The following is a 57671-nucleotide window of genomic DNA, read 5'->3' as shown; positions in this document are numbered from 1 at the left end:
TCTTACCGCTTTATGACTTCCATTCATGCTCAGGCTTGAATTCACCAACACCATTCGCCTGCATATATTGTTGGTATCGAACTTTAACGTGCAGATTGCACAACTTTTTAAGCAAAATATTTAAAAACCCCCTGAAGGGAGCATTGGATGACTGTGCAGCCAATGCCCATTCAGAAGTGCTTTATAGGGGGGAATGCTTAATTGTTTCACTTATGGGTGAGCAGAAGATGGCTGGCTAGGCGCTCCTATCCTATAGGATTATTACTCGCCTCCGCTTCTTTGTTTACCGCTACGATTGCGCTTACCGGAGCGATTGTACGATCGATTACCACTGCGGTTACGTTTGCCTGAACGATGCTTGGATTGATTGCCGCCTGTCCAATTCATCCAGTCTCCGGCCGTTTGGTTGCCGCCAGTACGGTTCCCTCTGGATTGATTGCCACCTGTGCGGTTGCCTGCGGTTTGGTTACCGCCTGTGCGATTGCCACGTGTTTGGTTGCCGCCTGTGCGATTGCCACGTGTTTGGTTGCCGCCTGTGCGATTGCCTCGTGTTTGGTTGCCGCCAGAACGGTTGCCTCCCGACTGGTTACCTTGCGCTTGGTTACCGCCTGAACGGTTGCCTCCCGATTGGTTACCTTGCGCTTGATTGCCTTGAGATTGATTACCTTTGGAGCTGCTGTTTTGATTCTGGTTACCGCCGGATTGGTTACTATTCCCGCCGCGGATTACGGTAATCGATTTAATATGACTTACCGGAACGTGAACGACCTCTTGTCCTTTCACCGTTAAGATCAAATAATTCTGGTTCACGTCGACGATGATACCCTCGATTTTTTCCGGTCCGCCGCGGTTTACTTTCACATAGCGATAACGAAGGGCTTGCATAACACCAACGAAGTCGTAGGCCCTGATCGGATTGACAATGCTCTCTCTTTCTCCACCAGATTTACCCGTATCCGTGATGCTTTTGACATGCTCGTCTTTAACATAAACGAAACCGCCGTCAGCAACTGCAACCAAGTAGTCGGATTGGGCATCCAGCAGAAGACCTTCGATGGAATCCGGTCCACCGCGATTGATCTTTACGTTTCTTCCTACCAAGTTCCCGAAGCCAAACCTGTTGTAAGCCATGTCCATGCTCCTTTCAAGGATTTATTTTCGACAGATCAAGAATGGTAAGATCTCGGGCATGATCACGAAAGCTGTAGATACCCCTCAACTGTCCATCAGGTCTGTCGGTAATATACTTATATGTTTCATGTAATAGAAAGGAACTGGTTTAATATAATCAAGCAGACAAATTCAAACGATAGTCTATCAGTTTGAAGGAGGTAGCTTCATGTCTTTGCCTGTGTATCGAGTAATGATCAAAGACAAGGATTATGAACAGTTAAACAGCAATATCTGGTCCAATCGTTTTGTGCCGGGACAGCTCGTTATCGGCGGAAAAAGAATACCGATACGTATTCGCTACCGGGGAGGGCATACCCGAGAATATCCGAAAAAATCCTATGAAATTAGAACCTCCAAATATACCTACCACTTTAATGCTGAATATGATGACCCTTCCTTGATTCGAAATGCGCTTTCCTTTCAATTTTTCAATTCGATTCATGTGCCAAGCCCTTCGACCCGGCACTGCGTGCTTACGATGAACAATGAAAAGCTTGGGGTATATCTAAATATAGAGGCTGTAAAGACTCCCTTTTTTCGAAAAAGAGGGATTCCAGTTCGAAGCATCATTTATGCGGTTAACGACAACGCCGACTTTACAGATAAACGATCGTCGGGCAAATCTTTCTTCTCTGGCTATAATCTTATAAAAGGCTCAGAGCGGGATCGCTTAAAACTATCTAACTTTATTCAGGGGATTCACCAGAAAGAAGGTGCCGAGCTGCAGCAATATCTTCGCAGGCACCTGGACATCGAAAATTACTTGCGGTGGTTATGCGGCGCGGTATTAACGGGGAATTATGATGGCTTTAACCAAAACTATACCTTGTTTGAGCACGGAAAAAGCAGAACATATCGCATGATCCCATGGGACTACGAGGGGACTTGGGGAAGGAATTGTTATGGGAAAATAGTAGATTCAAACCTTGTGAAAATTCAAGGTTACAATAAACTAACGGAGAAGGTATTGTCCTTTCGTTCACACAGGCAAAGGTATAAGGCTCTCTTGTCAGGATTTCTTAAATCGGTATTTACGGTGAGACGTCAACTGCCCCTCGTATACAAGATGCATGATGCCATTGCTGCTGACGTTTATAAGGACCCCAATCATAAATGGAGCACGAAGGTGTTCGACGCAGAGCCGGATACCATAAGGAAATATATTGACCAAAGAAGGCAGGATATTTTAAGCCAGCTAGGCTCATTGGATTAAACGCAACAACAAGCCCAGTTGTAGGCTAATTTACCTTGTCAATGAAACAGACCAAAATCAAAAAAATCATTGAAAATCGGCCTACACCCTGAGGTTTATCGGGTAAAGGCCTTTTCACATTGAATTTAACTATATATGCTTCCACCAAATTCCTGCACATTCCGGAACCGTTGACCACTGATTGTCGAGGATCTTCCGCCCAAGCTCTTCGCCAAAGAAAAACTCGGTGCATTGTCTGGCTTCTTCGACATGGCTAAAGGTATAGTCCATTCGGATCCACTTGTGCTGGAAGCCGTATTCCTCTTCAAGTGCTGTATAATACTTCGTCAGAAATCCGGGAGGATTCGGGGTTTCCGTCCCCGTGCCCATCGTCTCGAATATGATGATGGTGGCATGTGGCTTCAGCACACGGTGAAGTTCAGACATGACCCGTTCTAAATTTTCCGCCCAATCGTCATTGTCCGTATTGGCTAAATAACCGATACTCCAGCCCGAAACCGCCAAATCTATCGATTTATCGGCCAGGGGCAGCTCCCTATGGTCTGCAACAACCGCACTCCAATTACGCTCAAGCCCTTGCCCAATTAATTTTTGATCTAAGAGCTCCAGCATGGAAGCAGAAATGTCCGTACAGATTAATGAACCCGCATCCTTCGCAACAGCACTTGATAACCGGCCGGTCCCCGCTCCTAGATCCAGGACCGCTAAATCCTGAAAATTCCGGATCCCCCGGATCACTTCAGATAATTCAGGCTGCTTGCTAATCATCAACTCATAGATATCCGATTGATTTTGATAAATCTGTTCATGTGTAGCCATACGCGATCACTCTTTTCTGAATTATTTGATAGACCTAGCTAAAAGCCCCTTACAATGCTTCATCGTATTCTTTTCGGTAATCTTCCATTGATTCAAGATCTTCTCAACCGTATGCACACTTGTGTTATCAATTGGAAAGAACGGACTTTTGTTGGTCCAATCCTGACCGTTTAAATGATAATACAAGACATTAATGACACCGCCATGGGTAACTAGCAGAACATTCGACTTCACTTCTTGACATTCAAGCTTCCTGCATAAGCTCTCAAATGCTTTGGTAATTCGGTTATAAAAATGCTTCGGTGTTTCCCCTCCCGGAAAAGGAGCATCCATGTCCAGCGTATTGAAGTAAACACCTGGATACCGTTTCTCGGCTTCTTGATTTGGCATACCTGCTAAATACCCGTTATTCATTTCCCTCCAATCTTCGGAGTAATTGGTTTCTTTGTTAATAATTCGTTCAATCTCCCTAGCCGTTTCAACTGCGCGTGGTAGATCACTGCTCATTATTGTGCGTATCCCATATTCGTCTTGGTAACGATGCAGAAACTCCCCAAGCCTCCTCGATTGGAACACGCCTTGCTCGATTAACCCCCTGCTGCTCCATCCCCCTCGAAAGCCCTCTTCATCTGCGCCGTGTCTTACAAGAAATATCTTCATATGTAGTTTCTCCATCAAAGTAGTTTGTTTCGTGCTATTATGTCATTTACGCTTCACCCGTTACGGAACGACCCGATTCGGAATTGCTCTTACTTATAACTTCTTCTCGTAATAATATCCCTTCAATATGATCTGTTTGGTATCTTGGGTCACTTCGTCGTCGGCATCGAGATTAGCTATTTCACTCCTCGGAAATGGGTTTGGAGAAGAGGCGTAATAAAAATCCCCGTATTTCGTTACCACCCTTTCTGCAGGTTCGCTTCGAACTCTTCGATCGTAATCTTTTTGCCAATCCTACAAGGCTTTTGGAGATGGGGCAGCATTATGAATAGTTGTGTTTAAACTTTGATAATAATCTATAAATCCTCTGACCATATAAACCAAACCCAGTAATACTAGACAACCTGATGCAATGACAATAGTTCTTATATGCTTCTTATTCATGCCCCTCCCTCCTTTGCAGTGGATAGCTCCATATCGTCATTCAGCGCAATCACCTCGCTTAAATTCAAATCCATGTGGGCTATAACAGTCACAGGCATTCAGTTTTTAAATATATACTCTATTGGGTAATTATAACATCCAATAACATCACTGGAATACAAAATACGAGCCTGAGCATGCTCAACGAGTTTGAAATGCTCTAACCGCTTAAGACAACAACTGCCTCGGTCGCCGCATCGCTATCCGATCTGCTTATAATCAGAACCACCCGTCAAACGGGTGGTTTGCTCTTGGGGTATAACCCCTTGTTGCCAAACTGCGCCTAAAGACGCTAGCCTGACAATAAAATTGCTCAGGCTCAGTGTAATTTGTCACTTTCACTTACCAGTTAAACTGGTTTACTTCTTCTTGTTACTGTTTTTGCTGAATGGGTCTTCATACTCTTTCACACTCAGTTTATCAATTGCTTGGTCATGTGCTTCTTGCTCACGGATATATTTTGCCACGGTGGCTTCATTCAAGCCCACTGTGCTGACGTAGTATCCCTCCGCCCAGAATTTTCGATTACCATATTTATACTTCAAGCTAGCATGCTTCTCGAATATCATGAGTGAGCTTTTCCCCTTCAGGTATCCCATAAATGATGATACTGAGATTTTTGGGGGAATTGCTACCAACATATGTACATGATCGGGCATCATGTGACCTTCGATTATCTCCACTCCCTTGTATTTACATAATCGTTTGAATATTTCGATTAAGTCTTTCCTCACTTGATTATAAATCTCTTTCCGTCTATACTTCGGGGTGAACACAATGTGGTACTTGCACATCCACTTCGTGTGAGCTAAACTATAGCTCTTGTTTGCCATCTAAGACCATTCCTTTCATTATTGAGCCTGAACATCTCAATTTTATCGGAATGGTCTTGTTGGTCAAACCTCGATCTCTCCACCCGCATAGCGGGTGGTTTTTTGTTTCGCACGCTTCGCGAGCTCAACTGGCTAAAGCCGCAATAAAAGCCTTCCAAGGAACCATCCCTTAGAAGGCTTAACTTATATATGAATGTTGCTGCGATTCACTCATGGTTCGAATCCCTTTTGACTCACATACAACTGATCTTCCGGAAATACCGTGCGAAACCGATCATATACGACCCGATAGGCGGAAGGGTGGTACCATTCCTCAAGTCCGAGCACTCTATACAGCTCGTTCAAAGCGAGCTTCTTCGTGCGTTTCCCGCCGCTCCCGTCACCCATGAAATAATCGTCGATACATACGCGATGGACAAGCGGGCGCAGGATCTCAGGGAATTTCTCCGTGCTTGGCAGCACGGGAGAGATCGCGGCTTGCGTCCGGATTCCGGCATCTCTCAGCTGTTCAAGGGCCTTCAATCTGGCCTGGATCGGCGGAGCCGAAGGCGTAAATTGCTTTCGGATGTCCTCCCGGTCCGTCTCCACCGTCATGCTGACCCGGACCCGATCCCCTAATTGCTGCAGCAGATCAATATCCCGCCGAACCAACGGGCTGCGAGTCTGCACCAATAGAAAATCCGGCGGATCCGCGGCCATGACTTCCAGTATCATGCGAGTCACTTCCTCCTTCGCTTCTGCCGGCTGGTACGGGTCGGTGCTCGAGGACATGAAGATCGTAACCGGCCCCTTCTGCTTGGCTCGACTCAGCTCCTTGCGAAGAGTTTCGGCCGCTCCTTGCTTCACATCGACCCAGGAGCCCCACTCCTGCTTGCGAAATAAAGAGACCGGCATTTGCCTCACATAACAATACGAACAGGCAAAGCTGCAGCCCGTATACGGATTCAAGGTATGGCTGTATCCGTTCAAAAACCCGGTTCCTTTATTAAGCAATGTCTTCGGCGTTTTATACTGAACCTCCGTTTTCATAAGGTCCCCCCTTGTCTGCTCAGGCCAATATTCCCTTTATCTTCATGAAGACAACGAGAAGCGAGTTCCTTCTATAGTATACTGAAACCTTCAGCTTCGCCAGCCAGAAGCCGAATCACAAGCTTGCCGCTCTCCCCTCCGACCTTGCCGTCTTTCGTGCGATGGGTATTCCCGCCAGGCTTGCGCTCCAAACATGCCGTGGATTGTGGCGATCGCGGGAGATGTTGCATTTCTAAATCCGAAATGCTGTTCATAACGTTTATTAAGTAACTTCGTTCATATTTTGATGAAGATGAGAGGTGTGAATACTATTGAGTAATGACAACAGGGATGGATATATACCCCAACCTGTACGGAATGATGGCGCCGGGTGGTGGGATTTGGGACCACGTGACATCATGCGTGACCTGGAGAACCCGGATATGCTGGTTCCGCCTGTGACGGATGCGGGTACGCTTCCCAACCTGAAATTTTCCTTTTCCGATACCTATATGCAGTTGAATCATGGCGGCTGGTCCCGGGAGGTTACCGTTCGACAGCTCCCGATTGCAACTACGCTTTCCGGGGTGAATATGGCGCTGACTCCGGGCGGTGTGCGAGAACTGCATTGGCATCAGTCGGCGGAATGGGCGATCGTCCTCGTCGGCAGCGCACGCATTACGGCAGTCGATCAGGATGGAAGAAACTTCATAGCCGATGTCGGCGTAGGTGATCTGTGGTATTTTCCGCCGGGAATTCCCCACTCCATTCAAGGGCTGGAAAGTGGCTGCGAGTTTCTGCTGGTCTTCGATGACGGCAGCTTCTCCGACCTCAATACATTATCGATCTCTGACTGGTTCGCACATACGCCGAAAGACGTGCTGTCGGCGAATTTTGGCGTGCCCGCCAGCTCTTTTACCCATATTCCCAAACAACAGCGATATATCTTTCAAGGAAACATTCCGGGTCCTCTTGAAAGTCAACTCGTAGCGGACCCCTATGGTACGGTGCCAAAAAGCTTCACGCATCGACTGCTCGCACAGGAGCCGATCGTTACTCCGGGCGGGACGGTGCGGATCGTGGACTCCACCAATTTTCCAATTTCGACGACCATTGCCGCCTCATTGCTGGAGATCAAACCGGGTGCAATGCGAGAAATGCACTGGCATCCAAACAATGATGAATGGCAGTATTATATATCGGGCACTGGCCGCATGACCGTTTTTGCACCCAATGGCACGGCTCGCACTTTCGATTATCGTGCCGGCGATGTCGGATATGTGCCGTTCGCATATGGGCATTATATTCAGAATACCGGCGACCGAAGTCTGTGGGTTTTGGAAATGTTTAAGAGCAGCCGCTTTGAAGATGTTTCCCTGAATCAATGGATGGCGCTCACCCCTCATCAGCTAATTCAGGAGAACCTTCATGTAGGGTCGGAATTTATACACGCCCTGCGAAAGGAAAAAGGGTATATTGTCAAATATCCCGGTTACTCCGATTATCCAAGAACGGGAAGATAGCAGCTGCTCGCTCTTTTTCAAAAAAGTTAAAAGGATGAACAAGAAGAAACGGGCTCACTTGGCATCATGGAAAATGATCCCGAGGCTGTACCTGGTCCCGGAGGTGATTGTGCTCACACCATGCCGCAGCATCGTCCGGTAATATCCCCGGGTTCCCATGACTGGCCGGTGATGGGTCGGAAAGATCAAGCCAGAGCCCTGCTCCAAGGTGATGACATGCCCCCGGCTCTGCGCGCGGGGCCGCTGTTCCACCAGAAGAAATTCTCCGCCTGTATAATCGGCTTCTCGTTCGTTTAATACGAACACGACCTGGAATGGAAAAAACACATCCCCATACAAATCCTGATGCAGACAGTTATATCCGCCTTCCTCATATTTTAGAATCAACGGCGTTGAGCGCCGCTGTTCCTGAGCATGGCATACCGCCAGAAAATCGTCCAGCCTTGCCGGGTACCTCTCCTCGCTTCCGAGCCATGCCAGCCAGCGGTTGGCCGTTAGCGCCAGCTCGGGATAGAAGCCCTCCCGGAGCTGCTGAAGCAGTTCCGGGAGGGGAGCCTGATAGTATTTATACTCACCGATCCCGAACCGGTGCCTTGCCATGTTGATCGTACTGCGAAACCGCGATTCCTCCTGGTAAGTGCCTATGATTGCCGCGCACTCTTCCGGCAGCAGCAGCCTGGGTATCACGGCATAGCCGCGTTCATCCAGCTCCGTTTGAATCCCTTCCCAGTACAGCCCTTCAATGCGTTCGGGCAGCGTACTAGACATACTCCGCGGTCTCCTTCTGAATCGCTTGCTCATGTTTACGCTCAAGCTCCAGCAGCTGGCTCTTCATCGCAAGGCCTCCGCGATAGCCCGTCAAGGCCCCATTTTTGCCGATAACCCGGTGACATGGTACGGTGACCAAGAGAGGATTCGCCCCGATGGCGGCCCCTACCGCTCGAACGGCAGCCGGCTTTCCGATGCTTTGGGCGATGTCCGTATACGTCATCGTCTTCCCGTATGGGATTTGGCACAGTGCACGCCACACCGCCTTTTGAAAAGGAGTCCCCTTATAATCCATGGCCATCTCGAACCGGTCACGCTTTCCCTGCAAATATTCCTCCAGCTCTCTTACATAGGGCTTCATAATGCGGTCATCCTGCACAAGCCCAGCACCGGGATATTTAGCAGCGACCCATTCCGCCATCTCGTCAAACGTCTTATCCTGTGAACCGACATAGCATAATCCTTGCTCCGTTGCCGCGATGTACATGCTCCAGCGAGCATGAGTCAGCCGCGTCCAGCGGATCACATCAGGATTGGATTCCATCATGATTCATTACCTCCATACTTGAATAATTTAAAGCTTGCCGGCGATAGCTTAAAGGAGTCGTCCCGGTCTTCTTCTTAAACAAAGTTACGAAGTAAGCCGCATTCTCTATCCCGACCAATTGACCGATATCAGCGATAGGTTTAGCCGTATCCGTCAGGAGCTGCTTGGCTTTATCGACACGCAGCTTCTGGATATATTCCGTCGGGGTCATTCCGGTGACCCGCTTGAATATGCGGTGAAGGTGATACGGACTGCCGTGACTCACATCGGCCAACAGATCCAGCGTTAGCTGCTCGTTGTAGTTTTTATCGATGTACTCCTTGACAAGCTCGATCCATTCGTGGTCCGGCAGGCGCTCTCCCGTTGGCTTACACCGTTTGCATGGACGGAATTGCTCGGATCTTGCTTCATCCGCCGATTGAAATACGCGCACATTTTCTTTTTTCGGGGGCCTGGACTTGCAGGAAGGTCTGCAGAAAATCCCGGTCGTTTCGACCGCATAAAAAAACTTGCCGTCACTCGCTTTATCATTTTCGATGATCGCCTTCCACTGTGCTTCGGTTGGCTCGATCCGGTTGGCCACGTTTCATTCACCTCCGCTAACATTATAACCACAGGTTCGGCTCGTTGTACGGTTTTTGGAATATAAGAGCAAGATTACAAAATGATTTGCTTCCGTAGTATGGTACAAATAGTATAAGAGATAATTAGAGCGAAAGGAAACGATGAATCATGTCCCAATCCAAGCCGACACCAAACGGCCGAACGCCCGCAAATTCCATAGAACCAAGTACTGAGCATGCATGGGGCAGTCTCGCTGATACGAATCACCTAGCTGCTTCGGTTTCCTCTCGGCACTCCCATCTGAATCCGGTCCCTCATAGCAGCTGGGAGGACCATCAGCATGAACTCAAGCTGTTCGTGCCGAAGGAATTCAGCTTCAAGGAGAACCTGAGTTACCTGCAGCGATCGCCGAATGAATGTCTGTTTCACATCCGCAACGACCGGATTTATCGAGCTCTCCCCTTGGGCCTAGGACAGGATATCGTCGTTATTGAAGTTCGCGAAGCGCCTCACGAACAGGCCGTCATCGTTCGTTTCCTTGGGGATTTCATCCCTGTTGAGCCCAGTATGCGGGCTGAAGCAGCTGCGTACGTCCGCGATTGGTTCGACATGAACACCGATCTGGTTCCATTCTATGAGATGGCGGCTGTTGATCCCCTCCTCCGCGAAGCTGTCCAATCCTTCTACGGGCTTCGCAACATGGGAATCCCCGATCTGTTCGAAGCGCTGTGCTGGGGCATTCTAGGTCAACAGATCAATTTAACCTATGCCTATACGTTAAAGAGGCGTTTCGTGGAAGCCTTTGGCCGACGCCTCGAATGCGAGGGAGAGACATATTGGATATTCCCGCGGCCGGAGGAAATCGCGGGATTAAACGTCCGGGACCTCAGCGGTCTTCGGATGACGGTGAAGAAATGCGAGTACCTTCTGGACGTTGCCAAACTCATGGCAGATGGAGCATTGACCAAGGAGAAGCTGCTTGAGGCCGGGGGCCTGAAGCAAGCGGAGAACATGCTTATCGCGATCCGCGGCATTGGCCCCTGGACGGCGAATTATGTACTGATGCGCTGCCTTCGGATCCCCAGCGCCTTTCCGATTGATGACGTTGGACTGCACAATGCGATCAAGCATGTGCTGGGCATGGAGAAGAAGCCGACGAAGGAAGAGATTCGGAAGCTGTCGGCTTCTTGGGTCAATTGGGAATCCTACGCTACCTTCTATCTCTGGAGATTTCTGTACTAGGAGTGCGCAAAAAAAAGGCTGGCCCTCTCATCCCCTGCTGCAGGATGAGAAGCGTCAGCCCCTTCACTATAGATCATTATTGTTAAGTATGATGATGCATGAGTTAAGTAATAATACCTGTGGGTTCACGTTATGACGTTTCTTTTTATTCGATAAAGTACATTTTTCCATCCACTTCTAGGGAAATCGTATATTGAGCGAGATCCTCTTTCAGCTGCTTGGCATACGCCACCACATGATCCAATGATTTCTTATCCAGTTTCTCGGCATAGGCGTACACAATCGTAACATTCTCCTTGATCAGCTTCTGATCTTTGTCCACCCAAGCACCCTCACCGTCAATAGCTGTAGCGCCGCCGAACCATTGCGAAAACTTCGTTAATGCCTGATCTACGAACTTTTGCTGGGCTTCTTCGGTGATTTCAATGTTTCCCTTCACCGTGGATGGGATATAAATTTTTACGACATGACTGAGGTGAAACTGCCCCTCAAGAGCGCTTCCTGACACTTCAGCTGCCGAAGACCCCTCCGCACTGTAAGATTGCTGGACCGGGACGAACACGAGCAGCAATAACACTGCAATCGCTGCCGTAATCATCCAATTCTTTTTGTTCTTCATTACCCCATGTCTCCTTCTTTTGTTAAATAATCGAACGGCCGGTTCCCAAAACGGTAATCCTCTGACCCCGTCCAAGATGCGGCCAGTCGATCAAGCTTGGATAATTATATTAAAGGAACCTATGATATTCAATGGGAAATCCGAATTAATCCGGATTTAATAGAGAGCATGCGAAAAGCCGAATTCTGCTTTGCGAAGCAGAACCGGCTTGTTTGCACTTGTTGCGGCACTAATTTATTTTTCCGATCCAGGTTAAGCTCTCTACGTCCCGATGATCCATACTTCCATTCAGAATCGCCTGAACGTCATGCAGGGTGTCTTGGAGCGGAACCCGTTCCCCTTCTCTTCCGGAATAGGCTTTTGCAATGTAAAAAGGCTGTGTAAGGTAAGCCTCCAGTCTCTCCCCTCTCTGATACACTTCCGTTTCCGATGCAGGAATCGCCTGCAGACCCCTCACCTGTACTAATGAGCGAAGCTCGCGGTAACGGCGCAGCAGCTTCTGAGCCCGCTGCTGAACCGAGGCGTGATTCTGATCCAGATGGGCACCTTCCAGCACCGACGAGGTAGAGTAGATCGGATTGACGGCAGGAAACATATGTCTTGCCGCCAGATCCGCGTCGAAATACCAGAGCGTTTCGAGCGGACCGTAAGGAATATCCTCATCAACCACAGCTCCTTTCAGGTCGACGAGAAATGTGGTAACATGCTGATGGCCTTCCTGCTGCAGACGCTCCTGCAGCTCGTATATTTTTCCGGTCAGCACATGCTCCCGGTCCGCGGCGAGCATCATCTCCTTACCCGGCGGCGTGCTTACCGCGACATCATAAACTTCTTCTATGGAATACGCCACCCGCTCCACATCATCCAGCATATCCTGCAGCTCGGGGTATTCCCCTTCTGGCTTCAGCAGAATCGTCATATAACCATCCCGTTTAAAATGATGGAACAATTCGCCGAGCAGCACCAGCTGCCCCATTCCCGGACGGGCCACTAAACCTACCGTCCCGCCTTTAGCGATCGGGGCAAATAAATCGAGCGGCTTAATGCCCGTTTCGATCATATCGATCCGATCTCCGCGCAAGATCAGCTCATCCAAACTGCATTTCGCCAGCGCTGCCAATGCGGCAATCGTGCGGACTTCCGCGCGGCCGACCGGGATCTTCCCCGTACATAAATTGGAGACGGTGGCCGGCCGCAATCCAACCGACTTGGCAGCGCTCGTCAGGTTCGGAACTCTTTGTCGCAGCAGCGATACATTAAGCTTCAGATTGTCCAAATGCGTACACCCTTTTTTAATAGTAGATTCATGTTTCTTCAGGATCTTACCTGATCGCGTTCATAAAGGAATCTGCGGTGCGGACAAACGCTTCCGCGTCCGGTTCGAAAATATTATGGTCATGCTGATCGAACTCCACAAGCTTGGCCTGTGGCAGCTTCAGCTTGTACTGCTCCGCTGCTTCTAATGATAACCCGGGATGCGGTTTTACGCCACGGATAATCAAGGCTGGACAAGTCAAAGTGGTCAAGTCATCCCATAACTCCACCTTGCTTGATTCCCGCTGCAGTGCATGCAAGGCCCCGGCCTGCATCCGGTCATACAGCTTCTTCCCCCGCCACGGCGGTAAGGATGCGAAGAACTCCACCCATCCCGGCGGAAGCTGAGTATGAATGGCAGGATAGTCGCCGATGATCAACCCCCGGATGCGTTCAGGATGCTGAACGGCATAGCCTAGCTGATACGACACGCCCCTTGAATATCCCATGAGAATGAATGACTCAAGTTCTAAATGACGAACAACCGCGTCGATATCACTGATATGATCCTCGAGCGTGAATCCCGATGCAGGGGAGTCGCTTTTGCCCCGGCCGCGGAGCGTGATCATAATGATATGTCGGGGAGTCAGCTTCTCTACAATGCTAATGTAATCTTCTGCTGATTCTGACAACCCGGGAATGATAACGAGCGGAACATCTCCCTTATTCAGTTCCCGATGGGCCTCCGTCACGTGAATATGCACCCCATTGTTATTCACCATCGTTTCACATAATTGCATTTACAGTTCCTCCTAGGTATAAGCAGCTATTTTTAATAAAGTGCAAACCTTCATCCAACAGGTTTCAAAGCGTACGCTTCTAATGCCTGAAGTCGGTATTTCCCCCTCTCCTTCCTATCTCAACGCGTCGAATGGCAGAAAAGCATGCACGCCCTTAGCCGTATTCACGATTTGAGTGATTCTTAGATCCACTGTCAATGTGGCATAAGCATATGCTTCAGTCCTTGAAATCGCATAGAGCTCGGTCATAAGATCAAGCATCCCGTTCACAGCGATCCACATCGCTTCGTCAAGATCCTCGTGGAAGCCCATCGTCAGCCAGCCCGTGCCCGTCTTTGCCCGGGGCATTGTAATGGCCATGTCATCACGGACACGGAAGGTCAGACTCACCTTTTCCATGGGACATTCCAAGGCGGGCCCGCTAACTTCGCCGTCTCCTTGCGCAGCATGGCCATCCCCTGTCGAGAATAAGCCGCCGCTTACCGGGATCGGCAGATACAACGTACTGCCGGCGGTTAACTCTTTGCAGTCCAGGTTGCCTCCATATGGCCTGGGCACGAACGTGGTATGTCTGCCTTTTTCTTGTGGCGGCATGCCCATAATTCCCATAAACGGCTTCAGGCCGACGCCGTATTTGAAATTACCGAACTGGCTTCGTCCGATCATCGTCCGGGCATCCAGTTCGAAATCCAGCGCCACTTCCTCGGTATCCGACATGCCCAGCTTCTCGTTCCAATAGCTAGGAAAGCCACCGGCAGAGGTCCAGCCCCAGGAGCCGGGCACAATCTCATTGATCCGGATCTCCAATGTGCCCCCAGGCTCCGCCCCTTCGATATGTACGGGACCCAGCAGAGCATGCCCAAACTGCTTCTCCTGCCGCTCCGGCAGGCGCTCGGTAAACTTCAATCTCGGCTCTCCTGGCGAAGAACGCTTCGCAAGTCCCCAACCCGCATCCAGCGTTTGATACTCGACCGTATCCCCGGACTGAATATAGAGAGCCGGCTCAAGTTCCCTGCTGAAAAATCCATGAAGCGAATGAATATCCGGTTTCAACACATGCACCTTGGACATACAGCCTCTCCTCCCTAAATGACCAGGCAGTCACTGAATACCAGTTTAGCGAACTGCCATGATATTTACTTCAAAGAGTAATTCATGTTACTCTGTAAGTCAACAAATATTTACGTCTAAAAGTAATTTTTATTACTCTAAAACTTATTCGCACTCACCAAAAATTTAAATGCTTTGTATTCCTCCCCAATACAAAAACAGGCTCCCAGCCTCATCACCTAAGCGTGACGGCTGAAGCCTATCCTTGACATGTCAACCTGGGCTGCCGTCGGTGAGCTCTCTCACCATATCATCAAGTAGACGATTCACGTTCTCCCATGTGACGGCCGGGGTATGATCGCCGACAGATAACGCAAGGGTGTTGCGATATGTGCTGGCTCCCAAATTGAAGAATGGGGATAACATGATAGGTGCAGTCATATAACCCGCATCGGCCTCCCCGAAAACTGCCGGCTGGGAAAATGCAACACCATGCCAATTTACTGAACTGCCGAGTACAGTCCCAGCAAATAATTCATTCGATCCTGCGGTGTAACTGGATAAGTCCTCACTTCAGATATACCGGTCATGCGGTTCAACCTCCGAATATTCGTTATTGTTAAAGCATCGTTACTCCCACCTCTAAAAAATAAAACCAACTTTAAGTCATTTTTAACTAATGTCCTATCACAATAATAGATATTCTTTTACGTCTATATATTTTGACCGACAAAAAAAGACACACACCATGTGTATCTTCTTAGTACAGGACCCGTGCTCCGCATCATACATCGTGGTCCGTATTCTCTTTTCCACCCCTATCTTGTCCGTACGCTGATTCACATTCGGCTTTTTGGTGAATGATCCATTTGGTATCATTCCCCTCATGACTTTCGTCAATAGTGCAGCCTGCGCTTCACTTCTTTGCGGAAGCCCTTGTCCGCAAGCAGCCACATCCCGCCGAACGTCAACAGGGCATACATCGCTGCCGAAACCGACGGCCATAATACGTGCGAAAGACCGAGCAGAAAGAACAGTAAGGGGGTAAATCCCAGAAACACCATAAGCAGCAAATATCCTCCGAACTCGCGCCAGCCAAGCGGCTTTGCAATGCAGAGCAACGTCATCAGCAGGGTTGCAGCCATAACCAGGAACGGGATGACGTACCCGGTTGACCAGGCGGTCCCACCCGAAAGCGCGTTGATCCATAGCAGCATACCGGACAGACCGAGCCATTGAACGACGATTTTGGCCCCTAGATGTGAATTGGACATCAACGTGTGACGGATGAGCAGCCACGCGTACAGCACACAGGGTGCAACATACAGACTCCACCAAACATCACGGCTTCCCAAAACGTTAATGACGAGGGTAATGCTGATTACCGCCATAATCATAAAAATCAGCGATCTGGCAAACGTGCCGCTCTCGCGCGGTTCCGGCATTGCGGAATAGGAAGGATACCAGCGATTGCCCGCCGTTTTGCTGCCTCCGGCCGTATTTCGCCGACAAAGCGGACAAACCGCATGGGCCGGATCCACCGTAACGCCGCAGCTAACGCATCTCATGCTCCCATCCCCCAATCATTGCTGACAATCCTGACCTCAAGCCCGGTAAATCCGGACAGTTCGCGGAAGAAGTGCATGATAATGTCGCTCTCAACGATATTTCTTGCGAAGGTCACGGTCAGCTGATCGTTGATGGAGCATACCGCGCAGTTCATCGGGCTTTTGGCCGTAGGGTACATCGTTGTTTCCATCACTTCAATATGCGCCGCCATTCCCTCCGGCACCTCGACCCTTCCCAGATTGGTTAACGTAAGGGTCTTGGCTTCTTCCCCATAATGGTCAAATCCGTAGCGGATTGCCAAATCCTTCAGCTTTAGCGGAGCGATTCGCGATAGGAAGGTGTTCTCGTATTTCATGCTCCCGGACATCGTGCGAGACAAATAAGACTTCGTTGTTTTCTCCTTCATTTGTTGTTGGACTTGCACGAGCACCTGCTCGAAATCCATGTTCTCTGCCGCAGCAATGCCTATATTGATGACCGCGAAAAAGTTGCGGAGGCTGCTGGATGGAAAGATATTTCGCAGATTCACCGGCATGCTGATTACGATCGGTCGACGCTCCGTATTTAGTGGCTCACCCGCATGATGGACCGCTATCACCAGAATGGCCGTCAAATACGCCGTCAACGTTACGCCCTTCTCTTTCGCACATGCATTCAGGCCGGAGGCCCGAAGCATGCCGTGAATGACGTTGTGGCCGTAGGGAACAAAGCGTGTCCCTCGTATTTGGAACGCCTCGGGAGCCTTGTCCAGATCAAGCGGCGGCTCTGATGTATAGTGTGCCTTGAAGCTGTCCTGGGCTTCCGCATATCTGGCAAACGACGCAGGCGGCAGGATCATCCCCTGCTTGTCATCCACATTTTCGCCAAGCAGACATAAATACTGGAACACTAGCGTTTTAAGAAACTCAAGGGCACCCCCGCCGTCGGTCAACGCATGAAAAATTTCGACGCTGATCTTGCTGCCGTGATACAGAATGCGAACCAGGCTAGCGTTCGAATCCGAGAGCGACACCGGCGCGCAAGGGTATGTGCCCTCCGGCTCCACCCGCAGCGGCGACTCCTTTTCCCGTAAAAATTTCCAGAACAACCCGTTTCCCATCTCCACATGAAGCAGTGGAAACCGCGTAATTACGCTATCCAGCGCCTTCTGCAAAATCGGTGGCTTTACGGGATGTTTCAGTAAGAACGACAACCGGTAGGTTGATGAGTTTTCTTGGCCCGCCACGGCTGGAAACAGCTTCCCGGCGTGATCCAGCTTGTACCAATCCTCCATATTACTCTGCTACCTCCAAACCATAGTACGTAATGCTGTCAGCATTCCTCTTTCTAACAGCCGAACGCTTTTTATAGCGGCGGCTTTGCGCGCCCCCTAATCCCTAGATGGATTACAAGAAGGCTATCGCGCTTGTTCCATCACCGTCTCGTGGACCGGGCTCGGAAATCGTCTCGCAAGCGAAGCGCGGGTATGGATCAGCATCATCGGGATGAGCTGTTCTGTACGGCGACCGATCCGGTTCTTGCCTTCGGGGTGCAGCACCGACAACAGCAGGCGAAGATACAACGTCGTCATTCTCCGGAACAAGCCTTGCTCCATGGCCTGCATCTCGAACCCGAGGCCGTGCGTCAACCCGCGGTGGAGCAGCGTAATGCCGACCAAGGCTCTTACCTCGTTGAACTCGGACTGATCGGCATAGGCCCGGCTGATAAGCTTCATCGATCGCCGGCCGAGCCTTGCGATCTTGAGGGCTGCAAGGTCGGGACCTTCGGTACGGATCAGGTTTAAGATTTCAGCATTGTCCAGATGAAGCTCGCCGATCCAATCGCCTTGCGAAATGACGGTCGAATCGGCGCAGATGATCGGCGCCCCCCGATGCTTCTTGATCATGACGGTACAGATGCCGAAGTGAAACGTATGTGAACCGCGAAAACGCGAAGACCATTTAAAGATGCGTTCCCATGCCATCCACATGCTTTGCATGGCGTTTTTAATGATAAGCAGCTGATTCACCACCCTTATTCGGATGCGCCGCACGTTTCGGATTAGATCCATCCTTTATTCATCGCGCATACCGGATTCCTTAGAATAAGCATACATGATGGGATGTACCGGATTACACCGTCTCCGGCATTAAGTGAAGCTCCGTCTTGGGGCGGAGTGTTCTGCCAGACATTCATCTAGGGACGACGGTTTATCTTGGTGAAGACGATGGGGTAATGGATCACCAAGACCGCACTTGGCAATATCCTTTGATCATGAAAAAAAACGACCGTCCGCAATAATCTTTACGGGAAAACGGTCGTTCCTATTTATAAGATTTATGAGTTACTTTAATTGCACATGGTACTAGGGGGGAAGTGTTCATAGAAGAGGGAGAGCTGCGGCTTCGGCGGGCATAAATTCATTTCGCTCTTCCCGATGTTTCTATCCCTCACTGCCGGCGCCGCTCTTTAATGACTTTAAGCGTTTCAGCACCCCGTTTTCGCCTCTTCCCAAATAATCATGAAGTCGTTTGTATTCCTTGTACAATTGATCATACACGCGCACATTAGCCTCAATCGGCTTAAAGGTTTCTTCCCGAACACGGGCAATGGCTTCTGCAGCTTCTACGATGCTCCCAAAGCCTCCCTGTTCCTTGCCTGCCGCCACGGCGCCGAACATAGCTGCCCCAAAAGCAGCGGTCTGAACGGTATCCGCAACTTTGATTTCCTTGCCGGTAACATCGGCATAGATTTGCATCAGCAGCCGGTTACGCTGAGGCAATCCGCCGCAAGCGTAAAGCTCCTGAACCTCTACGCCGCTTTCCGTAAAGGCTTCGATGATCGCCCGCGTTCCAAATGCGGTAGCCTCTAACAGTGCCCGGTATATTTCCGCAGGCTTGGTCTGCAGGGTCAATCCAAGGATGACGCCGCTCAGATCAGCATCCATCAGCACGGAGCGGCTACCGTTCCACCAATCGATCGCCAGCAGGCCGGTTTGACCAGGGGCATATTGGGCCGCTTCCCTCTCAAGCCACTCATGAATGCCAAGGCGCTCCTCCGCAGCCTTGCGCCGGACATATTCTGGCACCGCCTCATCCACATACCAGGCGAAGATATCGCCAACCGCCGATTGTCCTGCTTCATACCCGTAATAACCTGGAATGATTCCATCCTCGACGACACCGCAAATGCCTTCCCCTGTCATTTCCTTGTCGCTTAATATCAAATGACAAGTCGAGGTTCCCATGGCGAGCACCAGCTTGCCCGGGGTGACGACACTGACCGCCGGCACCATGGCATGGGCATCGATGTTAGCTACGGCTACCGCGGTACCCGGCAGAAGCCCTGTCAGGGCTGCCATCGATTCGGTTAATCCGCCAGCTTTCGAACCCAGCGGCTTGATCGGACCTCTCAGCTTCGTCTCCACAAGGTCTCCAAACCTCGGATCAAGCGACTGCAGGAATTCCTTGGACGGATACCCCTCCCGTTTATGCCAATTGGCTTTATAGCCGGCGGTACAGCTGCTCCGTGCGAGCTGACCGGTCAATTGCATGACCACCCAATCGGCAGCCTCCATGAACAATACAGCTTGCTCGTACAACTCAGGAGCTTCATGCAAAATCTGTAAAGACTTTGCAAGCATCCACTCCGAGGACAGCTTCCCTCCGTAGCGTGACAGAAATTTCTCCCCTCGCCGCTTAGCGGTTTCATTGATCAGGTTCGCTTCGTCCTGCGCCGCATGATGCTTCCACAGCTTTACCCAGCTATGCGGATTGTCCCTCCACTCATCCAGCATGCACAGCGGAGTTCCCCCGGCATCCAGCGGCATCATCGTGCATGCCGTGAAGTCGATGCCAATCCCGATGACTTGATCCGGGGATACATCTGCCTCCGACAGCACATGCGGGATAGATTGCCGAAGCACCTCCAGATAATCGCCCGGATGCTGCAGCGCCCAGTCCTGCTCCAGCTTCAGACCCGAGTGGACCAGCACCTCGTCCATGACTCCATGCTTGTATGGCGTCACATGGGTGGCAACCTCCTGCCCGGTCGTAATATCAACCAACAGAGCCCTGCCCGATTCCGTTCCGAAATCCACGCCGATCGTGTATAACTGCTTCATATCCATCTCCTCCAAAGTATAGGATCAATTCAACTGTTTCACTTCAGTGCCATATATCTCAAATGCCGGCTTCAACAGCGGCGCTTCTTCACGAATGCGGCGCAGAAGAATTTCTCCGGCTTTTATTCCCATGTCATAGGGACGCTGTTCCAGATAATAAATTCCCGATTCTTTAAGGAGTGGTCCGGCCTCTACTTCACCGAAAGAAGCTACAGCCATGTCGGACGGAATCCTTAGACCGCTGCGTACAATTTCAAGCAAAACACCAAGGCTCATACGGTTATTCAGGGATATGATCGCGGTTGGACGATGGTCCGCATCCAAAAAATGCCGTACGGCCTGGATTCCATCTTCCGTTGAAAAGTCGCCATTATACACGATAGGTTCCTCGTTCAGGGCGTATTCCTTCATCGCTTTCCGAACACCGTCCAGTCGTTCCCTGCCCGTGCTGGATCGCGTCGGACCGTTTACGACTCCAATTGCCTTATGACCATCCTCCAGCAGCTTCCGAGTCAGGCGGGAAGCGCCTTCCGTATTGTCCTCGGCTACCAGATCGAGCATCAACCCCGCTTCCGGCGAGTCCGGCTTGCGGTCTACGAGAATGATCGGCATCCGGGAATCTGCCAGCTGCTTGATCGCCGGATCATTTCCGCCTGAAGTCGCCAGTACAACGGCATCCACGCGCTTTTCCTGCATAAGCTTAAGAAGTCGCTTTTCCTTGTCCGGATTCTCATCCGAGCTGCAGAAAATAAGCTGAAAGCCTTCTTTCCCTACAACATCCTCAATACCTTTGGAGATTCCCATAAAATAAGGGTTGGAAATATCGGGAACGACGACCCCGATCATATAGGTCCGGTCCTGCTTCAGACTGCGGGCGATGGCGCTTGGACGATAATTCAACTTGTTCACCGCCGCCATCACTCGCTCTTTAATCTCATCGCTTACAAAATCGGTATTGTTCAGTACCCTTGAAACGGTCGCCGTGGATACCTCTGCTTCCTCCGCTACTTGTTTAATGGTCGCTCTTGCCAAGTATGGCTCACCTCAACCCTAAGTGATTTCATGTAATCGATTACGTAAACGATTACATTCACAGGTTATAGTAAAAACTAGGCGCATGTCAACTCTATCTTTTAAAAGTCATCTTGCTCAGCCTCGGGAGCTCCTTTGGGCCTGCAAAAGTCCCCTTTTTGGGACTTCCTCCGCCACTGTAATTCCTTTTTGCCCGCGACAAATCTCTTTTGGGGACTTGCTGCACCTCTGGAGCTCCTTTTTGCCCGCACATGTCCCCTTTTGGGACTTGTCCAGGCAATAAACTGAATCAAGCTCATCACTCCCACTTCTAAACCGTCCCCTAACACAAACCTATCCACTGCTCAATTAACCCGAACAAGCCCCACACCATCCATGTAAGATGGTACAAGGCTCAGTATACTGCTGCAAGATTCCTCAAATCGTCCACCAACTAGTGGAGGACCGGTTGTGCTACTTTAGGATCAAACTTCGATAAGCAAGGAATGCAAATACTTGTTGCTGTTCAATATTGACCTGACCCTGGCGATCGTGTCGTTTCTAACTGGTGGGTGGTCCACTCTGTTGAGCAAGATCCAGCGCAGACAGGCTATCGCTTCAAACAGCTCAAGCTCATCCGCTTCGAATCGGTTCTCGGCACAAAATGCAGCACGGTAGAAGGAAGCTCGCTTTTCTCTTACATATATCCACATTAAGATAATCGACCATCCGATATCATATCGAGGATCGCCCATTTGGACATTCGTCCAATCAATAACGGTCAGCTCGTTTTCATTCTCCAGAATATTGCCTAGGTGATAATCGCCATGGATGACATATTCTTGTTCCATGCTCGCGCGCAGAACAAGCTCCATCAGAGGTTGTTGAATATCAGGGAACTCCTCAATTCGTGGATAAAAATAAGAGATAAAGTCATACCTCGGCAGATTGAATCCGTTCAGCCTTTCCAAGGGCAGCTTATGTATATCCATTAATATCTTCGCTAGTTTCAATAGTTTAAGCTGATCGATATTTTGAACAGGCCTTCCGTCGTAACTGGTCAGCATTACTGGATTGCCTTCCCGGTCTGTCCCCCAGCCCAAAGGCTTCGATACTGCTCTTCCATGCGAATGCAATGCATTCAATATTTGATATTGCATTTGAACATCGGGCTTGGAAGCTCTATTCCATACCTTTAGCACGCAGTCTGCCGTTGACGTGACGATCTTCGCCACCTCTGCTTCCAGACCGGAGTCTAACGGGATAACTTGAAATGTAGTTTCATGCTGCAGCAATAATTCGAGCGCCTCGCTTTTCTCTACCCAATTGATTTCTCGCAAATTATGCCCCTCCGTCATTGTGCAACGACTCGATGGTCGTGAAAATACGTGAATAGACTGCTTCGGTATTGGTCTCATTCATTATATCGTTGGATAAACCGTAACCCCAAGGCACGCTATCATCTTTTCCAATAACTCCATATTATGTGTGTTTCTGAGCTTCGTAAGCACTTATCTTAAGCTTGAACGCAACTGTACAACAAAAAAACCGCGATCAACGCGGTTTTTTCGATGGTTCAATCCGGCTTGCTTTAACGCTTATCAGCCCTTCTCCGCTCCCCGATTAATGGAAATTCCCCAATCCGAAGCCTGGCGCTTCCATACGGAACCAGCTCCAATTCCGTAATGGGCTGTCCGTCCGTATCTGGATGCAGCGGAGGGTTGCCGGCGTTGTTGCCTTCCATTTTCCAATCCCGGATCAGCTGGCCCCTAACCTTCACCCTGACAGGCGCATCCTGTGCTTGGAACGGCTGGCGAACCATGTCCTGTTCGATTATCTCGAACGGCGTATCGGCTAGCAGGCCGTATTTCCATGGGGATGCAGGGTATAGCTCCCAATCGTGAAACATGTCGCGCTGCCGGATCATCTGCCAATTTTCCTTGACGGGCAGCACATACACGAGCGGCCCTCGCTCGATGCTGGTGGCGTACATATTTCGGGATACCAACCTGACTTCCATGGGCAAGTGAAGTTCCAATCGGTCACCGTTCTGCCAATGTTGTACGATCCTTGCATAACCGGACTCTACTTGGAATGGCAATTCGCGCCCATTCAGCGTTATGACGGGATCGTCGCACCAGGCGGGGATCCGCAGCGATAAAGGGAACGATTCCGCCCGTTCTAACGACATGTGGATTCGAATGCGGTCCTTGAACGGATATTCGCCGGTTACCTCGATCACAGCCGCAACGTCATGGCGGCCGACTGTCGTCCTAACCGTGCACGGGGCATAGGACACGGCAACGAGCCCCTCCTCCTGATCCTTCATCCACAGATGCGCGGCCAGCTTAGGCCAGCCTTGATGCATGTTGGCCGTGCAGCATCCAAAGTTCGGCTCCAGACCGAACACGTTGGCGTCGGGTCCGTTGCTCCATGCCCGCGGAGCGACATTGCAGATGATCTGGTTGACTTGCTGATCATACTGATGCGAGGTCCAATCCGGAGAGATGGCGGCAGGCAGCGCATTAAAAGCAACCTTTTCCAAAATGTCCCCGAAGCGCCCTTCCCCGAGTATTCTCGTCAGCTGCTCCATCGAGAACATATACTCGACGACGGCACATAATTCTACGCCTTGACTCGGATGGGTGCCGGATAACCATTCATCTCCGGAGAACATGCCATGCGCTTGACCGTGATACGTCATCAGGGAATCGATGCCCCGGTGCACGCTTTCCCGCTCCATCGGACTGCCATTCAACTCAAATAATACGCCCGGCGTTTTAATGCCCATCGCTACATTCACGACATGGGTTGTCCAATCCCACTCTTCCACTTTTCGCCAGAACGGAAAATCATGAAAAATATCGCTCCAGTCCGTGGTTTGTCCGGCAACGATATCGGCTAGCTCTAACAGAACAGGCTGCTTCGTACGTCTATATAACCACACGATGCACAGGAGCATCTCCGCTCCCCTTGCTTTGGCCCAGCCCCGCAGCGGCTGTTCCTCGATAACCGAATGGACATAAGTAAAGAACTTTGTCAGAAATGGGATGATCCGTTCATCGCCTGTTGCTTCTTCATGCTGCATCATCACTTTCAGCATGATCATGTAATGCCACCAGTCCTGCTCCTTATCGATATCCTGGTTCACGGAGGTAATACGCTCCGGACCGAACATACCGTTCTCCCGCTGGCTTGCAAGCGACCACTCGATCCAGCGATTGGCCTTGCCAATCAAGGCTTCGTCCTCAAGCAAATAGGCGAGCGGTAGCAAGCCATCGACATAATACGGGCCTCGCTCCCAGCTCTCTCCATGGCCGCCCAGCCATCCATTGTCATCTCCGACGTCCTTCCAATGCTCTTCCAAGCATCCGGTAAACCCGCTGGCTTGGATCTCCAGCTGATCTTTCAGCCAGCCGCCCGGCTTAATCGCGCCCAGTGGCAAGCTGTTAAAAGCAGTCTCGTGCAGCATGAACGTCCACGCTCCTTGTTTCTGTCTTGTAAGTGCACTCTGGTAGAACTATACCATCTCACCCGAGCGGTGCCCTATACACAGAAACAACCTCTTTTTATCCGATTGCAACATGCTTGATTCTTGTATCCGGAAGGCGTTAACGATTATCCTAGAGAGAAGTTAGCAAGAGGAGGAGGCTTGGACGTACATGATGATTCAATTCACGGCACCGCCGCTGCCCCATTATATTAGTAGTGGTGAAGATACCTATCAGGAGGGAGACAAACACGCGGATCGGTTTAACATCGGAGTGTTTGATCTGATTCTGGTCACCCGAGGAGCGTTGTTTCTGGAGGATAATGGTGTATGTTACAGGGTAAAGGCCGGCAGCTACTTGATTTTAAGACCGGATGCGGCACACCGGACATTTCAGCCCTGCCAGGAGGAGACGCATTTTTATTGGCTTCATTTTCAGACGCTAGGATCTTGGACGGAAGCGGAGGAACGAACCCCGTTTGCCTTATCGCAATCGGATCAGACTTATGTCCAAATCGAAACATTCTCTTTTTATATCCCCAAATACGGAGAGCTGCCTTCCAAAGAACAAGCCGTCCTCATCCTTGAACAGCTGCAGACGCTCCAGCAATCGCCTTCATCCACGGCACGCTGGAAGCAGCAGCAGCTTCTCCAAGAACTGCTCCTGCTGCTCCAAACTGAAGAGGAAGGGATCCAGCATCACCATCCTCATTATGCCATTGCGGAACGAACCGCAAACTATCTTAGACAGCATTACAAAGAGCCGGTGAGCTACCGTCGATTAGCCGAGGCCATGCATTTTCATCAGAACTACCTGTCCATTTGCATGAAAAAAACGTTCGGCTGCACGCCCTTGGAATATTTGACACGGCATCGGATCGAACAAGCCAAGCGATTGCTGATCCACACCAACGATCCGATCGGACGGATTGCCGAAGAATCCGGATTCGGCTCATTTCCGTATTTCATACGGTGTTTTATTCGCTATACAGGCATCAAACCCAAATCCTTCAGGCAGAAATTCCGATCCTAACGGAGCGCCTACGATGCATCCGGTTGCTTAGAATACGCTCCGTACCAAGCCCCCGTCGATGCGGAGAGCCGAGCCGTTAATCGCGGAGGATTTAGGACTGCTGAGATACGTGACAAAATCGGCAATCTCCTCTGGACGAATCAGCCGCTGAATAATGGAAGTCGGCCGATTCTCCTTCATAAACCGCCGCTCCGCTTCTTCGATGGTGAGCTCTTCATTGGGATAGAGGGTTTTCAGCATCGTCTCCACGCCTTCCGTAAGCGTAGAGCCGGGCATGACGGTATTGACCGTAACGCGGGTTCCTGTCGTCAGCTCGGCCAAGCTCCGGGAAAGGGACAGCTGCATCGTCTTGGTTGCGCTGTAATGTGCCGTCTCTTGGGAAGGCATGATGGCTGCTTCACTAGCGATAAAAATAATTCGACCTTCATTCCGAATGATCATGTTCTTCAAATAATGCCGGGTTAACCGGACGCCGCTCATGATATTCGTCTCGAAGAACCTGAACCACTCCGAATCGGGGATATCGAAAAATTCAGCGGGCTCAAAAATCCCCATATTGTTGATCAGAATGTCAATGACAGGAGCAGCTTCCCTGACCTGGTGACAGCCCTCCTCCGTTCCGAGATCCGCCACGACATAACGCAGCTCGGCATCGGGATGGACGGCATGAATGTCATGGATCGTCTGTTTTACCTTATCCTCATGCCTACCATTAATAATGACGGATGCGCCCTCCGCTGCAAGCGACATGGCTATCGCTTTGCCAATGCCGGACGTTGAGCCTGTTACCAGAGCGACTTTTCCTTGTAGCTCCAAATTCATTAACGCTCTCTCCTTCCATTATGTAGGAATGGACCCTCCTGATTCCCCGTCGTACCGCCCGAGGATTGAGGAGAGCCGCAATATTTATTACACTTCTATCCTTGCGTAAACACAAATTTCTCAGAAATCAAAATTGTCCGGATCCGGTCCCACTCTGTGATTTTGGTTCAGGCTGTCAATGCGCTGCATATCCTCGGCGGACAATTCAAAATCAAAGATGTCTGCGTTCTCGATAATCCGATGTTCCTTGGTCGATTTCGGAATCGTGACCACACCGTTTTGGATATCCCAACGAAGAATGATCTGCGCGATGGATTTTTGATACTTTTCAGCAATGCGCAGAAGATCCTCCTGATCCAGGAGCTGTCCCTGCATTAATGGAGACCAAGCCTCAAGCTGAATTCCATTCTCCTGGCAGTACGCCTGCAGTTCCTTTTGCGTTAGTCGTGGATGATATTCCACCTGGTTCACCATCGGTTTGATTTCGGTTTCCTTCATTAACTGCTCGAGGTGATGGATCTGGAAGTTGCTGACGCCAATAGCTTTGACACGCCCTTGCTTGTACAGCGTTTCTAATGCCTTCCACGCCTCTGTATATTTCCCTTCAACCGGCCAGTGTATAAGGTATAAATCCAAGTATTCAAGACCCAGCTTCCGGAGACTTTCCTCGTAAGCCTTCAAGGTGGACTCATACCCCAGATCGGCATTCCATACTTTGGATGTGACAAACAGATCCTCCCGCTTGATCCCGGCAGCTTCCAAGCCCTCGCGGATGCCCTGTCCGACCCCTTCTTCATTTCCGTATATGGCGGCCGTATCTATGGAGCGATAGCCATGCCGAATTGCCGTGCGGACGGCGTTTACCAGCTCCGGTCCTTCCTCTACTTTAAATACGCCAAGTCCAAACCAAGGCATGCTGACGCCATTATATAAAGTGGTTGTATCTTGTAAGTGTTTTGCTGTCATGTTGATGAACCTCCGAAAGTTTTATGTTTGTGAAGAAATGGAGCCTAGTTGCAGTATTTCCGATGAAACGCTTAAACATCACCTCCCTTCATCCTAAATTTTCCATTCAAGCCGCTTTCGTATATGGACGATCCGGATTCTCCGAATCCTTTCTTGCCAGCTTCAAGCTCAATCCCGTAAGCGCGACCGCCGCGAATACCATCAACGCTCCAATCCAAGCCGTGTGAATCAAGCCCATCGATTTCGTAATCAAGCCGCCCAAAAAGGAGCCGATGGCGATGCCTGCATTGAATGCCGCAATGTTCAGTGCCGAGGCCATATTCACAGCGCTTGGCGCAAACCGCTCAGCCAGCTCAACAACATAAACCTGCAGCCCCGGAACATTCATGAAAGCCAGAAATCCCATGAGAATAATCGTAATGAATCCGGCAACTTTAAACGGCGCGGTAAACGTAAGCGAGAACAGCACCACCGCTTGAACGCTGAACATATAGAGCAGTGCTTTGAGCGGACTGCGATTTGCTGCTTTCCCGCCGATGATATTACCTAGCGCTATGGCAATCCCGTAAACGAGCAGAATGACGGCTACCGTATTTTCCTTGAAGCCTGTTATATCCTGAAGCAGTGGGGATAAATAAGTAAAGACAACAAAGGTGCCGCCGTAACCGAGCGCGGTAATCAGGAGCATCAGCAGCAAACGGCGATTGGTCAGCAGCTTAGCCTGATCGCGGAATGAGGTCCGCTCTCCTTTCGGCATGTCCGACGGGATCAGAATGCTGTTCGCGATGAAAGCAGCGACACCGACCAGAGCAATGGCGACAAAAGCCAGTCTCCAGCCCCACTGCTGACCGATAAACGTTCCGATCGGAACACCGGTCACCGTAGCGACGGTAAGTCCTGTAAACATAATGGAGATCGCGGAGGCTCTGCGGTTCTCTGGCACCACGCTGGCGGCGATGACCGAACCGATCGACATAAATACCCCATGGGAAAAGGCCGAAAGCACGCGAGCCGCAAGCAGAATGCCGATGGAAGCCGCGCCAGCCGCCAAGCTGTTTCCGATAATAAAAATGATCATGATCCATAGCAGCAGGGTCTTCCTGGACATCCTCGAGGTAAGCGACGTTAGGATGGGCGCACCGAAGGTGACGCCCAAGGCGTACATCGATACGGTTAATCCGGCGGTCGTAACGGATATATTCATATCCTCCGAGATCAACGGCAGCAGCCCTACGCTGATGAACTCCGTTGTTCCGATCGCAAAGGCACTGACGGCAAGCGCCAGCAGCGCAAAGAAACTTCTTTTTTTATCTATGATCATGGTGTTGAAATTCCCCCTATCCAATTCGCTTGCTTGTATATTGTAAAAAAATTGAGTATGGTGTAATCCAGCTGGCAAATGCTATTATGATCCATATCGAATTTTATGTGAAGAACGTACTTTTTTGTAATGTAGGCACTTCGCAGTACCCTAGTTACTTTTCAGTGCCTATCCAATAGGAGGATGAATATGCAAGCGAAGAAATACAATATTGCCGTCGAAGCGACATTGGAAGTGATCGGAGGCAAGTGGAAATGCGTAATCCTTTGCCACCTGACCCATGGCCGTAAACGAACCAGCGAGCTGAAGCGCCTCATGCCGAATATCACGCAAAAAATGCTGACACAGCAGCTGCGGGAGCTGGAGGACGATGGCGTAATCAATCGCATTATTCATAATCAAGTCCCGCCCAAAGTGGAGTATGAGCTGAGTGATTACGGCAAGAGCTTGACCGGCATTCTGGATATGCTCTGCGCGTGGGGAGAGAAGCATATAACGAAGGTATACGGGGATAAGTTCAGCGTGCTTGAGGACAGCATTCTGAACGATAAACTGAAAGCCGTGGACGAGCCTGCCACATCGGATGCACGTACGACCTGAATCTATTTGGGTAATCGCTGAAATCACCATAATCACCCCTTACAAAATATGGTATCATTTAAAATAACATGAAGCATACGAAGAGCCCATGGAATATTACATGAGGAGAAGAATAATTATAGTGAGAAAAATACATTCAGCTATTGCCCTATTGCTTCTTAGCAGTTTTATGGCTGGTTGCAATCAAGTAAAGATGGAGACCGGTGATTTTATTTTTGATAAGCAAATCAACCAAGATAAAACTCCCATGATCGCGGTGGTTCAGAATATCTCAAGGAATGATGCCTCCAACCATTCGTTATCAGACTATTTAAATAATGATGACCCAAATGATGTGATTTACTATCATATAACAGATGCCGATTTATACGAAGATTTAGAAATTGGTGAGAGAGTTACCGTCACAGCCCCCCATATTTTACTTAGCAGCCCACTGCAAGCAATGGCGATTGAAGTCGTAAGACATGACCTAGCAGAGTGACAGTCCCATTATATTTAGGTCTTTGAAAAAGATTTGTCCCCATTAGATTTCGGCCTGACCGAATCGGATACACCTTAACTTATCAAAGAGATAAAACCTAATAGAGTGCGGGATATGGTTCCAACATGGGTATCCAAGGACAGATCCTTTCGACCATCTAAAATAAAACAAAACCTCTCTATGATAATGATGGGTGGATTCACCACATATCAAAGAGAGGTTTCTCTATTTTATGATAACTATCTACTAAAGTTACACGATATCATGAACATTAAGGCAGTGTGTCTAAGAATGGTCTCACCGTTTTAGCAAGAGCGTAATTCGTAGTCGCATCCCAGTTAATGGACCACGTCATTGCTCCCCGTACATCAGGGTATTTAGCCACAGGCTTATAACTTCCACAGTTGTTTCCAGTTGCTAGACAATTCAGGGCATTATTCACGACCGTTGGAGAAACATATCCGCCTCCGGCTGCTGAAGAGGCAGCAGGTACTCCAAGTCCCAATTGGGAAGGTGATACCCACTGCAGCGTTAAGTCCGACAGCGCCGTAAGGAAATCAACCGTGCCCTGGGAGTAGCATTTACCGTCACGACCTAACATGCATCCAGAGTTATAGTACTGGACGTTCATTACGGTTGTGATATCCTTCAGATTGTTATAAAGCTGCATATAGGAGGTGTTTGGACTCTGCATGTCTATCGTTTGAGGAGCCATTGTCAGAATAAAATCATTTCCTGCTTTTTGCTTCAGTTGGCGAATCGCGGTGGTTAAGTTAGGCACATTCATGCCATGCTCCAGGTCAATGTCTATCCCATCAAGTCCAAATTGCGTGATGATCCCGTACATGCTGTTCACAAAGTTCGTTATATTCGGCGAGGCAGTATTCAAATCAATGTTCCCTAATTCCCCTCCAATGGATATGATGACCTTCTTGCCTTGAGCTCGTTTAGTTTGAATATCCGCGATCAGCTCGGCATTGGTATACCCGCCCAGAGCTGCGGATAGCGCAGAATCTACATTGAAAACGACACCGCCAGGGTTAACAGGGTCCATCTCAGCAAACGCTAACACAATGATGTCATATTGATCCGGTATATCTCTCACCTTCAATTTGCTGGCACCATTGACAAAATTCTGCCAGTACCCTGTCAATATATGCTTGGTCGGCTGGGGACCTCCGCCTGTCTCTTCTGCCGTTGTTGCAGTCACACTCGCACTGGCAGGTGAAAGATTCCCGGCAGCATCCTTAGCTATGACCTTAAATGAATAGGTCGTGTTCGGTGAAAGACCCGCTATGGTCGCGCTCGTACCGGTAACCGAAGCCGCAAGGGCTGTGCCCTGGTAGACATCATATCCTGTCACGCCAACATTGTCCGTAGAGGCTTGCCAGGATAAAGTAACGCTTGAAGAGGTGACTGAACTTACAGTTACATTCGCAGGTGCTGTCGGAGCTGCAGTATCATTACCTCCGCCACCTTGAACATGCTGCCATAATGCAGGAACATTGGGCGGTTCCCATCCGGGTAGTGAAGTATGAGATTGAATAGCTTTATACGATTTCCCATCGTACGTCACGTTGTCGTTTACGGCATAAGACACATAGGCTGCCCAGGAACCCCGATCTGCTGCAGAAACCTCAAGGGGGAAAAAGCTCATGATCATAGACACGACGACCATTAAAGGCAATAGCATCACTCTCGATTTGTCCGGAATTCTGCATAAACCCGCTCTCATCATTAATCCCTCCTCAATAATGGATCGTTAAGCTTTACAGACTGCCTTGCATAAAACAGCATCACCTCCTTTGCAAAGATACGAAAATCTCATGAAATATTCTACATCCAAACAAACCTTTTAATTGCTGTTTATTGTTTTATTTACATATATAGGAAGTAGATTCTATATTCAAAATTTACTTTATATGTTAATTATTATCAATAGCTCTGGAGGATCAATTTCATGGTGTAAGATGATCTCTAACGTTTTAAGCTCCCTATCATCATGAATCGATGTCTCTATGAAAACAAAAACATGGCAGACGCTGTTATACAGGGCCTGCCACATTGCGGCTGAAGCTTTATAGCACATAGGTCATGGCTAATTCGATGCGAATCTGCTCTTGCCACTCGTGAACGATCGATTATTTCGCGTTCTCCTTCTCTTTTTGGCTGACGATCATATTCGTCACTTCCTCGGCCTGGGCCAATACGGCAATCGGATCATACGGCCAGAATCGTTTGGCATCCAGGTAAAACACGCGCCCCTGACTTACGGCTTCGATCGAAGTCCATACCCTATTGCTCTTATCCATCTCGGCACCATTGGACTCGTCAAAAAAGATATAATCTCCTGCATAATCTTTCAGAACCTCCATGGACACTTCTTTGTAGGTCTCACCAGTGGCAATCAGTTCTTGTTGGATTCGTTCCGGAGGGGTAAGCTTGAGCTCCTTGTAAATCGCCAATCCTCCGCGATAAATGCCGTCGCCATAAAGGTAGAAGGTCTTGCCGAAAGCGCCGAAGATCGAAAAGGTTTCTCCTTCCTCCACCACGCCGTCCACCTTCGCGCGCAGCGCTTCTATTTTCTCGTCAAACTCAGCCAGCCATTCCTTCGCCTCTTCTTCCTTGCCAAGGATTGCACCCAGCCCCTCCACTTCTTCGTGCACGCTTCGATAGGTTTCATAAGGAAGAATGATTGTGGGCGCAATTTTGGACAGCTTCTCGAACACCTCCGGATCGGAATTGGCGCTGATGATCAGGTCGGGGTTCAGTTCCAGGATTTTTTCCGTTGCGTTTTCGCCGGTACTCTCGATACCATCGATCATGTCTTGGATATGGACATTCTCCAGATCCTTCGCTGTCGCGCCTACCGGCTTCTCTCCGAGCAGCAGCAGGGTTGGCAGATAGGCATCGACAACAATTCGCTTCGGTTCTGCCGGATATTTGATTTCCCCGTGTATGGTATCCACCTTTCTAGTCGCAGGCTGCGCCGAGACTTCGGTCTGGGGCTTATCCGCGCTTGCGGCTGTTTCCCCCGTAGTACCCGCGTTGCCGGTCGGATTTCCCTTCCCGCCGCATCCGGAAATCAAACATATGATGAGCATTGTGAGTATGACCCGATACTTCGATGTGAGCATATTTGTCTCCTCCTGATTTAGTAGTGTATGGCTGGGGCATGCACCGAATTGAGCTCGATGCAATCGGCTGTATATTCCATGCGATGCGATCAGATCCTCGTGGCAGGACCCTCTCCCTTCACAAGAACTCCTAAAGATCCCTTGCATCTGGGCTGCTAAGCTCTCGTCCTGGATAACAGGTACAGGAAATATGGCGCACCGATCACCGCAACCACGATCCCTGTCGGGATCTCAGACGGTTGAAGGATCGAGCGGCTCAGCGTGTCGGCTGTGATGACCAGCAATGCACCGATCATCGCTGTTACCGGCAGCAGCATTTGATGCTTCGCACCGACCAAGCGTCTGCCCAGGTGGGGTGCAATAAGCCCGACGAACCCAATCCCTCCGCTCACCGCGACGCAGGAGGCCGCCAAGCCGACCGCCGCTGCCAGCAGCTTCAATTGCTCCCTCGTTACGGATGCACCCAGTCCGGTCGCCATCGATTCTCCAAGATTAAGAACGTTCATCACCTGCGCTTTGTACATCACGAAGGGCAGAAGCACAAGGATCCATGGGAGCAAGGCCAGCACGAACTTCCAGCTCGACCCCCAGATACTGCCCGCAAGCCAGACGGCAACAAACTGGTATTTCTCCGGACTCAATCGCAGTGTAAGCACGATCATTGCCGCGCTTATGCCGGCTGCGACGGCAATTCCCGTCAACAGAAGGCCTGTCGGCTTAAAGCCCTGGTTCTTCTTATAAGCAAGCACGCAGATCAAGGCCGCGGTCAAGCCGGCTCCAATCAAAGCTAAAACCGGCAGCAGATAAATCGGAGCCGCTGTCGTGTTCGGGAAAAATGAGATGAACAGCATGACCATCAACCCGGCTCCCGCATTGATCCCCAGGATACCCGGATCGGCAAGCGCGTTGCGGGATATTCCCTGCATCACGCAGCCGGATACCGCTAAACCCGCGCCAATAAGCAGTGAAATGACGATGCGAGGCAACCGGAAATCAAACAGCACCAAATTCTGCTTATCGGTTCCGCCGCCAAACAATGTCGTTACGACCTCGACGGGGGATAGCCGAATCACGCCGGTGTTCATGCTGATTAGAAACACCAGGACAATCAATGCACCCAGAACAGACAAGGTGATGATGTTCCGTCTCCTGCTTTTTCGCGTTTGGATGGCATTTGTGACGGCTTCCATCTACAGCTCCCTCCTTTCTTTGCGTGCCAGATAGAGGAAGAAAGGGACCCCAATCAAGGCAATGACCGCGCCCACTGGCGTTTCATAAGGAGGGTTCACCATTCTGGCGGCGAGATCGGCAATGACGACCAGCAGGCTTCCCAGCACGGCCGAGCAGGGAATGATGAGCCGGTAATCCACGCCGACCAGCTTGCGCGTGACATGCGGAATCAAGAGACCGACAAAGCCCACCGCGCCGACAACCGAGACGGCGGCCCCTGCCAGCACTAACACGATCGCCGTCCCGCCCAGCTTGACGAGCCCCGTTCGCTGACCCAGTCCACGTGCTACATCATCCCCAAGGCTAAGCATCGTAATTGAGCGCGATAAGGCAATCGCACCCAATATAGCAGCGGCTATCCAAGGCAGCATGATCTTCAGATGATTCCACTGAATCCCTGCCGTACCGCCGGCATACCAAAACGCCATATCCTGCCCGACCCGAAAATACAATGCGATGCCTTCGCTAAGAGCACTTAAGAGCGCGCTAAGCGCAGCACCGGCCAGAACGAGCCGAACCGGTGTCAGCCCTCCTTTGGACATGGAACTGACTCCATACACGAGCATCGCACCCAAGGCAGCCCCAACGAATGAGAGCAGAATCAGATACATATACGGCAGCCCCGGAAAAAACGCAAAGCAAATCGCGATCACGAACCCCGCCCCCGCATTTAATCCAAGCAGGCCCGAATCGGCGAGCGGATTCCGGGTCATCCCTTGCATAATGGCTCCCGATACGGCGAAACAAGCGCCCACCATGGCCCCGCCGAGAACTCTCGGCATGCGCAGCTCCTGGATAATCTGATGCTCCGTCAAGCTGGGATCAAAGAAGAACACAGCTTCCCATACACTTCGCAGATCAATCTCGGCCGCTCCAAGCGATATGGATAACGCTATGCCAAGCATCAGTGCAGCCGCGCCTCCCGTGATAATCAGGGTCGCAGCCCATGGACGCCCTTTGACGTGGACATGAATCTCAGCATCTGAAAGTCTTGGCTTGGACGTGTTTGATGACATCATTCTCTCCTCGATCCTGTGATATTGATTCTCATTATCATTTACAATGATAAAATATGGCATATTCTTCGTCCATGGACATGTTGAATTTCTCCTCCTGAAAAAAATCCATGCCCCAATCCATCGATGCTCCAAACCATGCTGAGTAATCTCAAGTATCGTATACCTGCTTCATAGCGGGTTGTCCTATTGACACGCAAACCTCTGTTCCATTACAATGAATGCAAATTGAATGAGGCGATGGAGTTCGCCATAACCGCTTTTCGAGGCTAATGACTCCTACCAGAGGTCGCTTTCCTGGTAGGAGTCTGTTTTGTGTATCCAGGGGTTAGCGGCGAATAAACAGAAACGGGTGAACGGATTTGATGAAGAAATGGGTTGAACCTAACGAGAATTGGCCGCCATACGCCCTGCTGACAGGTTATTTGATCAAATGGATCGTGCTTGGCAGCATCGTCGGCATGATGACAGGCAGTGCCTCTGCCTTCTTTCTTTATAGCCTTGACTATGTAACGAACCTTCGAATAGGAAACCCTTGGCTGCTGTTCCTCCTTCCCCTGGGAGGCGTTGTGGTCAGCTTCCTCTACGAAAGGTTCGGCAAGAGCAGTGCGAAGGGAAATAATCTTATCCTGGAACAGATCCATGGCGGCACAGAATCCATCCCGCTGCGGATGGCGCCGCTGGTCCTCTTCGGGACGCTGGTTACGCATCTGTTCGGAGGCTCCGCCGGACGTGAAGGCACAGCCGTCCAAATGGGGGGAAGCTTATCGGAGTGGTTCGGCAAGCTCATTCGCGTGACATCGCTTGATCGAAAGATCCTGCTTATCTGCGGAATTAGCGGCGGCTTCGGCTCCATCTTCGGCACACCGCTCGCCGGAACGCTGTTTGGTCTCGAAGTCCTAGCCATTGGCCTCATCTCGCACCAGGCGTTAATTCCTGCCTTCATCGCCAGCCTGGTCGGCAACTTAACCGCCACTTCCCTCTGGGGTGTCGGCCATGCGCATTATCTGATCGGGGAGATTCCCCCTCTGAGCTTTATCGTCCTGATGAAAGTCGTTGCAGCTTCGATCCTCTTCGGACTCGTAAGCCGGCTATTCAGCGAGCTTACCCATGCTCTGAAAAAATGGTACAGCCACGTTTTCCGCAATCCTATGGTCAAAAGCGCAATGGGAGGCGTCATCCTCATTGGGCTGGTTTATCTGCTTGGCACACGCGATTACTTGGGACTTGGCCTCCCCCTGATCGAAGAATCCTTCGCTGGGGAAGTTTCGCCATTCGCCTTTCTTGGTAAAATCCTCTTTACCTCGCTGACGCTTGGAGCAGGGTTTCAGGGTGGCGAGGTAACGCCGCTGTTTGCCATTGGGGCAACGCTGGGCAATGCGTTATCGGGATGGCTCGGATTGTACGCCCCTTTCCTGGCCGCATTAGGTTTTATTGCTGTATTCTGCGGGGCAACCAACACCCCGATTGCTTGTTTTATCATGGGAATCGAGCTGTTTGGAGGAGAAGGCGCCGTGTATATGCTCTTGGCCTGCGTCATAAGCTACTTGTTCTCCGGGCACTCCGGCATCTACACCTCCCAGCACATCGGCGCGTCCAAGCACCCGCTCCTCTCGTTTCCACCGGGAACAACGCTTGCGGGAGCAAAAGAACTGCACAAAGCAAAGCGCAAGCAAAAGACGTCCGAGTGATCGGGCGTCTTTTCATTTGCCGCAGGCAGCCCTGCCTCACTCTGTGAGCGGCGTAATGATGGATGCTGTACGCTGCTATAACCCGAAGCCCGGACGACGAACCAAGGCAGGTCATTTGTACGAAGAACACTTTTTCACACAAAAAAAAGAGAGGCACCCCCAAGATCCAATGATCTTGGTGCACCTCCCTGTTGCATCTTCTGGCAATTACACCGTTGATCTGCGCAGACACTGGCGAGAGCACAGTGCAAGGATAAGCACAATCGGAATCATCCATAGCGTCAAGTCGAGAGCAGAATGACTAGCAAACCATTTAAAGATCGGCCCCCACCATTCGTATCGCATCGCAATCAAGCTGAGACCCGAGATGATGATCGTAACGGCTGCAAGCATGATAAACGTTCGGATCCCTCTGAATCTTAAGAAAAACGCTCCGATGCCCAGCCCCAACATGGAAAACCATAACATTAAGATGACATTCACAACGAATTGGATAAGCCATGATCCATCATTCAGATACGGTAAATTGAAGAAGCGCATATGATCTCCCCATGCCCCGGTCCATACTTCAATATGGGATAGAACCACAAGAAGTGCCGAGTTGAAGATACTGATCAAGGTTATAAAGGTAAGGGTCCCTATGAAAAAGTCCGTTCTGCGTATGCTAAACCCCGTGGTGAAGGGGAACAACTGAATCGCTGTGGTCAATGAGGTAACGAACATGAATATATAGATGGTACCCAAACCGCCCGTATACAACGTCTCTCCATTAATCAATACACCGATCAGCAAATTGACCAAGAAACTGAAGGCCATGATCATCCAAGGCAAATAAAACCACGTAAGTTTATGTCTTAAATGAATGTTAATAACGCTGGATATCCCTCTCATTAGCGGCTCGCCACCTTTCCGTTTCTCGTTAAATGAACGATTAATTGCTGCAAGGATACGGGTACCGTTTCCAGTCCTGCTTGTGCTGCTTCTTGCTTCACCTCTGCTTCGGTCTTGCCCATCACCGTAGCCGAAACCATTGATCCGAGCGATTCCGTATGAATGACTTTTCTGCCTTGAATAAAGGATTCAACCGCAGATTGATGCCCGATCACATTGCAGGTCCGTCCGCGGAGTTCATCGGTATCCGAATCCAGCAATATTTTTCCTTCATCGATAAGAATGATATGCTCCAGCAGCCTGCTGACTTCATCTATCAAATGTGTGGACAGAATAATGGTACGCGGATGGCTGGTGTAATCTTCGATCAGCTGATCATAGAAAAGCTCTCTTGCAACGGCGTCGAGGCCAAGATAAGGCTCGTCGAACACCGTAATGGGCGCTCGGCTGGCGAGTCCTACGATGATCCCGACCGCTGACAGCATGCCGCGCGACAATCTCTTCACAAGGCGCTTCATCGGCAGACGGAAAATTTCGATCAGCGCTTTGGCGTATTCCGCGTCCCAGTTCGGGTATACGTCGGAGGCAATCCCCATGACATCCCGGACGGTAACTAAATCCGGATATTTCTGACTCTCCCTGATAAAGCATATCTGCTGAATCACCTTGTTATTTTCATAAGGATGCTCGCCAAATACGCGGATCTCCCCTTTGGTTGAGAACTGCTGTGCCGTAATCATCTGCATGATGGTTGTTTTCCCGGCGCCGTTTCTCCCCAGCAATCCGTAAATCTTATTCGCCTCGATCCTAAAGCTGACATTATCGACGGCCGTAAAATCCTTGTATACCTTGCTCAAATTGTTGACTTCGATGACGGTTTGGCTCATCAGTCTTGCTCCCCTCTGCGGATCATTTCCGATAATTGATCTTTCGTAATCCCAAGCTTCTCGGCTTCCTTCACCATAGCCACAACGTACTGCTCATAAAACTCCGTCTTGCGCTTCTCGATGAGCTGTTCACGTGCTCCCGCTGCTACAAACATGCCAATCCCCCGTTTCTTATACAAAATCCCTTGATCGACCAGCAGATTGACGCCCTTGGCCGCTGTGGCCGGATTGATCTGGTAAAAGGCCGCAAACTGATTCGTAGATGGAACCTGCGTCTCCTCAGGCAATCGTTCCTCTATGATGTCATCTTCAATTTTGTCCGCAATTTGCATGAATATCGGTCTGCTGTCATCAATTTGAAACGCCATTACCTCACCGCTTTCGTGTTCAGACTTCATTACATCTTCGGTTAGTTACTCATGTAATTAACCATACAAGAGATGTGGTTCCGTGTCAACATTTTATTGGCCATTTTTTACAAATCGGGCGAAGGAACCCGTTTATGGTCCTAATGGTTTCATCCCGGTAAGCCGATATAGTATTGGCACACATGCAGCCGAGTTGAGCTCAAGCCAACCGAAACAGACATAGAGAAAAGGAGTTTAGAAAGAACCATGAAAAGAATCCTCTTACTCGTCATCCTCGCCATGCTTATGGTGGTGACCCCATTGAACGCGGCTTCCGCTCCGAAAATGCTTGCCTATGTTGACAAGAACAACCAGTCCTTTATCCCAGTGTCCCTCCTTAAGACCTTTGAGGGCATTCAAGTGTCCTACACAGCTGCCGAAAAGAAGCTTCGCATAACAAAAGACAATAAGCAGCTTACCCTTTACTTGGGGAGCAGGACCGCGTACATTGACGGCAAAAAAACGCAGATCAAGGCAGCCCCGTTCTCCGAGAACGGCATCACATATGTACCGCTTCAGTTTACCGCTCAGCAATTAGGCCTTGCGTTGAAGTGGGAGCCTAACCGTACAGCCTTGCAGATCAAAGACGGAGCAACATCTGCTTCGAATACACTGCCGGTGATGTCGGGCAAGCTCGTTTCGAATACATTGAAGCCGGTCACTTCGGCGAAGAAAACATTCAAGGTTGGTTCCCGAAGCTTCAGCGCCCAGGTGGTAACCGTCTCCCTTCTGCATCCGAAGGTGGAGCTTGGCGTGGCCCTTGCCGGCAATAAACCCGGCAAAGTCGAGGATTTGCGCAGCCTTGCGAAACGGAATCAAGCGGTTGCCGCCATCAACGGAACCTACTTCGATGCCTATACCGCCGGTGCTTATAAAGCGCCTTACGGCTATCTCGTACATAACGGCGCCATTCTGCACAAGGCCCCAGGCGATAACCGGACGATCTTTACCTACGACCGTAATAATCTGACCCAGATGATTCCGGGTCTGGACTTCAAATCGGAATATGAGCAAGGACAAATGAAAGGGGCTCTTCAAGCGGGCCCCCGGCTGGTGAAGGACGGCAAAGTTTCGCTGAACGTCAAGAAGGAAGGCTTTAAAGATCCGAAGATTCTAACGGGTGGAGGCGCACGAAGCGCACTTGGGATCACGAAGGATCATAAGCTTATTTTGCTGACAACAGGAGGGGCAACCATTCCCCAATTGGCGGAAATCATGAGGCAGGCCGGAGCCTACCAGGCGATGAATCTGGATGGCGGCGCATCCAGCGGGCTGTATTACAACGGCTCTTATCTTACCGCACCCGGCCGTCAGATCAGCAACGCCCTTATCGTAAGGTTGAAATAACGCCCCATAGGGCTATTACGCTTCATTAGGACAAGTGTCGGGCAATGCCCGCACCTAGAGCATTGAACAAGGCTCCTCGAATAACCGGATCACGTTACCGGACCTTCGAAGGAGCCTTTTCTATTCCTGTAGGATTTGTATCCTTCCTGCCTATTTGAGCCGATCTGCTTTCCCTCATGCGTACCGCGAGAAATATGTTTCGACATTAAGAAGGTGGGTGTAAATATATAGGAAAACGATGCGAGGTGAGAAGCAATGTATGAATTTCATGGCTGGATTACCATTCAAGTGACAGCTTCGAAAGCCGAGCAGGAACAACTGGAAGCGATCATTCCGAAAATACAATTAAAGATTACGGAATATGCTTGGGGAAGCGGCCTGCTGTCTCTCAATGCCGCATGCGGATGTTACTATCTGCATGTTGGAGGGTTTACGAAGGAGAAAGGTCCAGAAGCCGATGAAATCTTGTCATTGTACCGTTATATCGGGGAGATTGCCCCTGGATCATACGGACTGCTGTATTCCAGGGATGACGAGAATCAGGAAGGTGAGGACAACGAATTTCGGGTGTTGGTGCTTGCGCGCGGGCAGCTGAAGGAGCAGCGCGATCCTTTCCTCTCTCCTTGCATCCCTGTTATTGAAGACGCATTAAGTTAACCGGCAGGGTAGTACGAGCGCAGCATCCCCTCCTTCCATCTTAACCAAACAAACTTTCATTCATTGTAAACTTCCTAAGCCGATGATCCGGGAGCCTTCGAATTAAGTTTGAACGTAAAAAAGGACCATCAAAAAATGCCGATTAAAGGATGGTCCTTTATTGACTAATACAGTTTTTATGAGCTGAGCAATCTCTTTATTTTGCTGAAAGGATTGTATTTTCGACTGGAACCGTTGATTCGATAAAATCTTCGTCAATGAAATAAAACGCCTTTTTTAGATTCTCTCTGCCTCCCATTTTTTCAAACCACTTCTGTACACGTTCAACGTGCTCGTTATCACTTCTAACATTATTCTCTATTTCTTCGTAAGCTTCGAGACTGTCATATTGCCATATAGCAAAAATCTCCACATTTCCTTCCTTATTCGGGGCCATCCATCTTCCAACTAATCTTGCACCATACTTTAATTGCGTCGTTAATAGAGTGCTGTTAAAATGCTCATTAAACGCCACTGCGATACTTGCGTCAACCATGTACTTTTTTCTTCGGTAAATCATAAGTTTATAGCCTCCGCTTTAATTAATTTTACACACCAGGCAAATTTAATGCATCCATTTCCATCCCCCAGGACAACAACCCAAGCCGGTTCAGAAAAGCTTACGGTTATTCCGTCAGCTCATCGATCGTCGTTCGAACAATGACTTTAAGCGCTCGAAGCATCGTATCTTGGGACAGCGTTGGCAGCCCAGGCTTCTCCAAGGCCATCTCCGTCGATGCCGGAAAATGAACGAAGCCGGCGAGGATTGGCAGCTGCCGCTTCCGGATCTCGTTCAGCACCGCATACATGGTGTTATTACAAATATAAGTGCCTGCCGTATTGGATACGGTTGCCGGAATTCCAGCTTCCTTCATCCGATTCACCATCGCACGGATCGGAAGGGTCGCGAACAGACCGTCCGGGCCCTCCGGATCGATCGGCTCATCCTGCGGCCTCGCCCCCCGGTTGTCCGCGATCACGGATTCGGGCGGCACATCCTTGGTATTTATCGCGATCCGTTCAGGGGTAACCGCGGTTCTTCCTCCCGCCACCCCGCAAGCGATAACTGCGTCCGGTTCAAATGTATGGACCTCCTTCAGCAGGAGCTCGGCGCACTCGTCATAATGAACCGGCAGCAGGACCGTTCGGATTTCCGCATCCGCGAAACTTTCGTTTTTGATATCGTTAATCAGTCTTTCCGTAGGGTTAATGGCGCTTCCGCCAAAGGGCTCGAAGCCTGAAATCAGTATTTTTTTCATTGGTCATATACTCCTGTAATCCATAATGTATATTATCTCACGAGTTCTTCATGATTGAATGGCGTATGATCTACGGTATACCTGTATTGAGGTGTTGGAAGCCTTATTTAAAGGATCGACTGCACTCGCACCCCTTCCGATTCAAGCCGGGTACGCAGGGTACGTGCGAATACCGGCGCATGCGGACTGTCGCCGTGAATGCATATCGTATCGGCGACGATCGGAATGATCTTGCCGGACTGCGACATGACCACGCCCTCCTTGACCATCCGGAGGACTTGCCGGACCGATTGCTCCTCATCCGTAATGAGGGCGCCGGGAAGGCTCCGCGGCGTCAATGTTCCGTCATCCTGATAGGTGCGGTCGGCAAATACTTCGCTTGCCGTTCGAAGCCCCGTCCGCTTGCCGGCATCCACCAGCTCGCTGCCGGCGAGCCCGTATAGGATTAGCCCCGGATCGATTCGATGGACGGCGCAAGCTATAGCCTCGGCTAGGGGGCGTGAAACAGCCGCCATATTATACAAAGCACCATGGGGCTTCACATGATGAAGCTTTCCACCCTCTTGAAGCGTGATAGCCATCAAGGCCCCCATCTGATACGAAACCATATCGTATGCCTCATCCGGCGTAATGTCCATTCTTCTTCTTCCGAAGCCGACCAGATCTGGCAGGCCCGGATGCGCACCGATCGACGTTCCGTGCGCGATCGCTTGGCGTACGGTAAGACGCATGACCGAAGGATCGCCGGCATGAAATCCGCAGGCGATATTGGCCGAGGTGATGCATTTCAGCAGCTCGCTATCCGATCCAAGCCGGTAGGTGCCGAAGCTTTCTCCCATATCGCAGTTAAGATCCACTTGGATCATGGAACCACTCCCTCTATTTTTCGCTTGATCATCTCACGGACGATGGCTAGCTCGCGCTCCCGTTCGTCCCGGAGACGTTCTGCCTCACGGAGCGTAATCTCCCTGAAGCGCAAGGTTCCTCCTGGCTGGAGCTGCGCGACCAGCGGGATATCGACCGAAGCGATCTGCGCGATTTTCGGATAGCCTCCGAGCGTCTGCCGGTCCGCCATGAGGATAATCGGCTGGCCGTCTGCAGGCACCTGAATCGTGCCCAAAGCAACGGCTTCCGACACATATTCCTTAGCCTTAGTCAGCCGCAGATCGGGGCCTTTCAATCGGTACCCCATCCGGTCGGATTCGGGACGGATCCGGAACGGTTGATGGAAGAAGCCATGCCGGCTGACTTCGTCAAAATCCTCATATTGGCGCCCCGGCATGGCCCGGACAGTTACCTCCTGCCCGGTTGCCGGAATCTTCCCCGGCAGCGCAAACCATCGCGGCGCATAGAATGCGCCTGTTATTGTAGAACGGTCAACCGATCGGTTCGAAAGCCGTGACGGGTATGTGGACAAACGGTCGCCTGCATGAAGCGGTCGTCCCTCCCATCCGCCGATGCCGGCCCGCAAAAAGGTGCTGCGGCTGTCCATAACCTTCGGGACGTTAAGCCCTCCCGACACGGCGAGATATGCGCGGCATCCGAAACGGACTTGTTGAAACGTGAGGACACTATCCCTCCGGACATAAACCGGTCGCCACATCGGTACAGGCGTATCCCCGATCCGCGGCGACAAATCCCCGCCCGTAACGGCAATCCATCCGTCCTCCTCCATCCGCAGCGAGAATCCGGACCACGTGATTTCGAGCGCAGCCGCTTCGTCCGGATTGCCTACGAGCCAGTTGGCGACACGATGGGACTCCTTGTCCATAGCACCGGACGTAATGACTCCGTACTTGCCGTAGCCAAACCTTCCAAGATCTTGAACGGTAACCAGCAGCCCCGGCTTCAAGACGGTTAATCGCATAGCTTCACTTCCCTTAGTCGATCATATTCCGCCCGGTCAATCGGCCGAAAACGAATGTACTGCCCGCCCTGCAGCAAAGTCGGAGGCTGCCGGTCTGGTCTGAACAGGGCAAGCGGGGTACGGCCGATAATTTGCCAGCCTCCCGGCGTTTCGATCGGGTAAATGCCTGTCTGCGTGCCCGCGATCCCAACAGAGCCAGCCGGGATACGCGGTCTGGGCGTCTGTTTTCGGGGAGCGGCAATACGCTCTGGAACACCACCGATATAAGGAAAACCGGGCGCGAATCCGATCGCATAAACCAAGTAATCTTGCCCCGAATGCAGACGGATGACCTCATCGGCCGTTATTCCGTTATGCTCCGCCACGATCTCCAGATCCGGTCCATAATCACCGCCATAACAGACTGGAATATCCACTACCTCCTGGATGGAACGCGGCTTCCCATCTTCTTCATCCGCTTTAAATCGTTCTTGCAGCAAGGAGCACACATAGTCGAATGTGGAACTCGAATCATCCGGTTTCTGAACCGTCAAGGGGTCGTAATAAATGCTTAAGGTGGTAAAGGAAGGCACGCACTCTATAAACCCCCGAAAAGGATTCCGTTCCACCCGCTGCGTAAAGTCAACGACCCGCTGATGGACCGCATCGGTGATCCCATCGCCTAACTGGACAAGAACGGCAGCATCCCCGAGCGGGTGCATCGAGTAGGACTTGCTCATCTTCTCATTACTCCATTCCATATGTACTGCCTTACGTACGCTTGCAAAAGCTAAGAATACTCCTATGATAGCAGATAAACCGCTGCCCGTTGAGCTTGAATTCTGCATCCAATATGAAATTACGAATGTTCTTCGCTACTTACGAAAAGAACAGCGCCTGAAATGATGATCAAAGCGGTTTCAACCTACCCCAAGTACATTTTTCGTTAATGTCCCCGGGTCGTGATTCGGTAAGGGTAAGAAACATGTGGTAATTTTGGTATAATTTCATCCCAGCATTGGAATCCTACATTTGTCCACGATAAAGGAGGTGCCACAATGAGCGAAACAAACCACAATGGCAATCAGCCGACTAAAGCCGAAGTACAGCGTACGGAGCTGAACAAAATGCCGGTTCCGGGTGATTTTGAAACCGGGATTTCCGAAGAGGAAGTTACCGAAGCATTCAATCAGCAGCAACAGCCAAGCGCCGGTCAGCAATCCGACAATCAATCATAATAGAAAAGCCTGAAACAGCCCCGCACCGGATTTTTGCATCATCGCGAAAATCGGTGCGGGGCTGCTTGTATTTTTTCGATTCGCTCGCCTTAAGATTTGCGGCCCTGATAACGACCGGTTCGAAGCTCAATAATATACCCTTCCGGGGAAGGCATGCCCGATTGCAGCGCATCCTGCACTGCCTGTTCTATATCATACGGAACACGTATGAACTGAATGTTTAACGGAGCACGGTCTTCGCTCCCAAGCTCTCCTTCCATAATACAATAGGAGGCTTCGCATAGCTCAAGTGGGTTGCCGACGCTGCCGGTATTAAACAGGATCTTCCCATCCAGGTGGTGAATAAACGCGTTGTGGATGTCACCATAACCGGCGACGTCGGACTCTTCCCGGGTTTCACACAAATCCGAGGCCTCAAACATCGATAACTGCTTCCCCTTATCGTCCCAGGGTTGTATCCGCTCATATACACTTCGAGGGGAGGCATGAAACAGCCGGATCCGTTTGCCGCTCATTTTGAATTCAATGGTGCACGCAAGTCTGCTTAAGTACTGGAGCCGCTCGGCCCCCAGCTTGTTCTGATGCCATTGCAGCACCGGATTGTCCGTTTCATTCCCGATAAAGTCGTCCCAGTTGCCCTTAATCACCCGATCGCAACGGCTCCGTATCAGATCGACCGCTATATCCCCGTCCGGGCCTTTGCCGACGAGGTCGCCGAGACAGAAGATCCGGTCCACTCCCCGCCGGTCCATATCGTTCAGAACGGCCCGAAGTGCAGGAATGTTGCCATGAATGTCGGATATAACCGCAATAGTCGCCATAGTTCTAGCCCCCTAGTAAAGTAACTCGAAACACACAACCAGCAATCGCTCATGCGCTGTTGCTCTATGTAGAAGGAATATAACAAACTTGCCAAGCAGGAGCAATAGAAATGAAGTCTTATGAACCTTCGCCGCAGCAGCTCACCCTATAATCATACGTTTAAGGGTTGCTGCGTCTTGCGAATTAGCATAACGTTTCACCTGCTTCATGGACTCCTTTATCTTCTCTAAATCAATTCGTTTTATGTCTCCATATGGAATGTTTCAAGGGTTCGTCTACTATTTATATAAGTAATAACCTTACTTTTGCTCACATGAGCGAGGTAGCTGAATACTATTTAATCATCAACGACTTCACCGCGTTAGGAGGCCGACGATCGTGAACATTCGCAGGACGGTAAGCTTAGGACTACTCATGCTGATCATGGTGATCAGCGGTTGCGCCGGTACGACACCGACGGAGAAAACGAAAACGCTTACGCTCTGGTACTGGAACCGAAGCCTGGACGACGACCTGTTCAAAGCAGCAGAGCAGCAATTTCCCGGCATCCGAATCGATGCCCAAAAAATCGGAGGCGATTTCAAATCCAAGCTCAAAACAACGCTCGCTGCCGGTTCGGGAGGACCGGACATTGTCGCCTTTAATGACTGGGTTGCCGAGCTGTTTACAAGCTCCGACCGCTTCTATGACTTGTATGATCTGGGAGCGCAGCAAATCGAGCAGGACTTCCTGGAATGGAAGTGGAGGCTCGGCGTAACTCCAGAAGGAGAAATGATAGCGCTTCCGATTGACACGGGGCCGACAGCGCTATTCTACCGTGCGGATCTGTTCGAGGAGGCAGGCCTCCCATCCGATCCGGATGAGGTCCATGAGCAGCTGGCGACCTGGGATCAGTATTTCGAGGCCGGGCAGAAGCTGCAGGAGCATTTTGATAATAAAGTAAAAATGCTGGATAACATCAATAACATCTATAACCAAGTAAACGCCCAGTCGGACCGGATCTATTTTAATCCTGATGATACGTTTATCGGGGATACAGCCGATTCCTCCATGAAAACGGCATGGGATTTGGCGGTGAAAGCGGCTGAGATGAAGCTGAGCGCCAATGCCAGCACCCAGTCCTCCGAATGGAATGCCGCGATGAATAACGGGCGGATCGCTTCCTTTGTCGGGGCGGTATGGATGAAAGAAATCCTGATGCAGGCTGCTCCGGATACGTCGGGCAAATGGAGAGTTGCCCGGGCGCCGGGCGGCGACGGCAACAACGGGGGCTCCTTCCTGGCGATCATGAAGACGAGCAAATATCCGCAGGAAGCGTTTGATGTCATCCGCTGGATTCAAAATCCGGAGAACCAGATTCAATCCTTCGATAAGATGAATCTGTTCCCTTCCGCTACGAAGGCGCTGGACGCCCCTGTGATGAGCAAGCCGGAGGCGTTTTTCGGGAACCAGGCGACGGGTGAAATCTTCTCCGCCTCGGCGATGAACGTCAAGCCAGCCTATTTCGGCGGTAAACACGGCAATCTGAACGGCATTGTCAGCCGGGAGCTTTCCTCCGTCGCCTTGGAAGGCAAGAACCCGGATAAAGCCTGGAACGACGCGCTCGCGCGGGTCAAGAAGGAGCTTCTGCGCTGATGGCCCCGATACGTAAAGAATCGCCACGGCTGCACCGCGGACACGCATATCCCATCGGATTACGGGAGGTAAACACAAGATGAAGAATTCCATGCTGAATCACCCTGCTCCTCCGGAACAAAAAGCTGTTCCTAGTCATCCCCGGCCCAAGCATCGGTTGACGTCTGAGATATGGAAGCATCGTAAGGAGTACTTGGCCATCTCGCCCTTTTTCATCGTATTTGCCATCTTCGGTCTGTTCCCGATCGCCTTCTCGATGTTCCTGTCGTTTCAGAAATGGGACGGCATCGGAGAAATGACCTTTAACGGCCTGAATAACTATCAATTCATGCTGACCGATCCCGAGTTCTGGAAAGCAGTCGGAAACACCCTGCTGATCTGGGTCTACTCGACGATCCCGATGCTGTTCTTCGCGCTGATCATCGCTTTCCTGCTGAACGCAGCGTTTGTGCGCTTTCGGACTTTTTTTCGAATCGGCTATTTTCTTCCCAATGTCACCTCGCTCGTTGCCGTCGCCATCGTCTTCGGAACGCTGTTCTCCAACAATTATGGTCTGCTTAACTACGTGCTATCCCTTTTTGGCATTCCTTCCGTCGAGTGGCTGAACAAAACATGGGGAATCCAGCTTGCCGTCTCCGTTATGGTGATCTGGAGATGGGTAGGCTACAACGCCATCATCTATTTGGCAGGGCTGCAGAGCATCCCGTCCGTGCTGTACGAAGCCGCAAAAATCGACGGCGCTTCGGGAATCCAGGCCTTCTTCAAAATTACCATCCCGAACCTCAGGCCGATCATTCTGTTTACGGTTATCACTTCGACGATCGGCGGCATGCAGGTCTTTACCGAACCGCAGGTGCTTGTAGGCAATGACGGCGGTGTCAGCGGCGGCGGGCTCACCATCGTCCTGTATTTGTACCGGGAGGCATTCGTGCACAACTACTTCGGGTATGGCGCTGCTGTCGGCTGGGGAATGTTCGTGCTGATTGCGCTCTTCTCGATCCTGAACTGGCGAATGGTTCAAGGCAAGCCTTCCAATGACTGATGATAGGGGTGAATCTCATGCTGAAATGGAAATCCATATTGCTGCATCTCGGGTTAATCGCCGGTTTGATCATGTCAATCTTCCCCTTCTATTGGCTTCTCGTCATGGCGACACGCACCACTTCGGAAATCTACAGCTTTCCGCCGAAACTGTGGTTCGGCCCTCATCTTTACGATAATATCGCAAGAGTTCTGAGCAGCATCGACTTTTTCGGAGCCTTCTGGAATACCTTGTTCGTCGCTTCCGCTTGCACGCTGCTGGTGCTGTTCTTTGATTCACTCGCCGGCTTTACCTTCGCAAAATTTAATTTTCCCGGCAAAAAATGGCTGTTCGTCCTGCTCCTCGCAACCATGATGGTTCCGGCTCAGCTGTCGCTCGTGCCGTCCTTTGTCATCATGGCGGAATTCGGCTGGGTGGGAACTTATAAAGCGCTGATCATCCCGGGCATGGTCAATGCGTTCGGGATTTTCTGGATTCGGCAGTATGCCCAGGAGTCCGTGCCGTCCGAGCTGCTGGACGCCGGAAAAATCGATGGCTGCGGCTTTTTCCGCCTCTACTGGAATATTTCGCTCCCGATATTAAGGCCGGCATTGTCATTCTTGGCTGCCTTTACGTTCATCGGGGTTTGGAACGACTATCTGTGGCCGCTCATCATCCTGAACGATGAGAACAAGTTCACGCTTCAGGTGGCGCTCTCTTCCTTGAACGGCATCTATACCACCGACTATTCCATGGTGATCGCCGGTACGCTGCTCGCGGTCATTCCGCTCATCGTGATGTTTCTGTTCATCAGCAAGCAGTTTATTTCGGATATTGCCGCCGGGGCAATTAAGAGCTGACCCTATATTAAAAAAAGACTGCCCGGCAGGATCACAGATCCGGCGGGCAGTCTTCGTTATAACTGAAAGACGTTTACATTCAGCTGTATTCGTTAAATATATAAGTTGAACAAATGGATGGATGTCAACTCATATATTTATTCCGTTAATGTGTGGCTTCAGGCACGGGGCCTCCTAACATTCGATCGGAATCCTCGGCAGCCCCCTTCTCCTTTCCAGGGTAAACCTCCGTCTCATCTTTAACCTCGGCTGTTGCATCCAGCTTCTTCGGTCCCATCAGCATCGCTGCAGTCAGCGCCAGCACGGCAGGAATGATCGCCCAGGCGAATGTGGCGGCGATGGAGGAAGCGAGCTGTTCCGAAATGGGCTTCAGCAGATCCGTCGGGATGAGGGTGCGGGTATCCGGCGAAAGGAGGACATGCGGGTCCGAGAGCGATAACCCTTCCTTCAGCAGATCCTTGGTTCCTTCCCCGGTTGTCAGCGACTGCTGAAACGTCCTGCTCTGGATCAGGCCAAATACCGTAATGCCAATCGTCATTCCGACGGAGCGCGTAAAATTAAAGGTTGAGCTTGCCATCCCGCGCTTGGTATAAGACAAACCGTGCATCACGGCCGTACTAAGCACCGAGAATGAGCCGCCGATGCCAAGACCGATCAGGATCATATACAAGGTAACGATGAATCTGTCGGATTCCGCCGTCAACGTGGAAGCCAGCACCATCCCGCCCGCAAACAACACAAGGGTCGGAATCATAATGTTGCGATAGGGTACCTTGGTCATCAGAAAACCGCTAACGGTCGCGGTAATGACGGAGCCGAGCATCATCGGAAGCAGAACGAGTCCGGAGCTCGTGGCGCTTCCGCCGAGCACGCCTTGCACAAATATCGGGATATAAACCGATGCCACGATAAATGAGCCCCCACTGAACAATCCGCATAGTACGCTGGTCGAATACAGTTTATTTTTGAACAAGCCGAATGAAATGATCGGTTCCTTCGCCCTTCTCTCCGCCAATATGAAGAGGACGAGCATTACCGCCGCTGCCGCAAACAAGCCTAGCAGCATCCACGAATCCCACGCCAGCTCCTTGCCTCCCAGCTCCAGCGCAAGCATGAAACAGATGACACCCGTCAGCAGGGTAACAGCGCCAGCCCAATCAATCGGCTGCTTGGAACGGGCATGCGATTCCCGGTAGAACCCGGTGACCATGAGGAACGCAAGAACGCCCAGGGGCAGATTAATATAAAAGACCCACTGCCAAGCGATGTGATCCGTGATATAAGCGCCTGCAAGCGGTCCGAAAATGCTGGATAAACCAAACACCGTACCGAACAGCCCCATCAGCTTGCCCCGCTTCTCAAGCGGAACCGTATCATACATGATCGCGAACGTAATCGGCACTAGCGCACCGCCGCCAATGCCTTGAACGGCCCGGTAAATCGCCAGCTCCGTGATCGAACCCGCCGTGCCGCAAAGGACCGAGCCCAGCATGAACACGATCATCCCGAAGATAAAAAACCTTTTGCGTCCATACATATCCGACAGCTTGCCGAAGATCGGCATGCCGGCCAGTTCTGCCACCATGTAAGCCGAGGTGACCCATACAAAATGATCCAGCCCGCCCAGCTCACCGACGATATTGCCCATCGCTGTAGCCACGATCGTATTGTCCATCGACGCCATCAAAATACTGAGGAGAAGACCGGCAAGCACCACGGATAGCCGGCTGGTTTGTTCTTTTTTCACTTCTCATACACTCCTTCTCGAATAAGCTTCAACTTTTACTAAGGACAGTGTACAGGGGGATATATGACAGGTGAGTGTCACACTTTATCAAGATGATTATAAGTTGGGATGTGAACGGTGCTAGCGTTCGCCGCATCGTGGTAGAATAAGAGTGCACATCAGAAATGGAGGCTTCTACATATGGACAATTTCGAGAAAAATTTGGAGAAGTACGCGGAACTGGTCGTGAAGGTTGGCGTTAACATACAGCCCGGCCAGGTTCTGATCGTCAACGCACCAATTGAAACGGCAGACTTGACCCGGCTTATCGTTGCCAAGGCCTATGATGCCGGCGCCAAGTACGTGCAGGTCGACTGGGACGACGAGAGGGTCACCCGAATCCGGTACGAGCATGCACCGGCCGATTCCTTCGGGTACTATCCGCAGTGGCAGGCTGACGCGATGGAGCAGCTCGCAGCAGGCGGCGGCGCGATTCTTCGCATCAAGGTGCCGGATCCTGAGCTGTTCCGGGGCATCGACTCCGTCAAAGTATCCACTGCCGTCAAAGCCGCAGCGGTGGCGAACGAGAAATACCAGGCCTACGTCCGGAATAACAAAATCAGCTGGTCCCTGATTAAAGCGCCGACCCGCGCCTGGGCCGATAAGGTATACGCCGATCTGCCGGAGGAAGAGCGCATCCCGGCGATGTGGGATGCCGTATTCCGGATGAACCGGGTATACAGCGACAATCCGGTTGCCGCATGGCGCGAGCATATCGCGCAGCTGAAGGAGAAGCAGAACCACATGAATGCCAAGCGCTATAAGAGCTTCCACTACCGCGCTCCGGGCACGGATCTTCAGATCGATATGCCGGAAGGCTATCGCTGGCTCGGCGGCGGCGACGAGAATGAGTCCGGCGTCTATTTCGTTGCCAACATGCCGACCGAAGAGATCTATACGATGCCCCATCGCACCGGGGTCAATGGAACGGTCACCAGCACCATGCCGCTCAATCTGAACGGCCGTCTGGTAGAAGGCTTGAAGCTGACCTTCAAGGACGGCAAAGTGGTCGAGTATGATGCTGAAGCCGGCCGCGAACATCTGACCACCTTGCTCGAAACGGATGACGGGGCCTCCTATTTAGGCGAAATGGCGCTCGTCCCGCATGATTCTCCGATCTCTAAGCTGAACCGCGTGTTCTACAACACCGGAATCGATGAAAATGCTTCCTGCCACTTTGCACTGGGCAGCGCCTATCCGGTTAACATCGAAGGCGGAACCAAGCTGAGCAAGGAGGAGCTTGTTGCGCGCGGAGCCAATGTCAGCCTAACCCATGTGGACTTCATGGTCGGATCCGCGGAGCTCGATATTGACGGCGTGCTCGAAGACGGCACGATTGAGCCGGTCTTCCGCGGCGGCCGCTGGGTGTAAACTGCAATAACCAGAAATCGACAACATGTTTGAAGCGAATCTCAGTACTTCGCACAGTAAGCATTATGTGTTATGAATTCGTTCGATTGCCTGAACAAAAATAAGGCCCTGTAATTTTAATATTACAGGGCCTTGATTTATGCCACGTTTTACAATCCGCCACCGGATTATCGGATATTGGGGGTTCCGGCGCTATGCTGTGCCGAACAGCGCATGAATCGCATTTAGTGCTGTACGATCCCTAGAATCGGTTGCACCTGCCGGGGAAGACATCTTTTTATTAAATAGACGAACTTCCTTCTCCAACAGCTGCTCCCTCTTCCAAGTGAGTTTCGGTTCCCTCCTCAAGCCCGGTTTCTGCTTCCGCTTCCGTTCCCTCTTCAGCCTCGGCTCCTGCCCCCGCTTCAGCTCCCTTTTCAGCCTCGGCACCTGCTTCAGCTGCTGTCTTAACGGTTAACGGCTCACTCGGCTGTGATTCGATATCCTCGGCATTCACTGCCGTGACGGTAAATTTATACGCCGTTTCCGGAGCAAGTCCGGTTATCTCATATACGCTGTCGGTAACAGTAGCCTTTCGTTCGCCGTCCATGTATACATGATATCGGATGGTCTCATCTTCCGCGCCTTTTACCGGCTCCCATTCAAGCTGAACCGAGGAAGTGGTCACCTTCTGCGCTTTAAGCTTGGATGGAGCGGCAAGCTTGGACGACTCACCGGTAGTTGTAAACGTCCAAACGTCGGAAACGGCTCTGCCGCCAAACTCGTCTTCGGCCACGACATACCAAGAGTACGTTCCATTCGCTTCAAGCCCTTCCCAGCTCTGTGCGACTTCCGCACCGCTTGCAGCCTTTTGAGGCGTGCCGATCGCAGTCCCCTTCAAATGATTCACTTGAATGGAGTCCGTAGCAACACGCTTCAGTTTCGGCTCAAGATCCAGATCAATCGTGAATTCGTCAATGCCCGGCTTCGTATAGTAGTTATACTTATCCAGGTATGGCGAATACGTGTTCACGATGATTCGATCGCCTTCGGTATCAAAGTGCAGCAATCGCAAGTAACCCATTCCGCCCTCGGCGTGTCCTTGATAATCCGCAAGCATTTGATAGACTGTACGATCCGGCGTGCCGTCGCCATTATCGTCCAATTCGCTTTTGAGCATATTCGCGCCCGTGTAGTGTCCGCTCAAGACGGCAACGACATTCGGGTTTGGTACAACGACTTCTTCATACAGCTTGTTGCCTACGGCCGAGCGTGTACCGTTCGACAGCAGGTAATCGTGGAAGTTGAGGAATGCGATGCGATCCGGATACTCGGCCAGCACCTCATTCATCCATGCAATATCCTCATCTTCGATGCCCCAGCCCATATACATCATGATGAAGTCGTTGCCTTCAACGGAGATAAGATCATAATGACCGCGGTTGTCCTTATAGGAGCCGCCATAGTATGGCTGATCCTTATAGCGGTTCTCTCCGAAATATCGGCTGTATGTCGTATAATCCCAATCATAGCTGCCGACATCATGATTACCAGCCAGGACGCCGTGCGGCAGATCCGCCTGTTCCAGCATGCTCATGTATCCGTCGGCACGCTCCCATTGATACTGGGCAGACGGATCATTCACGATATCGCCGGTGTGGAACAAATATTTCATATTCATCTCATCGATATTATTTACGATCCAATCGAACTGCTGCTGCTGAATATGCGGATACAGCTCGGTCAGGAATTGCGTGTCGGACACCCATACGAAGGTATAGTCATAATCGCCGCGGGATGGGATTTCGTCCTGAACGATGATGTCCGCCTTATTATCCCTAATGTATTCCGAGGCCGCCAGTTCCCCGCGAAGGGTAAAGTCATCCTCCGAAGCCGCGATATGCTTCGTAATTTCCGTCCACTTGCCGGCAGCATGGTTCCAGGCATACATCGTCACCTTCCGGCCGGCAACCGTATGCCCTTCCCACACCACCTCTACCTGATCGCCAGGTTCAACCGCATGCTCCAGCTCTACATTAAATCTTAAGTATGGAAACTTGGACGTCGAATCCAACGTAACATACTCGTCATTGGATTTCGAAATCCGCTCAAGCTCTTCCTGGCTTAGCGCTTCCTCGCCTTCCGGATGCCGAACCTTCGGCGGCTCCTCATCGCTGGCATGCTTGGATACGGTAACCCGTCCTTCACTGAGCGAGTCGTAACGGTAAGCCTGGTGGAAAGATACTTTGAGCTCATCATCTGTCGGGTCACTTACCTGAACCTTTAACTCCGGCTGTAATCCGTCAACAGTCTCCCCATCTGCAGGAGACACGGGAACAGGCGCGTTAGGGTGCTCCTGCGGCGTATGGAAGGTGACGGTCTGTTCCGAACGATTGCCGGCCTTATCGGCTGCAGCAACGACCAGCTGATGTGCTCCCGGTTGTAATGCTGCGGAAGAGGTAGCATAAGGAACATCAATCGGTTGACCGTCCAGCTTGGCCTGCAGCGTATCAATTCCGGATACACTGTCACTCGCGGTCACATCGATGGTGAAGCTTCCTTTGTACTCCTTGCCTTCTTCAACACTCGGAAGAATGCTTGGCCCTGCATTGTCCACCAGCACTGTTGCTGTTGCGGTTTTCTTTTTGGCTTTCAGCATGACGTTGTGGGGTCCGTCCGCTGCCTGTGTCGTATCCCAAGCATACGATACTGCGGTTAATCGGTCTGCCGGAATATCGAAGGTGAAATCGACATAAGGCAGAAACCGGCCGTCATCACCCAGATCATGCACAAGAGCCGGGTCGCTGTAGTTCGGGTCACGAAGCTCCGTTCCATCGCTCAGCAGGAGCCGGACATTGCGGGCGTTAAAATCGTCCATGTTGCCTGTCGGCTTATCGTCCTCGAAATATGTCTTGTCATTATCCCCCGCTCTGAGGGTGATGGTTTGGAGGCCGCTGGACAGCCGCTCCGGCTCAATCGGTACAACGATCGTCTGGTAGCCATCCATATCGGGCTCGGTCCGGTGCAGCACATCCTTGCCGATCGTTACCGTGTTGACGCCATCGTCGATACCGTCGCCCTCAAAGACAAAATATGCGGGGAACTCCATAGCCGGTGCGCCCTGCACCAGCTTCCCGTCGATATAGAGCTCGAGCTCTTGTGCCGGCACCCGATCCGACGATCCGCGGATATAGGCCGTTCCGCCAAGCAACTCATTATCTTTTACGTTCAGTCGCTCTTTTGCAGAGCTGCCTGTCAGATCAACCTTATACATCCTGCTGTTCTGTTCTTTATACGAGTCGGACACCGTAAAGAAATACTCCAGCTTGTGATGTCCCAGCAGCTCAAGGAACGAAATGGTATACCGGTAACCTTGTTCGCTTTCTTGAAGCTGCACGACCTTGACTTCCTCTTCCCCGTCTACCCGATACGAAAGCGCTAATGTAGTTATCGGGTAATCACTGCTAAGCTCCGCGGCAATGTCCACGTCTTCCCCCGGCGAAACGACGCTTGTCTCCGTACGATTCACGACGGAAGGAAGCTTGGAATTTTGAACATGCACCGGCTCCGAAGGAACGATGGAATGCTGCAAACTGCCTGGCGTCGCTTTGTGCTCACGATAGGAGATGCGCTGCATCTTGATGCTGCCGTCCTCGGGGTATTTATAAAAGATGCCGAGGTCCTCTTCATTCTGAACTTCTCCGTCATTATAGAATGCAGACACCACCGGACGGCCGGTGTTCGTGACAACGACCAGCTCCCTCATACGGGAGTTGGACATGCCTCCGGAGAATATTTTAACGATATCGGTATTTTCCGTCAGATTTGTGCCGTAATTTCGATTAAAATCGTCGACCGTTGCTTGATTGTTCTGACCGTTGATGATCCAGAAGACGAGCGTGCCTCCAGGCTCAATCATTACCTCATCGGGAACATGCGCCCAAAGGGTATCACTCTCTAAGTAGCGGTACCGAAGCTTGTAATGACTGAAATCGATCACTTGATCCGTGTTGTTGTATAATTCGATAAACTCGTAGCCGTCCGCCGTACCTACATTTGTCGAATCCGGCACGAGCTCCGTGATTAACAGCACCGGCATCCCGCTTGATGGTTGGCCCGGTCTGGCCGAAGCTTGTCCGTAGCCTGAAGCAAACCATCCTGACATCACCAAACTTACGATCAAGAGACATGACAACCAACGATTCCTAACGATCTTTGACATGGAAAACCTCCTAAAATGATGTAGTGAACAATCAATTCAGTTTCCCAATTCTCCAGGTCTCCATGGGATCTCCAAATTTTTAAAGCGCTTACACAATGATTCCCTCGCTTATCACGTGGATTGGATTTGACCGGTTGTTCGCCCGCTTATCAAATCCTAGGCATATCTGAAATTCATCACCTCCCAGATTCATAATTGCATATTTCAGCGTCTATTTAAACAACTTTATGTAAATTTTGATAAATGATCAGAAAGTCTCAGTAACCAACGAAATTACTAGTTCTTTTGAACAGGACATCTTCGGATTTCTTCCGGTGATTCCGTGCATAAAAGTCTACTTGATGTGCGTAGCGTATTTGCTTTCGTATTATTACATTTA

General features: G+C 50.8%; 53 protein-coding genes and 1 riboswitch. Of the genes, 14 read left to right on the top strand and 39 right to left on the bottom strand.

Annotated elements, in window-relative coordinates; genetic code table 11:
• Nucleotides 1–261: 261 nt before the first annotated feature.
• Nucleotides 262–1131, bottom strand: a complete 870-nt coding sequence (locus tag NST44_RS18510) for a hypothetical protein (RefSeq protein ID WP_007130230.1) — start codon at nt 1129–1131, stop codon at nt 262–264.
• A 208-nt stretch (nt 1132–1339) separates the two neighbouring features.
• On the opposite strand from NST44_RS18510, the gene NST44_RS18505 reads away from it, so the two are divergent.
• Nucleotides 1340–2386: a CotH kinase family protein gene (locus NST44_RS18505; protein ID WP_340900351.1), complete on the top strand. Its 1047-nt coding sequence runs from the start codon at nt 1340–1342 to the stop codon at nt 2384–2386.
• A 129-nt stretch (nt 2387–2515) separates the two neighbouring features.
• Here NST44_RS18505 and NST44_RS18500 read toward each other — a convergent pair whose 3' ends face one another.
• The 5 genes from NST44_RS18500 to NST44_RS18480 all read right to left on the bottom strand — a co-directional run bounded on the left by NST44_RS18500 (nt 2516) and on the right by NST44_RS18480 (nt 6210).
• Entirely contained in the window at nt 2516–3205 is a 690-nt protein-coding gene (locus NST44_RS18500) for a class I SAM-dependent methyltransferase (RefSeq protein WP_340900350.1), read from the bottom strand.
• Nucleotides 3206–3226: 21 nt separating this feature from the next.
• Nucleotides 3227–3865, bottom strand: a complete 639-nt coding sequence (locus tag NST44_RS18495) for a histidine phosphatase family protein (protein WP_028404856.1) — start codon at nt 3863–3865, stop codon at nt 3227–3229.
• Between the two features lie 294 nt (nt 3866–4159).
• Nucleotides 4160–4309 carry a hypothetical protein gene (locus NST44_RS18490; RefSeq protein WP_340900349.1) on the bottom strand — a complete coding sequence of 50 codons (150 nt, stop codon included), beginning with the start codon at nt 4307–4309 and terminating at the stop codon, nt 4160–4162.
• A 398-nt stretch (nt 4310–4707) separates the two neighbouring features.
• A complete protein-coding gene (tnpA, locus tag NST44_RS18485; RefSeq protein ID WP_007127619.1) occupies nt 4708–5181 on the bottom strand; it encodes an IS200/IS605 family transposase in 474 nt (157 codons plus the stop codon).
• 210 nt (nt 5182–5391) lie between these two features.
• Nucleotides 5392–6210, bottom strand: coding sequence for a radical SAM protein (locus NST44_RS18480; RefSeq protein WP_028404854.1), 819 nt, complete (start codon nt 6208–6210; stop codon nt 5392–5394).
• Nucleotides 6211–6521: 311 nt separating this feature from the next.
• Between NST44_RS18480 and NST44_RS18475 the strand changes: the two genes are divergently transcribed.
• A complete protein-coding gene (locus NST44_RS18475; RefSeq protein WP_007130238.1) occupies nt 6522–7712 on the top strand; it encodes an oxalate decarboxylase family bicupin in 1191 nt (396 codons plus the stop codon).
• Nucleotides 7713–7766: 54 nt separating this feature from the next.
• On the opposite strand, the gene NST44_RS18470 is transcribed toward NST44_RS18475, so the two are convergent.
• Genes NST44_RS18470 through NST44_RS18460 form a run of 3 tightly spaced genes read right to left on the bottom strand, consistent with a single transcriptional unit; the run spans nt 7767 to nt 9610 of the window.
• On the bottom strand, nt 7767–8480 hold the full coding sequence (locus NST44_RS18470) for a 2OG-Fe(II) oxygenase (RefSeq protein ID WP_007130239.1): 714 nt from the start codon (nt 8478–8480) through the stop codon (nt 7767–7769).
• Complete coding sequence (locus NST44_RS18465; RefSeq protein WP_040738734.1) at nt 8473–9024, bottom strand: methylated-DNA--[protein]-cysteine S-methyltransferase; 552 nt, start codon at nt 9022–9024, stop codon at nt 8473–8475. Before NST44_RS18465 ends, NST44_RS18470 begins: the two co-directional genes overlap by 8 nt.
• Nucleotides 9008–9610 carry a bifunctional transcriptional activator/DNA repair enzyme AdaA gene (locus NST44_RS18460; RefSeq protein ID WP_007130241.1) on the bottom strand — a complete coding sequence of 201 codons (603 nt, stop codon included), beginning with the start codon at nt 9608–9610 and terminating at the stop codon, nt 9008–9010. The genes NST44_RS18465 and NST44_RS18460 overlap by 17 nt, the downstream gene beginning before the upstream one ends.
• Before the next feature lie 149 nt (nt 9611–9759).
• Here NST44_RS18460 and NST44_RS18455 point away from each other — a divergent pair, with 149 nt between their 5' ends.
• Nucleotides 9760–10833, top strand: coding sequence for a DNA-3-methyladenine glycosylase family protein (locus tag NST44_RS18455; RefSeq protein ID WP_007130242.1), 1074 nt, complete (start codon nt 9760–9762; stop codon nt 10831–10833).
• A gap of 145 nt (nt 10834–10978) precedes the next feature.
• Here the strand turns inward: NST44_RS18455 and NST44_RS18450 are convergent, their stop codons facing one another.
• The 12 genes from NST44_RS18450 to NST44_RS18395 form a co-directional block, all read right to left on the bottom strand.
• Nucleotides 10979–11452, bottom strand: a complete 474-nt coding sequence (locus NST44_RS18450; protein ID WP_007130243.1) for a DUF3574 domain-containing protein — start codon at nt 11450–11452, stop codon at nt 10979–10981.
• 229 nt (nt 11453–11681) lie between these two features.
• Nucleotides 11682–12728 (bottom strand): ATP synthase beta subunit C-terminal domain-containing protein, encoded by a 1047-nt coding sequence (locus NST44_RS18445; protein WP_007130244.1) that lies wholly within the window; start codon nt 12726–12728, stop codon nt 11682–11684.
• A gap of 46 nt (nt 12729–12774) precedes the next feature.
• Nucleotides 12775–13506: an alpha/beta fold hydrolase gene (locus tag NST44_RS18440; RefSeq protein ID WP_007130245.1), complete on the bottom strand. Its 732-nt coding sequence runs from the start codon at nt 13504–13506 to the stop codon at nt 12775–12777.
• A 114-nt stretch (nt 13507–13620) separates the two neighbouring features.
• Nucleotides 13621–14577 (bottom strand): acetamidase/formamidase family protein, encoded by a 957-nt coding sequence (locus tag NST44_RS18435; RefSeq protein WP_007130246.1) that lies wholly within the window; start codon nt 14575–14577, stop codon nt 13621–13623.
• Between the two features lie 252 nt (nt 14578–14829).
• Nucleotides 14830–14997: a hypothetical protein gene (locus NST44_RS18430; protein ID WP_157462167.1), complete on the bottom strand. Its 168-nt coding sequence runs from the start codon at nt 14995–14997 to the stop codon at nt 14830–14832.
• A 455-nt stretch (nt 14998–15452) separates the two neighbouring features.
• Complete coding sequence (locus NST44_RS18425) at nt 15453–16124, bottom strand: DUF6320 domain-containing protein (protein ID WP_007130247.1); 672 nt, start codon at nt 16122–16124, stop codon at nt 15453–15455.
• Nucleotides 16121–17398: a hypothetical protein gene (locus NST44_RS18420; RefSeq protein ID WP_007130248.1), complete on the bottom strand. Its 1278-nt coding sequence runs from the start codon at nt 17396–17398 to the stop codon at nt 16121–16123. The genes NST44_RS18425 and NST44_RS18420 overlap by 4 nt, the downstream gene beginning before the upstream one ends.
• 123 nt (nt 17399–17521) lie before the next feature.
• Entirely contained in the window at nt 17522–18175 is a 654-nt protein-coding gene (locus tag NST44_RS18415; RefSeq protein ID WP_340900348.1) for a YkoP family protein, read from the bottom strand.
• A gap of 372 nt (nt 18176–18547) precedes the next feature.
• Nucleotides 18548–20227 (bottom strand): ribulokinase, encoded by a 1680-nt coding sequence (locus NST44_RS18410; protein WP_007130250.1) that lies wholly within the window; start codon nt 20225–20227, stop codon nt 18548–18550.
• Between the two features lie 24 nt (nt 20228–20251).
• Nucleotides 20252–21259 carry a LacI family DNA-binding transcriptional regulator gene (locus tag NST44_RS18405; RefSeq protein ID WP_007130251.1) on the bottom strand — a complete coding sequence of 336 codons (1008 nt, stop codon included), beginning with the start codon at nt 21257–21259 and terminating at the stop codon, nt 20252–20254.
• Between the two features lie 464 nt (nt 21260–21723).
• Nucleotides 21724–22656 carry an aminoglycoside phosphotransferase family protein gene (locus NST44_RS18400; RefSeq protein ID WP_244869206.1) on the bottom strand — a complete coding sequence of 311 codons (933 nt, stop codon included), beginning with the start codon at nt 22654–22656 and terminating at the stop codon, nt 21724–21726.
• A gap of 173 nt (nt 22657–22829) precedes the next feature.
• Nucleotides 22830–24710 carry a beta-L-arabinofuranosidase domain-containing protein gene (locus NST44_RS18395; protein WP_340900346.1) on the bottom strand — a complete coding sequence of 627 codons (1881 nt, stop codon included), beginning with the start codon at nt 24708–24710 and terminating at the stop codon, nt 22830–22832.
• Nucleotides 24711–24900: 190 nt separating this feature from the next.
• Between NST44_RS18395 and NST44_RS18390 the strand changes: the two genes are divergently transcribed.
• The gene (locus NST44_RS18390; protein WP_007130254.1) at nt 24901–25761 is read left to right on the top strand and encodes a helix-turn-helix transcriptional regulator; all 861 of its coding nucleotides are present in this window, start codon (nt 24901–24903) and stop codon (nt 25759–25761) included.
• Between the two features lie 27 nt (nt 25762–25788).
• Here NST44_RS18390 and NST44_RS18385 read toward each other — a convergent pair whose 3' ends face one another.
• The 3 genes from NST44_RS18385 to NST44_RS18375 form a co-directional block, all read right to left on the bottom strand.
• On the bottom strand, nt 25789–26583 hold the full coding sequence (locus NST44_RS18385) for an SDR family NAD(P)-dependent oxidoreductase (RefSeq protein WP_340900344.1): 795 nt from the start codon (nt 26581–26583) through the stop codon (nt 25789–25791).
• Between the two features lie 120 nt (nt 26584–26703).
• The gene (locus NST44_RS18380) at nt 26704–27549 is read right to left on the bottom strand and encodes an aldo/keto reductase (protein WP_213615307.1); all 846 of its coding nucleotides are present in this window, start codon (nt 27547–27549) and stop codon (nt 26704–26706) included.
• Nucleotides 27550–27655: 106 nt separating this feature from the next.
• Nucleotides 27656–28870 (bottom strand): MFS transporter, encoded by a 1215-nt coding sequence (locus NST44_RS18375; protein WP_007130257.1) that lies wholly within the window; start codon nt 28868–28870, stop codon nt 27656–27658.
• A 189-nt stretch (nt 28871–29059) separates the two neighbouring features.
• Here NST44_RS18375 and NST44_RS18370 point away from each other — a divergent pair, with 189 nt between their 5' ends.
• A complete protein-coding gene (locus tag NST44_RS18370) occupies nt 29060–29470 on the top strand; it encodes a winged helix-turn-helix transcriptional regulator (protein WP_007130258.1) in 411 nt (136 codons plus the stop codon).
• A gap of 121 nt (nt 29471–29591) precedes the next feature.
• Complete coding sequence (locus NST44_RS18365; protein ID WP_213615305.1) at nt 29592–29951, top strand: DUF3221 domain-containing protein; 360 nt, start codon at nt 29592–29594, stop codon at nt 29949–29951.
• A gap of 271 nt (nt 29952–30222) precedes the next feature.
• Here the strand turns inward: NST44_RS18365 and NST44_RS18360 are convergent, their stop codons facing one another.
• The 4 genes from NST44_RS18360 to NST44_RS18345 all read right to left on the bottom strand — a co-directional run bounded on the left by NST44_RS18360 (nt 30223) and on the right by NST44_RS18345 (nt 35334).
• The gene (locus NST44_RS18360) at nt 30223–31689 is read right to left on the bottom strand and encodes a chitinase (protein ID WP_186332885.1); all 1467 of its coding nucleotides are present in this window, start codon (nt 31687–31689) and stop codon (nt 30223–30225) included.
• A 403-nt stretch (nt 31690–32092) separates the two neighbouring features.
• Nucleotides 32093–33088 carry an ABC transporter substrate-binding protein gene (locus NST44_RS18355; RefSeq protein WP_007130261.1) on the bottom strand — a complete coding sequence of 332 codons (996 nt, stop codon included), beginning with the start codon at nt 33086–33088 and terminating at the stop codon, nt 32093–32095.
• A gap of 155 nt (nt 33089–33243) precedes the next feature.
• A complete protein-coding gene (locus NST44_RS18350) occupies nt 33244–34278 on the bottom strand; it encodes a FecCD family ABC transporter permease (protein ID WP_007130262.1) in 1035 nt (344 codons plus the stop codon).
• The gene (locus NST44_RS18345) at nt 34279–35334 is read right to left on the bottom strand and encodes a FecCD family ABC transporter permease (protein ID WP_007130263.1); all 1056 of its coding nucleotides are present in this window, start codon (nt 35332–35334) and stop codon (nt 34279–34281) included.
• 227 nt (nt 35335–35561) lie between these two features.
• Nucleotides 35562–35623: riboswitch (Fluoride riboswitch) on the top strand.
• A 76-nt stretch (nt 35624–35699) separates the two neighbouring features.
• On the opposite strand from NST44_RS18345, the gene NST44_RS18340 reads away from it, so the two are divergent.
• Nucleotides 35700–37025 carry a voltage-gated chloride channel family protein gene (locus NST44_RS18340; protein WP_007130264.1) on the top strand — a complete coding sequence of 442 codons (1326 nt, stop codon included), beginning with the start codon at nt 35700–35702 and terminating at the stop codon, nt 37023–37025.
• Nucleotides 37026–37232: 207 nt separating this feature from the next.
• Here the strand turns inward: NST44_RS18340 and NST44_RS18335 are convergent, their stop codons facing one another.
• From NST44_RS18335 to NST44_RS18325, 3 genes are read right to left on the bottom strand one after another with little or no spacing between them, the layout of a single operon-like run.
• A complete protein-coding gene (locus tag NST44_RS18335) occupies nt 37233–37916 on the bottom strand; it encodes a hypothetical protein (RefSeq protein ID WP_007130265.1) in 684 nt (227 codons plus the stop codon).
• Complete coding sequence (locus NST44_RS18330; RefSeq protein ID WP_007130266.1) at nt 37916–38803, bottom strand: ABC transporter ATP-binding protein; 888 nt, start codon at nt 38801–38803, stop codon at nt 37916–37918. The genes NST44_RS18335 and NST44_RS18330 overlap by 1 nt, the downstream gene beginning before the upstream one ends.
• Nucleotides 38803–39171 (bottom strand): GntR family transcriptional regulator, encoded by a 369-nt coding sequence (locus NST44_RS18325; protein WP_028407145.1) that lies wholly within the window; start codon nt 39169–39171, stop codon nt 38803–38805. Before NST44_RS18325 ends, NST44_RS18330 begins: the two co-directional genes overlap by 1 nt.
• A 246-nt stretch (nt 39172–39417) precedes the next feature.
• On the opposite strand from NST44_RS18325, the gene NST44_RS18320 reads away from it, so the two are divergent.
• Nucleotides 39418–40557, top strand: a complete 1140-nt coding sequence (locus NST44_RS18320; RefSeq protein WP_007130268.1) for a phosphodiester glycosidase family protein — start codon at nt 39418–39420, stop codon at nt 40555–40557.
• Nucleotides 40558–40812: 255 nt separating this feature from the next.
• Nucleotides 40813–41214 carry an Imm7 family immunity protein gene (locus NST44_RS18315; RefSeq protein ID WP_007130269.1) on the top strand — a complete coding sequence of 134 codons (402 nt, stop codon included), beginning with the start codon at nt 40813–40815 and terminating at the stop codon, nt 41212–41214.
• Between the two features lie 196 nt (nt 41215–41410).
• Here NST44_RS18315 and NST44_RS18310 read toward each other — a convergent pair whose 3' ends face one another.
• The 5 genes from NST44_RS18310 to pxpB form a co-directional block, all read right to left on the bottom strand.
• Nucleotides 41411–41773 (bottom strand): NIPSNAP family protein, encoded by a 363-nt coding sequence (locus tag NST44_RS18310; protein WP_007130270.1) that lies wholly within the window; start codon nt 41771–41773, stop codon nt 41411–41413.
• A gap of 106 nt (nt 41774–41879) precedes the next feature.
• Nucleotides 41880–42512: a pyroglutamyl-peptidase I gene (gene pcp / locus NST44_RS18305; protein WP_007130271.1), complete on the bottom strand. Its 633-nt coding sequence runs from the start codon at nt 42510–42512 to the stop codon at nt 41880–41882.
• 107 nt (nt 42513–42619) lie between these two features.
• Entirely contained in the window at nt 42620–43378 is a 759-nt protein-coding gene (locus NST44_RS18300; protein WP_007130272.1) for a LamB/YcsF family protein, read from the bottom strand.
• Complete coding sequence (locus NST44_RS18295) at nt 43375–44379, bottom strand: 5-oxoprolinase subunit C family protein (protein ID WP_251537558.1); 1005 nt, start codon at nt 44377–44379, stop codon at nt 43375–43377. The genes NST44_RS18300 and NST44_RS18295 overlap by 4 nt, the downstream gene beginning before the upstream one ends.
• On the bottom strand, nt 44370–45098 hold the full coding sequence (pxpB, locus tag NST44_RS18290) for a 5-oxoprolinase subunit PxpB (protein WP_251537559.1): 729 nt from the start codon (nt 45096–45098) through the stop codon (nt 44370–44372). The genes NST44_RS18295 and pxpB overlap by 10 nt, the downstream gene beginning before the upstream one ends.
• 318 nt (nt 45099–45416) lie before the next feature.
• Here pxpB and NST44_RS18285 point away from each other — a divergent pair, with 318 nt between their 5' ends.
• A complete protein-coding gene (locus NST44_RS18285; protein WP_007130275.1) occupies nt 45417–45596 on the top strand; it encodes a hypothetical protein in 180 nt (59 codons plus the stop codon).
• Nucleotides 45597–45685: 89 nt separating this feature from the next.
• On the opposite strand, the gene NST44_RS18280 is transcribed toward NST44_RS18285, so the two are convergent.
• Nucleotides 45686–46417 (bottom strand): metallophosphoesterase family protein, encoded by a 732-nt coding sequence (locus NST44_RS18280; RefSeq protein ID WP_251537560.1) that lies wholly within the window; start codon nt 46415–46417, stop codon nt 45686–45688.
• Between the two features lie 379 nt (nt 46418–46796).
• Here NST44_RS18280 and NST44_RS18275 point away from each other — a divergent pair, with 379 nt between their 5' ends.
• The 3 genes from NST44_RS18275 (at nt 46797) to NST44_RS18265 (ending at nt 49934) form a co-directional block, all read left to right on the top strand.
• Complete coding sequence (locus tag NST44_RS18275; protein ID WP_251537562.1) at nt 46797–48053, top strand: ABC transporter substrate-binding protein; 1257 nt, start codon at nt 46797–46799, stop codon at nt 48051–48053.
• A 79-nt stretch (nt 48054–48132) separates the two neighbouring features.
• Nucleotides 48133–49095 (top strand): carbohydrate ABC transporter permease, encoded by a 963-nt coding sequence (locus NST44_RS18270; protein ID WP_007130278.1) that lies wholly within the window; start codon nt 48133–48135, stop codon nt 49093–49095.
• A 17-nt stretch (nt 49096–49112) separates the two neighbouring features.
• A complete protein-coding gene (locus tag NST44_RS18265; protein WP_040738704.1) occupies nt 49113–49934 on the top strand; it encodes a carbohydrate ABC transporter permease in 822 nt (273 codons plus the stop codon).
• Between the two features lie 145 nt (nt 49935–50079).
• On the opposite strand, the gene NST44_RS18260 is transcribed toward NST44_RS18265, so the two are convergent.
• Complete coding sequence (locus NST44_RS18260; protein WP_340900337.1) at nt 50080–51681, bottom strand: MDR family MFS transporter; 1602 nt, start codon at nt 51679–51681, stop codon at nt 50080–50082.
• A gap of 180 nt (nt 51682–51861) precedes the next feature.
• Between NST44_RS18260 and NST44_RS18255 the strand changes: the two genes are divergently transcribed.
• Complete coding sequence (locus NST44_RS18255) at nt 51862–53091, top strand: aminopeptidase (RefSeq protein ID WP_144868812.1); 1230 nt, start codon at nt 51862–51864, stop codon at nt 53089–53091.
• Nucleotides 53092–53371: 280 nt separating this feature from the next.
• Here the strand turns inward: NST44_RS18255 and NST44_RS18250 are convergent, their stop codons facing one another.
• A complete protein-coding gene (locus NST44_RS18250; protein WP_340900336.1) occupies nt 53372–57292 on the bottom strand; it encodes a fibronectin type III domain-containing protein in 3921 nt (1306 codons plus the stop codon).
• Between the last annotated feature and the right edge of the window lie 379 nt (nt 57293–57671).

Source organism: Paenibacillus sp. FSL W8-0919 (assembly GCF_038003785.1).
Classification (GTDB): Bacteria; Bacillota; Bacilli; order Paenibacillales; family Paenibacillaceae; genus Paenibacillus_AQ; species Paenibacillus_AQ lactis.
Note: the sequence above shows the minus strand (reverse complement) of the source record. Positions and strands in the feature narration are given on the sequence as shown.

Excerpts from the sequence above, each read along its gene's own strand:
- NST44_RS18510 (WP_007130230.1), bottom strand. The coding sequence starts at position 1,131 with ATGGCTTACAACAGGTTTGGCTTCGGGAACTTGGTAGGAAGAAACGTA.
- NST44_RS18505 (WP_340900351.1), top strand. The coding sequence starts at position 1,340 with ATGTCTTTGCCTGTGTATCGAGTAATGATCAAAGACAAGGATTATGAA.
- NST44_RS18500 (WP_340900350.1), bottom strand. The coding sequence starts at position 3,205 with ATGGCTACACATGAACAGATTTATCAAAATCAATCGGATATCTATGAG.
- NST44_RS18495 (WP_028404856.1), bottom strand. The coding sequence starts at position 3,865 with ATGAAGATATTTCTTGTAAGACACGGCGCAGATGAAGAGGGCTTTCGA.
- NST44_RS18490 (WP_340900349.1), bottom strand. The coding sequence starts at position 4,309 with ATGAATAAGAAGCATATAAGAACTATTGTCATTGCATCAGGTTGTCTA.
- tnpA (WP_007127619.1), bottom strand. The coding sequence starts at position 5,181 with ATGGCAAACAAGAGCTATAGTTTAGCTCACACGAAGTGGATGTGCAAG.
- NST44_RS18480 (WP_028404854.1), bottom strand. The coding sequence starts at position 6,210 with ATGAAAACGGAGGTTCAGTATAAAACGCCGAAGACATTGCTTAATAAA.
- NST44_RS18470 (WP_007130239.1), bottom strand. The coding sequence starts at position 8,480 with ATGTCTAGTACGCTGCCCGAACGCATTGAAGGGCTGTACTGGGAAGGG.
- NST44_RS18465 (WP_040738734.1), bottom strand. The coding sequence starts at position 9,024 with ATGGAATCCAATCCTGATGTGATCCGCTGGACGCGGCTGACTCATGCT.
- NST44_RS18455 (WP_007130242.1), top strand. The coding sequence starts at position 9,760 with ATGTCCCAATCCAAGCCGACACCAAACGGCCGAACGCCCGCAAATTCC.
- NST44_RS18450 (WP_007130243.1), bottom strand. The coding sequence starts at position 11,452 with ATGAAGAACAAAAAGAATTGGATGATTACGGCAGCGATTGCAGTGTTA.
- NST44_RS18440 (WP_007130245.1), bottom strand. The coding sequence starts at position 13,506 with ATGCAATTATGTGAAACGATGGTGAATAACAATGGGGTGCATATTCAC.
- NST44_RS18435 (WP_007130246.1), bottom strand. The coding sequence starts at position 14,577 with ATGTCCAAGGTGCATGTGTTGAAACCGGATATTCATTCGCTTCATGGA.
- NST44_RS18430 (WP_157462167.1), bottom strand. The coding sequence starts at position 14,997 with ATGACTGCACCTATCATGTTATCCCCATTCTTCAATTTGGGAGCCAGC.
- NST44_RS18425 (WP_007130247.1), bottom strand. The coding sequence starts at position 16,124 with ATGAGATGCGTTAGCTGCGGCGTTACGGTGGATCCGGCCCATGCGGTT.
- NST44_RS18420 (WP_007130248.1), bottom strand. The coding sequence starts at position 17,398 with ATGGAGGATTGGTACAAGCTGGATCACGCCGGGAAGCTGTTTCCAGCC.
- NST44_RS18415 (WP_340900348.1), bottom strand. The coding sequence starts at position 18,175 with ATGGATCTAATCCGAAACGTGCGGCGCATCCGAATAAGGGTGGTGAAT.
- NST44_RS18410 (WP_007130250.1), bottom strand. The coding sequence starts at position 20,227 with ATGAAGCAGTTATACACGATCGGCGTGGATTTCGGAACGGAATCGGGC.
- NST44_RS18400 (WP_244869206.1), bottom strand. The coding sequence starts at position 22,656 with ATGAGACCAATACCGAAGCAGTCTATTCACGTATTTTCACGACCATCG.
- NST44_RS18395 (WP_340900346.1), bottom strand. The coding sequence starts at position 24,710 with ATGCTGCACGAGACTGCTTTTAACAGCTTGCCACTGGGCGCGATTAAG.
- NST44_RS18390 (WP_007130254.1), top strand. The coding sequence starts at position 24,901 with ATGATGATTCAATTCACGGCACCGCCGCTGCCCCATTATATTAGTAGT.
- NST44_RS18385 (WP_340900344.1), bottom strand. The coding sequence starts at position 26,583 with ATGAATTTGGAGCTACAAGGAAAAGTCGCTCTGGTAACAGGCTCAACG.
- NST44_RS18380 (WP_213615307.1), bottom strand. The coding sequence starts at position 27,549 with ATGACAGCAAAACACTTACAAGATACAACCACTTTATATAATGGCGTC.
- NST44_RS18375 (WP_007130257.1), bottom strand. The coding sequence starts at position 28,870 with ATGATCATAGATAAAAAAAGAAGTTTCTTTGCGCTGCTGGCGCTTGCC.
- NST44_RS18370 (WP_007130258.1), top strand. The coding sequence starts at position 29,060 with ATGCAAGCGAAGAAATACAATATTGCCGTCGAAGCGACATTGGAAGTG.
- NST44_RS18360 (WP_186332885.1), bottom strand. The coding sequence starts at position 31,689 with ATGATGAGAGCGGGTTTATGCAGAATTCCGGACAAATCGAGAGTGATG.
- NST44_RS18355 (WP_007130261.1), bottom strand. The coding sequence starts at position 33,088 with ATGCTCACATCGAAGTATCGGGTCATACTCACAATGCTCATCATATGT.
- NST44_RS18350 (WP_007130262.1), bottom strand. The coding sequence starts at position 34,278 with ATGGAAGCCGTCACAAATGCCATCCAAACGCGAAAAAGCAGGAGACGG.
- NST44_RS18345 (WP_007130263.1), bottom strand. The coding sequence starts at position 35,334 with ATGTCATCAAACACGTCCAAGCCAAGACTTTCAGATGCTGAGATTCAT.
- NST44_RS18340 (WP_007130264.1), top strand. The coding sequence starts at position 35,700 with ATGAAGAAATGGGTTGAACCTAACGAGAATTGGCCGCCATACGCCCTG.
- NST44_RS18335 (WP_007130265.1), bottom strand. The coding sequence starts at position 37,916 with ATGAGAGGGATATCCAGCGTTATTAACATTCATTTAAGACATAAACTT.
- NST44_RS18330 (WP_007130266.1), bottom strand. The coding sequence starts at position 38,803 with ATGAGCCAAACCGTCATCGAAGTCAACAATTTGAGCAAGGTATACAAG.
- NST44_RS18325 (WP_028407145.1), bottom strand. The coding sequence starts at position 39,171 with ATGGCGTTTCAAATTGATGACAGCAGACCGATATTCATGCAAATTGCG.
- NST44_RS18320 (WP_007130268.1), top strand. The coding sequence starts at position 39,418 with ATGAAAAGAATCCTCTTACTCGTCATCCTCGCCATGCTTATGGTGGTG.
- NST44_RS18315 (WP_007130269.1), top strand. The coding sequence starts at position 40,813 with ATGTATGAATTTCATGGCTGGATTACCATTCAAGTGACAGCTTCGAAA.
- NST44_RS18310 (WP_007130270.1), bottom strand. The coding sequence starts at position 41,773 with ATGATTTACCGAAGAAAAAAGTACATGGTTGACGCAAGTATCGCAGTG.
- pcp (WP_007130271.1), bottom strand. The coding sequence starts at position 42,512 with ATGAAAAAAATACTGATTTCAGGCTTCGAGCCCTTTGGCGGAAGCGCC.
- NST44_RS18300 (WP_007130272.1), bottom strand. The coding sequence starts at position 43,378 with ATGATCCAAGTGGATCTTAACTGCGATATGGGAGAAAGCTTCGGCACC.
- NST44_RS18295 (WP_251537558.1), bottom strand. The coding sequence starts at position 44,379 with ATGCGATTAACCGTCTTGAAGCCGGGGCTGCTGGTTACCGTTCAAGAT.
- pxpB (WP_251537559.1), bottom strand. The coding sequence starts at position 45,098 with ATGAGCAAGTCCTACTCGATGCACCCGCTCGGGGATGCTGCCGTTCTT.
- NST44_RS18285 (WP_007130275.1), top strand. The coding sequence starts at position 45,417 with ATGAGCGAAACAAACCACAATGGCAATCAGCCGACTAAAGCCGAAGTA.
- NST44_RS18280 (WP_251537560.1), bottom strand. The coding sequence starts at position 46,417 with ATGGCGACTATTGCGGTTATATCCGACATTCATGGCAACATTCCTGCA.
- NST44_RS18270 (WP_007130278.1), top strand. The coding sequence starts at position 48,133 with ATGAAGAATTCCATGCTGAATCACCCTGCTCCTCCGGAACAAAAAGCT.
- NST44_RS18265 (WP_040738704.1), top strand. The coding sequence starts at position 49,113 with ATGCTGAAATGGAAATCCATATTGCTGCATCTCGGGTTAATCGCCGGT.
- NST44_RS18255 (WP_144868812.1), top strand. The coding sequence starts at position 51,862 with ATGGACAATTTCGAGAAAAATTTGGAGAAGTACGCGGAACTGGTCGTG.
- NST44_RS18250 (WP_340900336.1), bottom strand. The coding sequence starts at position 57,292 with ATGTCAAAGATCGTTAGGAATCGTTGGTTGTCATGTCTCTTGATCGTA.